The sequence below is a fragment of the Sinomonas sp. RB5 genome, assembly GCF_054063535.1.
In genome coordinates, this window is sequence record NZ_JBSSGJ010000020.1 from 1 (window position 1) to 53495 (window position 53495).

General features: G+C 69.0%; 64 protein-coding genes and 1 pseudogene (1 of these 65 running past the window's edge). 31 read left to right on the top strand and 34 right to left on the bottom strand.

Annotated features, from left to right (window positions below; translation table 11 throughout):
* Window positions 1-566: DUF6454 family protein (locus tag ACVWWH_RS18140; RefSeq protein ID WP_457317504.1), on the bottom strand; the 566-nt coding region annotated here is incomplete at its 3' end.
* Window positions 567-1096: 530 nt separating this feature from the next.
* Between ACVWWH_RS18140 and istA the strand changes: the two genes are divergently transcribed.
* From istA to ACVWWH_RS18155, 3 genes and pseudogenes are all read left to right on the top strand, one after another.
* Entirely contained in the window at window positions 1097-2767 is a 1671-nt protein-coding gene (gene istA, locus ACVWWH_RS18145) for an IS21 family transposase (RefSeq protein WP_457317505.1), read from the top strand.
* A pseudogene (istB, locus tag ACVWWH_RS18150) lies at window positions 2764-3565 on the top strand (IS21-like element helper ATPase IstB). The gene istA and the pseudogene istB overlap by 4 nt, the downstream one beginning before the upstream one ends.
* Window positions 3566-4026: 461 nt before the next feature.
* On the top strand, window positions 4027-4530 hold the full coding sequence (locus ACVWWH_RS18155; protein ID WP_457317506.1) for a hypothetical protein: 504 nt from the start codon (window positions 4027-4029) through the stop codon (window positions 4528-4530).
* A gap of 232 nt (window positions 4531-4762) precedes the next feature.
* Here ACVWWH_RS18155 and ACVWWH_RS18160 read toward each other — a convergent pair whose 3' ends face one another.
* Window positions 4763-5227 (bottom strand): tRNA(His) guanylyltransferase Thg1 family protein, encoded by a 465-nt coding sequence (locus ACVWWH_RS18160; protein WP_457317507.1) that lies wholly within the window; start codon window positions 5225-5227, stop codon window positions 4763-4765.
* 8 nt (window positions 5228-5235) lie between these two features.
* On the opposite strand from ACVWWH_RS18160, the gene ACVWWH_RS18165 reads away from it, so the two are divergent.
* On the top strand, window positions 5236-5433 hold the full coding sequence (locus ACVWWH_RS18165; RefSeq protein WP_457317508.1) for a hypothetical protein: 198 nt from the start codon (window positions 5236-5238) through the stop codon (window positions 5431-5433).
* Here the strand turns inward: ACVWWH_RS18165 and ACVWWH_RS18170 are convergent.
* The 8 genes from ACVWWH_RS18170 to merA form a co-directional block, all read right to left on the bottom strand.
* The gene (locus ACVWWH_RS18170) at window positions 5430-5669 is read right to left on the bottom strand and encodes a hypothetical protein (RefSeq protein WP_457317509.1); all 240 of its coding nucleotides are present in this window, start codon (window positions 5667-5669) and stop codon (window positions 5430-5432) included. The genes ACVWWH_RS18165 and ACVWWH_RS18170 overlap by 4 nt on opposite strands.
* Window positions 5670-5818: 149 nt before the next feature.
* The gene (locus ACVWWH_RS18175; protein ID WP_457317510.1) at window positions 5819-5977 is read right to left on the bottom strand and encodes a hypothetical protein; all 159 of its coding nucleotides are present in this window, start codon (window positions 5975-5977) and stop codon (window positions 5819-5821) included.
* A gap of 369 nt (window positions 5978-6346) precedes the next feature.
* Window positions 6347-6790: an SRPBCC family protein gene (locus ACVWWH_RS18180; protein WP_457317511.1), complete on the bottom strand. Its 444-nt coding sequence runs from the start codon at window positions 6788-6790 to the stop codon at window positions 6347-6349.
* The gene (locus ACVWWH_RS18185; RefSeq protein WP_457317512.1) at window positions 6787-7110 is read right to left on the bottom strand and encodes a hypothetical protein; all 324 of its coding nucleotides are present in this window, start codon (window positions 7108-7110) and stop codon (window positions 6787-6789) included. The genes ACVWWH_RS18180 and ACVWWH_RS18185 overlap by 4 nt, the downstream gene beginning before the upstream one ends.
* Window positions 7111-7162: 52 nt before the next feature.
* Window positions 7163-7555 carry a nuclear transport factor 2 family protein gene (locus ACVWWH_RS18190; RefSeq protein ID WP_457317513.1) on the bottom strand — a complete coding sequence of 131 codons (393 nt, stop codon included), beginning with the start codon at window positions 7553-7555 and terminating at the stop codon, window positions 7163-7165.
* Window positions 7556-8207: 652 nt separating this feature from the next.
* Window positions 8208-8885, bottom strand: a complete 678-nt coding sequence (locus ACVWWH_RS18195) for a haloacid dehalogenase type II (RefSeq protein WP_457317514.1) — start codon at window positions 8883-8885, stop codon at window positions 8208-8210.
* A 33-nt stretch (window positions 8886-8918) separates the two neighbouring features.
* Entirely contained in the window at window positions 8919-9467 is a 549-nt protein-coding gene (locus tag ACVWWH_RS18200) for a carboxymuconolactone decarboxylase family protein (protein ID WP_457317515.1), read from the bottom strand.
* Window positions 9468-9647: 180 nt separating this feature from the next.
* Window positions 9648-11087 (bottom strand): mercury(II) reductase, encoded by a 1440-nt coding sequence (merA, locus tag ACVWWH_RS18205; RefSeq protein WP_457317516.1) that lies wholly within the window; start codon window positions 11085-11087, stop codon window positions 9648-9650.
* Between the two features lie 130 nt (window positions 11088-11217).
* Between merA and ACVWWH_RS18210 the strand changes: the two genes are divergently transcribed.
* Entirely contained in the window at window positions 11218-11604 is a 387-nt protein-coding gene (locus ACVWWH_RS18210; protein ID WP_457317517.1) for a MerR family transcriptional regulator, read from the top strand.
* Here the strand turns inward: ACVWWH_RS18210 and ACVWWH_RS18215 are convergent.
* Window positions 11595-11801: a hypothetical protein gene (locus ACVWWH_RS18215; protein WP_457317518.1), complete on the bottom strand. Its 207-nt coding sequence runs from the start codon at window positions 11799-11801 to the stop codon at window positions 11595-11597. The genes ACVWWH_RS18210 and ACVWWH_RS18215 overlap by 10 nt on opposite strands.
* An 85-nt stretch (window positions 11802-11886) precedes the next feature.
* On the opposite strand from ACVWWH_RS18215, the gene ACVWWH_RS18220 reads away from it, so the two are divergent.
* From ACVWWH_RS18220 to ACVWWH_RS18235, 4 genes are all read left to right on the top strand, one after another.
* Window positions 11887-13143: a permease gene (locus ACVWWH_RS18220; protein ID WP_457317584.1), complete on the top strand. Its 1257-nt coding sequence runs from the start codon at window positions 11887-11889 to the stop codon at window positions 13141-13143.
* A 99-nt stretch (window positions 13144-13242) separates the two neighbouring features.
* Entirely contained in the window at window positions 13243-13494 is a 252-nt protein-coding gene (locus ACVWWH_RS18225) for an SHOCT domain-containing protein (RefSeq protein ID WP_457317519.1), read from the top strand.
* Window positions 13491-13682 (top strand): hypothetical protein, encoded by a 192-nt coding sequence (locus tag ACVWWH_RS18230; RefSeq protein ID WP_457317520.1) that lies wholly within the window; start codon window positions 13491-13493, stop codon window positions 13680-13682. The genes ACVWWH_RS18225 and ACVWWH_RS18230 overlap by 4 nt, the downstream gene beginning before the upstream one ends.
* A gap of 440 nt (window positions 13683-14122) precedes the next feature.
* Window positions 14123-14569, top strand: coding sequence for a maleylpyruvate isomerase N-terminal domain-containing protein (locus ACVWWH_RS18235; RefSeq protein WP_457317521.1), 447 nt, complete (start codon window positions 14123-14125; stop codon window positions 14567-14569).
* Window positions 14570-14686: 117 nt separating this feature from the next.
* Here the strand turns inward: ACVWWH_RS18235 and ACVWWH_RS18240 are convergent, their stop codons facing one another.
* On the bottom strand, window positions 14687-15364 hold the full coding sequence (locus tag ACVWWH_RS18240) for an ArsR/SmtB family transcription factor (protein ID WP_457317522.1): 678 nt from the start codon (window positions 15362-15364) through the stop codon (window positions 14687-14689).
* A gap of 101 nt (window positions 15365-15465) precedes the next feature.
* On the opposite strand from ACVWWH_RS18240, the gene ACVWWH_RS18245 reads away from it, so the two are divergent.
* The 4 genes from ACVWWH_RS18245 (at window position 15466) to ACVWWH_RS18260 (ending at window position 20081) form a co-directional block, all read left to right on the top strand.
* Entirely contained in the window at window positions 15466-16845 is a 1380-nt protein-coding gene (locus ACVWWH_RS18245) for an MBL fold metallo-hydrolase (protein WP_457317523.1), read from the top strand.
* Window positions 16842-18134 (top strand): MFS transporter, encoded by a 1293-nt coding sequence (locus tag ACVWWH_RS18250; RefSeq protein ID WP_457317524.1) that lies wholly within the window; start codon window positions 16842-16844, stop codon window positions 18132-18134. Before ACVWWH_RS18245 ends, ACVWWH_RS18250 begins: the two co-directional genes overlap by 4 nt.
* 4 nt (window positions 18135-18138) lie before the next feature.
* Complete coding sequence (locus tag ACVWWH_RS18255) at window positions 18139-18849, top strand: class I SAM-dependent methyltransferase (protein ID WP_457317525.1); 711 nt, start codon at window positions 18139-18141, stop codon at window positions 18847-18849.
* Between the two features lie 557 nt (window positions 18850-19406).
* Window positions 19407-20081, top strand: coding sequence for a recombinase family protein (locus ACVWWH_RS18260; protein WP_457317526.1), 675 nt, complete (start codon window positions 19407-19409; stop codon window positions 20079-20081).
* Window positions 20082-20115: 34 nt separating this feature from the next.
* Here ACVWWH_RS18260 and ACVWWH_RS18265 read toward each other — a convergent pair whose 3' ends face one another.
* On the bottom strand, window positions 20116-20856 hold the full coding sequence (locus ACVWWH_RS18265; protein ID WP_457317527.1) for a sortase domain-containing protein: 741 nt from the start codon (window positions 20854-20856) through the stop codon (window positions 20116-20118).
* 94 nt (window positions 20857-20950) lie between these two features.
* Complete coding sequence (locus ACVWWH_RS18270) at window positions 20951-21892, bottom strand: hypothetical protein (RefSeq protein ID WP_457317528.1); 942 nt, start codon at window positions 21890-21892, stop codon at window positions 20951-20953.
* A 394-nt stretch (window positions 21893-22286) separates the two neighbouring features.
* Here ACVWWH_RS18270 and ACVWWH_RS18275 point away from each other — a divergent pair, with 394 nt between their 5' ends.
* A complete protein-coding gene (locus ACVWWH_RS18275; protein ID WP_457317529.1) occupies window positions 22287-22490 on the top strand; it encodes a cold-shock protein in 204 nt (67 codons plus the stop codon).
* A gap of 335 nt (window positions 22491-22825) precedes the next feature.
* Here the strand turns inward: ACVWWH_RS18275 and ACVWWH_RS18280 are convergent, their stop codons facing one another.
* From ACVWWH_RS18280 to ACVWWH_RS18300, 5 genes are all read right to left on the bottom strand, one after another.
* Window positions 22826-23026, bottom strand: a complete 201-nt coding sequence (locus tag ACVWWH_RS18280) for a hypothetical protein (protein ID WP_457317530.1) — start codon at window positions 23024-23026, stop codon at window positions 22826-22828.
* 17 nt (window positions 23027-23043) lie between these two features.
* Window positions 23044-23226 carry a hypothetical protein gene (locus tag ACVWWH_RS18285; RefSeq protein WP_457317531.1) on the bottom strand — a complete coding sequence of 61 codons (183 nt, stop codon included), beginning with the start codon at window positions 23224-23226 and terminating at the stop codon, window positions 23044-23046.
* Complete coding sequence (locus ACVWWH_RS18290) at window positions 23223-23369, bottom strand: hypothetical protein (protein WP_457317532.1); 147 nt, start codon at window positions 23367-23369, stop codon at window positions 23223-23225. Before ACVWWH_RS18290 ends, ACVWWH_RS18285 begins: the two co-directional genes overlap by 4 nt.
* Window positions 23370-23421: 52 nt before the next feature.
* The gene (locus ACVWWH_RS18295; protein ID WP_457317533.1) at window positions 23422-23646 is read right to left on the bottom strand and encodes a hypothetical protein; all 225 of its coding nucleotides are present in this window, start codon (window positions 23644-23646) and stop codon (window positions 23422-23424) included.
* Between the two features lie 94 nt (window positions 23647-23740).
* Window positions 23741-23947: a hypothetical protein gene (locus ACVWWH_RS18300; RefSeq protein ID WP_457317534.1), complete on the bottom strand. Its 207-nt coding sequence runs from the start codon at window positions 23945-23947 to the stop codon at window positions 23741-23743.
* A 3-nt stretch (window positions 23948-23950) separates the two neighbouring features.
* Between ACVWWH_RS18300 and ACVWWH_RS18305 the strand changes: the two genes are divergently transcribed.
* Window positions 23951-24643 (top strand): HAD domain-containing protein, encoded by a 693-nt coding sequence (locus ACVWWH_RS18305; RefSeq protein ID WP_457317535.1) that lies wholly within the window; start codon window positions 23951-23953, stop codon window positions 24641-24643.
* Here the strand turns inward: ACVWWH_RS18305 and ACVWWH_RS18310 are convergent.
* The 3 genes from ACVWWH_RS18310 to ACVWWH_RS18320 all read right to left on the bottom strand — a co-directional run bounded on the left by ACVWWH_RS18310 (window position 24640) and on the right by ACVWWH_RS18320 (window position 26601).
* Window positions 24640-25653, bottom strand: a complete 1014-nt coding sequence (locus ACVWWH_RS18310; protein ID WP_457317536.1) for an ATP-dependent DNA ligase — start codon at window positions 25651-25653, stop codon at window positions 24640-24642. The two genes, ACVWWH_RS18305 and ACVWWH_RS18310, sit on opposite strands and share 4 nt — an antisense overlap.
* 61 nt (window positions 25654-25714) lie before the next feature.
* Window positions 25715-25975 (bottom strand): type II toxin-antitoxin system Phd/YefM family antitoxin, encoded by a 261-nt coding sequence (locus tag ACVWWH_RS18315; protein ID WP_457317537.1) that lies wholly within the window; start codon window positions 25973-25975, stop codon window positions 25715-25717.
* The gene (locus tag ACVWWH_RS18320) at window positions 25972-26601 is read right to left on the bottom strand and encodes a recombinase family protein (protein WP_457317538.1); all 630 of its coding nucleotides are present in this window, start codon (window positions 26599-26601) and stop codon (window positions 25972-25974) included. Before ACVWWH_RS18320 ends, ACVWWH_RS18315 begins: the two co-directional genes overlap by 4 nt.
* Before the next feature lie 301 nt (window positions 26602-26902).
* Between ACVWWH_RS18320 and ACVWWH_RS18325 the strand changes: the two genes are divergently transcribed.
* Window positions 26903-27289, top strand: a complete 387-nt coding sequence (locus tag ACVWWH_RS18325; RefSeq protein ID WP_457317539.1) for an NUDIX hydrolase — start codon at window positions 26903-26905, stop codon at window positions 27287-27289.
* A gap of 176 nt (window positions 27290-27465) precedes the next feature.
* Here ACVWWH_RS18325 and ACVWWH_RS18330 read toward each other — a convergent pair whose 3' ends face one another.
* Together ACVWWH_RS18330 and ACVWWH_RS18335 are read right to left on the bottom strand one after the other, a co-directional pair.
* Entirely contained in the window at window positions 27466-28083 is a 618-nt protein-coding gene (locus ACVWWH_RS18330; protein ID WP_457317540.1) for a hypothetical protein, read from the bottom strand.
* Window positions 28084-28122: 39 nt separating this feature from the next.
* Entirely contained in the window at window positions 28123-28887 is a 765-nt protein-coding gene (locus tag ACVWWH_RS18335) for a hypothetical protein (RefSeq protein ID WP_457317541.1), read from the bottom strand.
* Between the two features lie 110 nt (window positions 28888-28997).
* Between ACVWWH_RS18335 and ACVWWH_RS18340 the strand changes: the two genes are divergently transcribed.
* The 9 genes from ACVWWH_RS18340 (at window position 28998) to ACVWWH_RS18380 (ending at window position 38140) form a co-directional block, all read left to right on the top strand.
* Window positions 28998-29390: a metallophosphoesterase family protein gene (locus ACVWWH_RS18340; protein WP_457317542.1), complete on the top strand. Its 393-nt coding sequence runs from the start codon at window positions 28998-29000 to the stop codon at window positions 29388-29390.
* 8 nt (window positions 29391-29398) lie between these two features.
* Window positions 29399-29776 (top strand): hypothetical protein, encoded by a 378-nt coding sequence (locus ACVWWH_RS18345; protein ID WP_457317543.1) that lies wholly within the window; start codon window positions 29399-29401, stop codon window positions 29774-29776.
* 130 nt (window positions 29777-29906) lie between these two features.
* Window positions 29907-30104, top strand: coding sequence for a hypothetical protein (locus ACVWWH_RS18350; protein WP_457317544.1), 198 nt, complete (start codon window positions 29907-29909; stop codon window positions 30102-30104).
* A gap of 79 nt (window positions 30105-30183) precedes the next feature.
* Window positions 30184-30594, top strand: coding sequence for a hypothetical protein (locus ACVWWH_RS18355; RefSeq protein WP_457317545.1), 411 nt, complete (start codon window positions 30184-30186; stop codon window positions 30592-30594).
* A 449-nt stretch (window positions 30595-31043) separates the two neighbouring features.
* On the top strand, window positions 31044-33413 hold the full coding sequence (hsdR, locus tag ACVWWH_RS18360; RefSeq protein WP_457317546.1) for an EcoAI/FtnUII family type I restriction enzme subunit R: 2370 nt from the start codon (window positions 31044-31046) through the stop codon (window positions 33411-33413).
* A 9-nt stretch (window positions 33414-33422) separates the two neighbouring features.
* Window positions 33423-34874, top strand: coding sequence for an N-6 DNA methylase (locus ACVWWH_RS18365; RefSeq protein ID WP_457317547.1), 1452 nt, complete (start codon window positions 33423-33425; stop codon window positions 34872-34874).
* Window positions 34871-36772: a restriction endonuclease subunit S gene (locus ACVWWH_RS18370; RefSeq protein ID WP_457317548.1), complete on the top strand. Its 1902-nt coding sequence runs from the start codon at window positions 34871-34873 to the stop codon at window positions 36770-36772. Before ACVWWH_RS18365 ends, ACVWWH_RS18370 begins: the two co-directional genes overlap by 4 nt.
* 367 nt (window positions 36773-37139) lie before the next feature.
* The gene (locus tag ACVWWH_RS18375; RefSeq protein WP_457317549.1) at window positions 37140-37370 is read left to right on the top strand and encodes a hypothetical protein; all 231 of its coding nucleotides are present in this window, start codon (window positions 37140-37142) and stop codon (window positions 37368-37370) included.
* Complete coding sequence (locus tag ACVWWH_RS18380; RefSeq protein ID WP_457317550.1) at window positions 37352-38140, top strand: competence protein CoiA family protein; 789 nt, start codon at window positions 37352-37354, stop codon at window positions 38138-38140. The genes ACVWWH_RS18375 and ACVWWH_RS18380 overlap by 19 nt, the downstream gene beginning before the upstream one ends.
* A gap of 325 nt (window positions 38141-38465) precedes the next feature.
* On the opposite strand, the gene ACVWWH_RS18385 is transcribed toward ACVWWH_RS18380, so the two are convergent.
* From ACVWWH_RS18385 to ACVWWH_RS18400, 4 genes are all read right to left on the bottom strand, one after another.
* Window positions 38466-39209, bottom strand: coding sequence for an HNH endonuclease (locus ACVWWH_RS18385; RefSeq protein ID WP_457317551.1), 744 nt, complete (start codon window positions 39207-39209; stop codon window positions 38466-38468).
* Between the two features lie 382 nt (window positions 39210-39591).
* Window positions 39592-40644, bottom strand: coding sequence for a 5-methylcytosine-specific restriction endonuclease system specificity protein McrC (gene mcrC / locus ACVWWH_RS18390; RefSeq protein ID WP_457317552.1), 1053 nt, complete (start codon window positions 40642-40644; stop codon window positions 39592-39594).
* The gene (locus tag ACVWWH_RS18395) at window positions 40641-42881 is read right to left on the bottom strand and encodes an AAA family ATPase (protein WP_457317553.1); all 2241 of its coding nucleotides are present in this window, start codon (window positions 42879-42881) and stop codon (window positions 40641-40643) included. The genes mcrC and ACVWWH_RS18395 overlap by 4 nt, the downstream gene beginning before the upstream one ends.
* A 197-nt stretch (window positions 42882-43078) precedes the next feature.
* Window positions 43079-43297, bottom strand: coding sequence for a hypothetical protein (locus ACVWWH_RS18400; protein ID WP_457317554.1), 219 nt, complete (start codon window positions 43295-43297; stop codon window positions 43079-43081).
* Between the two features lie 57 nt (window positions 43298-43354).
* Here ACVWWH_RS18400 and ACVWWH_RS18405 point away from each other — a divergent pair, with 57 nt between their 5' ends.
* The 3 genes from ACVWWH_RS18405 (at window position 43355) to ACVWWH_RS18415 (ending at window position 45901) form a co-directional block, all read left to right on the top strand.
* Window positions 43355-44347 carry a hypothetical protein gene (locus tag ACVWWH_RS18405; protein ID WP_457317555.1) on the top strand — a complete coding sequence of 331 codons (993 nt, stop codon included), beginning with the start codon at window positions 43355-43357 and terminating at the stop codon, window positions 44345-44347.
* A 596-nt stretch (window positions 44348-44943) separates the two neighbouring features.
* Window positions 44944-45276 (top strand): hypothetical protein, encoded by a 333-nt coding sequence (locus ACVWWH_RS18410; protein WP_457317556.1) that lies wholly within the window; start codon window positions 44944-44946, stop codon window positions 45274-45276.
* Between the two features lie 361 nt (window positions 45277-45637).
* On the top strand, window positions 45638-45901 hold the full coding sequence (locus tag ACVWWH_RS18415) for a hypothetical protein (RefSeq protein ID WP_457317557.1): 264 nt from the start codon (window positions 45638-45640) through the stop codon (window positions 45899-45901).
* Between the two features lie 304 nt (window positions 45902-46205).
* Here ACVWWH_RS18415 and ACVWWH_RS18420 read toward each other — a convergent pair whose 3' ends face one another.
* Window positions 46206-46559 carry a hypothetical protein gene (locus ACVWWH_RS18420; protein WP_457317558.1) on the bottom strand — a complete coding sequence of 118 codons (354 nt, stop codon included), beginning with the start codon at window positions 46557-46559 and terminating at the stop codon, window positions 46206-46208.
* Between the two features lie 226 nt (window positions 46560-46785).
* On the opposite strand from ACVWWH_RS18420, the gene ACVWWH_RS18425 reads away from it, so the two are divergent.
* On the top strand, window positions 46786-47013 hold the full coding sequence (locus ACVWWH_RS18425) for a hypothetical protein (RefSeq protein ID WP_457317559.1): 228 nt from the start codon (window positions 46786-46788) through the stop codon (window positions 47011-47013).
* Between the two features lie 523 nt (window positions 47014-47536).
* On the opposite strand, the gene ACVWWH_RS18430 is transcribed toward ACVWWH_RS18425, so the two are convergent.
* The gene (locus tag ACVWWH_RS18430) at window positions 47537-47737 is read right to left on the bottom strand and encodes a hypothetical protein (protein ID WP_457317560.1); all 201 of its coding nucleotides are present in this window, start codon (window positions 47735-47737) and stop codon (window positions 47537-47539) included.
* Between the two features lie 711 nt (window positions 47738-48448).
* Here ACVWWH_RS18430 and ACVWWH_RS18435 point away from each other — a divergent pair.
* Together ACVWWH_RS18435 and ACVWWH_RS18440 are read left to right on the top strand one after the other, a co-directional pair.
* Window positions 48449-48760 carry a hypothetical protein gene (locus ACVWWH_RS18435; RefSeq protein WP_457317561.1) on the top strand — a complete coding sequence of 104 codons (312 nt, stop codon included), beginning with the start codon at window positions 48449-48451 and terminating at the stop codon, window positions 48758-48760.
* Window positions 48760-49638, top strand: a complete 879-nt coding sequence (locus ACVWWH_RS18440) for a metallophosphoesterase family protein (protein ID WP_457317562.1) — start codon at window positions 48760-48762, stop codon at window positions 49636-49638. Before ACVWWH_RS18435 ends, ACVWWH_RS18440 begins: the two co-directional genes overlap by 1 nt.
* Before the next feature lie 56 nt (window positions 49639-49694).
* Here ACVWWH_RS18440 and ACVWWH_RS18445 read toward each other — a convergent pair whose 3' ends face one another.
* The 4 genes from ACVWWH_RS18445 to ACVWWH_RS18460 all read right to left on the bottom strand — a co-directional run.
* On the bottom strand, window positions 49695-52007 hold the full coding sequence (locus ACVWWH_RS18445; RefSeq protein ID WP_457317563.1) for an FtsK/SpoIIIE domain-containing protein: 2313 nt from the start codon (window positions 52005-52007) through the stop codon (window positions 49695-49697).
* Window positions 52008-52022: 15 nt separating this feature from the next.
* A complete protein-coding gene (locus ACVWWH_RS18450; protein WP_457317564.1) occupies window positions 52023-52985 on the bottom strand; it encodes a hypothetical protein in 963 nt (320 codons plus the stop codon).
* 3 nt (window positions 52986-52988) lie between these two features.
* Entirely contained in the window at window positions 52989-53141 is a 153-nt protein-coding gene (locus tag ACVWWH_RS18455) for a hypothetical protein (RefSeq protein WP_457317565.1), read from the bottom strand.
* 124 nt (window positions 53142-53265) lie between these two features.
* Window positions 53266-53495 carry the 3' portion of a hypothetical protein gene (locus ACVWWH_RS18460; RefSeq protein ID WP_457317566.1) on the bottom strand. 319 nt of this gene lie beyond the right edge of the window, so 230 of the gene's 549 nt are visible here — the last part of the coding sequence; its start codon lies off the right edge, out of view; its stop codon occupies window positions 53266-53268.

Here is a 53495-nt window from a genome sequence, read left to right on the forward strand (position 1 = left end):
ATGACGATGCCGCCGAAGTGGTCCTTGACCTCGAACTGCTTGTGCACGTCGAGGGTGTTCGCGTCGACGCGGTAGATGATGGCGCTGCTGTTGGGCCGGTACTGGGCGACGGGGACCCAGACGTTGGTGCCGTCGAAGTCGATCCCGCCCGGGTGGTACATGTCGCCCTCGCCGAGGGTGATGTCCTTCTGCAGGTTCCCGGCCTTGTCCATGACGAACAGGTGCCCGATGCCCTTGCCGGGGGTGCGGTCGTAGCCGCCCTGCGGGGTCGGGTACTTCTGGGTGGGCTCGATGATCTGGACCGCGGAGAGGAAGATGTGGTCGGCGCTGAACGCGATGCCCTCGGTGTGGTAGGTCGGGAAGTTCAGCTTGAGCTTGCCCGTCAGCTGCCAGTTGGTGTTCCGGTCGACGGCGTTGAAGTCGTCGGCGAGGGACGTGCTGGTCTGGTGGTGGTCGGGCGCCGGGGCCGGCGGTGCTGCCTGGGCTGCGACGACTGTGCCTGCGGAGCCGGCGATCAGGATGGCGATGCCGGCGGCGAGGAGGGTGCGAGTTCGGGTTGTGCTCACGATGGTGGGACCTTCCGGTGGTTCGGCCACGATGAGCTCAACAGGCTAGGCGGGCGTGATGAACCCCACATGGCCCCCAGATGAACTGCGCCCTGCACCGCCGATGGTTCAGATGAGGCCGAGCGAGGCCCAGTCGTCGAACAGGGGCGCCGGGGCGGCGGCCCATTCGCGGCGCTCGACCTCGACGGTTGCTCCTCGCCCGTGCGGCCGTGCCGGTACCTGACCGTCTCGGTGTGGTGCCCGCGGCGGATGTGGGTGCCCTGGCGCAGGTGCTGGGCAGCTCACCCCAAACGACGCCGTCCTCCTCGAGCAGCATGCGCTTGCACCACTCCACGGAGATGCCCAGAAGCTGGCGGTGGGAGAAGTGGTGGGAGGCGAGCATGCCTGACTATGGCAGCTTGATTCAGGACCGGTGTGACGGCTTGATTCAGGACCACTTGCCTCCGGACCGGCGTGTTGTGACGGTTTGATTCAGGACCACCTTTGACGGTGGGTATGCCCGATGGGTTTGCCTACGTGAGGTGGTTCGGATGGGAAGTCGTGTGGAGCTGTTCGCCCGGATCCGGCGGGATGCGCGGGTCGAGGGCCTTGGGATCCGGGCTCTGGCCCGGAAGTACCAGGTGGGCCGGGACACGGTCCGCACCGCACTCTCACGGGCAGAGCCACCGCCGCGGAAGACCCCGGTGCGGGCTTCGCCGATGCTTGGCCCGTTCAAGGACGCGATCGATGCGATGCTGCGTGAGGACCTGGAGGCTCCGCGGAAGCAGCGCCATACCGCTACGAGGATCCTGGCCCGGCTCGCCGATGAGCACGGGGCGAGGGAGCTGTCGTATTCGACTGTGCGGGACTACGTCCGCCTCCGGCGGGCGCAGATCGATCTTGCCGCCGGGCGCCGGGTGGAGGTCTTCGTCCCGCAGGAGCACGCTCCCGGGGCGGAGGCCGAGGTGGACTTCGGCGAGCTCTGGGTGGTGCTGGGTGGGGTGAAGACGAAGTGCCACATGTTCGTCATGCGGCTGAGCCACAGCGGCCGCGCCGTCCACCGGGTCTATCCCTCGCAGGCGCAGGAGGCCTTCCTCGAGGGCCACATCGAGGCGTTCGAGGAGTTCGGGGGCATACCGACCGGGCACATCCGCTACGACAACCTCACCGCGGCCGTCAGCGCCGTGGTCTATGGGCGCAACCGCCAGCGCGAGGAGAACGAGCGCTGGGTGCTCTTCCGGTCCCACTACGGCTTCGACGCCTTCTACTGCCAACCGGGCATTGCCGGGGCGCACGAGAAGGGCGGCGTCGAGGGCGAGGTCGGCCGGTTCCGGCGAACCTGGCTCACCCCAATGCCCGTCGTCGGTTCCCTGGCCGAGCTGAACGGGCGCATCCGAGAGTGGGAGGCCCGCGACCTGACCCGGAGAGTCGGGACCAGGATCCGCACCGTCGGCGAGGACTTCGCCACCGAGCGGCCGCTGCTGGCCCCGCTGCCCGCGGAACGGTTCGACCCCGGCCTGGTCCTGCACCCGCGGGTGGACCGATCGGCCCTGATCACCGTGCGGATGGCGAAGTACTCCGTCCCGGCTCGGCTCATCGGCCACCGGGTACGGGTCTCGCTCCGTGCCTCCGAAGTGGTCGTCTTCGACGGCCGGGCCGTGGTCGCCCGGCACGGGAGGGTCTCGGCCAAGGGAGGCTCCTCCATCGTCCTGGACCACTACCTCGAGGTCCTGCAGACCAAGCCCGGCGCCCTCCCCGGCTCCACCGTGCTCGCCCAGGCCCGTGCCGCGGGCGCCTTCACCGCGGCGCACGAGGCGTTCTGGCAGCAGGCCCGAAAGGTCGATGGCGACGCCGCGGGCACCCGTGCCCTGATCGAGGTCCTCCTGCTGCACCGCAGCATGCAGGACCAAGACGTCATCGCCGGGATCGAAGCAGCCCTCTCGGTCGGGGCGGTCTCGCCGGACGTCGTCGCGGTCGAGGCCCGACTCCACGCCGCTGGGCCCGGTTCAAGCCGTCATCGCGACGACCGCGACGAGCACCGCGAGCACAGGGTTGTCAGCCTGACCCAGCGCCGCCTCGCCGACCCCGCTGCGGTCATCGCCGGCCTCCCCGCCGACACCCCGCCGCTGCCGGACCTGGCCGCCTACGACGAGCTCCTCCAACGACGCCCCGCCACCGACGAGGCAGCGAGCACCGGCAGGGAAGGAACGAGCGCATCATGACCACCACGACGAAGGTCACCGCGAGCCTGCGCAGGCAGCGGAGCATGACCGAGGAAGCAGCCCAGGCCGCCGTGGACCAGGCCTGCCGCCGGGCTGCGCCTGCCCACCATGCGCGCGGTCATGGAGGAGGCGGTCAAGGTCGCCGAACGCGAACAGCTCTCCTACGCCGGCTTCCTCGCCGAGCTGCTCCTGGCAGAGTGTGACGACCGCGACCGCCGCTCCGTCGAGCGCAGGGTCCGCGGCGCCGGGTTCCCCCGGCAGAAGTGGCTCGGGGACTTCGACTTCGAGGCCAACCCGAACGTCAACCCCGCCCTGGTCCACACCCTCGCCCAGGCCGACTGGATCCGCCGCGGCGACCCGCTCTGCCTCATCGGCGACTCCGGCACCGGCAAGTCCCACCTGCTCATCGCCCTCGGCACCGCCGCGGCCGAGAAGGGGTACCGGGTCAAGTACACCCTCGCGACCAAGCTCGTGAACGAACTCGTCGAAGCCACTGACGAGAAGCAGCTCGCCCGCACCATCGCCCGCTACGGCCGCGCCGACCTCCTCGTCATCGACGAGCTCGGCTACATGGAACTCGACCGCCGAGGCGCCGAACTCCTCTTCCAAGTCCTCACCGAACGGGAAGAGAAGGCCTCCGTCGCCATCGGATCCAACGAAGCCTTCAGCGGCTGGACCAAGACCTTCACCGACCCCCGCCTCTGCGCCGCGATCGTCGACCGGCTCACCTTCAACGGCACCATCATCCAGACCGGCACGAACTCCTACCGCCTCAACCACACCCGCACCCACAGCTGACAGCCTTGTCGAATCGAACCTCAGGCAATATCCCTTCAGGGATCCTCTGCGAACAGATTGGCGTTAGGGTCTGGGTGTGAGTGACCCCAGTAGGTCGAACGAAACAACTTATGCGTCACGACCCGGTCTGATGCTGTCTACGGTTGCCGTGCTTCTCCTGGCTTGCATCGGAGCCTACTTTGGGTGCGTGATCTGCATAGCCCTGACGATTAGCGGTTTCGAAGGGCACGCAGGCCCCGGCACTCTCGCTTCGGCAGTCAGTTATGTGATGGCCGCCTATGCGGCTCCGATTGCGATCGGTGCCCATTGGTTCCGAGCTCGCGGCTGGAGTCTGGCCAGAGTACTGAGGCTCGCAGCGAGCATCTCCTTGGCGGTAAATGTTGTGCTCTCACCCATCGGGATCGCAGCCCTTTCGATGTAGTTGGCGTCCACACAGCCGCGGCGGGGCCTAGTCTTCTCCCATGAGCAGCGGGAGCAGTCCGGTTACCGCCCGATTGTCGGTTGGGGTTCGGGCGGTCATTGGTCTGTTCGCCGCGATTACCGCGTTGATCGTCGCCGTCGCGGCAGCACGGATAATTCAGAGCCCTGCCACGATCTCCGAGGAGCTGACGCCCGGGGGGCAAGTCTGGCTCCTACTCCCGCCGCTAGTTATCGTCTTCGCTGGCGGCATCGGTTCATCGATCAGGGCACTCTTGGGGCAGGATGCGCTGGCGAAACGCAACAGGGAGACCGGTGTTCCTACGTTCTCCATTCGCAGGCTGGCAAGCGAACTTCCCGCTTTCTGGTTCTTCGCCGCTTCGTTCCTGCTTACAACGTGGGGACGCGCATTTTTCGCGATTTTCAGCAGCCCGGGACGACCACAATCGCTGACCGCCGTGGTCTTCGGGCTGACATCCCTTCTGGGCGCCGCCTTCAGCGCGGTCTGGATGGCGGGTATCGCACTCGGTCTGAAGCGTCGGCGTTGACCGCTCGCGCGCAAGGCGGCTGACCGCCGGAATCCCACCCTTCGGGCTTACCGAGCCCTCAGATGCCTACCACCCTGCCAGCTGCGGATTCACAAGTACCGCGCCCCCGAAACAGGGAACGCACGACACCTGGAACGTCCAAGTCAAACGACCCCACACAGAAGTGGTCCCGAATCAGGCCGCCATCCTGGTCCTCGTTCGAGTTGACATAGTCACATGCCGACGCTGTTCTTCATCGCGTCCTTCTGCCGCCACCGCAGGTACCCGGCCACCTCCTCCTGCCCGTCGAGGGGGTGGTGCGGGCGCCGAACACGGCCAGGCCGTGCTCGGAGCGGAGGTCGTTGAACTTGGCGGTGGCGAGGGCGGCGGTGATGGAGACGATCTTCTGCACCTGCCCGCCGAACCACGCCTCGCTCTTGGCGGTGGACGGGGCGGCGAGCAGCACGCTGATCTCGTCGGACTGCGTGTACGCCGCGACGGCGCCCTGCACCTGGGCGGCCAGGAACAGGGCGGTGGCCTGCATGTCGACGGCGAAGCCCGCATCGAAGGGGCGCACGAGGCTGCGGGTGTACTTGGAGAAGCCATTCCCGTCGACGCGGACGACCGCGTAGGAGCCGCGGGGCAGGTGGGTGCGGTGGGCGTGCTCGGCGCGCTTGAAGTGGGCTGCGGCGGCCTCGCCGGCGACGTACGTGGTCATGTGACCCCATGTGGGCGGACGACCCGCGGCGTTCCACCCGGCGGCGGTACACCGTCGACACCTGGGAGCCCGCGGTCCACGCCCACAGCCCCGGAGGGCCCCTCGTCGGCGACGGCTGCAACCAGTGCGGGCAGCCCTGGCCGTGCCGGTTCCTGCTCAACCTGCTCAACAGCGGCCTCGTCGCCGAGCGCGGGAACCTGTCCTAGGCATCTCCGCAGGCGGCACCACGCCGGCGTAAGGCCTCCACGATGGCGTTCTCACGCCGGGCCAGACCCGCCGTCATCGGGTAACCGGCCTCGGCCGCTGCACGGATGGCCTCCTCGATCTGTGCCAGGTCGGCCAGGAGGTCGGCGACGCTCACCCTCTCCAGGTCCTCGTTATCCATGCCCGGGACGCCGCGGCACCCGTGCACCCAGTCAGATTCGTCGTGCTGTGCCGTCATGAGGTCCGCTCCTGAAGCTTCCGCCTTGCCGCGCGACCACTTCCTGATCTGCAGGCACAGTACGGCGTCAGCACCGGCAATTCCAGCCTTTGGCAATCGAAGGCGGTCCGTTGAGCTCGCGCGGAACATGCCAGGCAGTCCATGCTGGCCTAGGGGAGGGGCACGACGGCGCCGAGGATGCCCATCGCGGTCTTGCACGGCCAGGGCTCGTGGCAGCCGGCGCAGGGCTCCCCGAGCAAGTCCCCGTCGGGGGTGTGGATCTCAAGCAGGAGCTCGCAGACAGGCAGCGCGTACTCGGTGTGCGGCATGCGGCGCCGGCGTGCCTAGTCGAGCACGCCGAGCATGGTCGCGTGCAGCGGCCGGGCCGGTTCCGGGGAAGACACGGCGAAGAAGTTACCCGAGAGAGGAGGACCGGAAACCCTGTCGAGGACAGGACCGAGGGGCGTGCGCCCTCCCGCTCCGGCGTGTTGGGTCACCCAGTAGACTTGTCGATGCCCTGTGCACGTTGGAATGGTCTTATCCCGGCAGGACTGGTCCAGGAGCAGCCCCGGTGCAGCCGCGCCTCCAGCGCCCTCTTCGGGCGGCTGCGCCGATGCCGGGCTCATGAAGATCCCTTCGTCCACGCGGCCGGGGGCACGTTCCTCCGGAACCTTCGGAACCCTCGTCAGGGGGGCACGTCATGGCTTTTGGTGGGTTTCAAGGTGCGTCTTGAGGCTGGACCAGTTCCGCTGTTCCTGCCGGCGTCCTGTGAGGGCGAAGAATGGGGCCGCGAGCTTCAGCACTCCCTTGGGCCTGAGGTCCCAGGACCAGCTCATCAGGGTTCCGCTGGCGTCGGGGACGAAGGTGAGGGCTCCGTCGATGTCTGCGCTGGTCATGCGGGTCATGGATCCGAGGCGCCTCGGCCGCGCGTATTCGGTGACCTCGAGCTCGAAAGGGGTGCTCCGCTTCCCCGATTCCATCACGACGTGCCATACGGTGCCGACGCCGATCGGTCCAGGGGTGGTCTTCTCGACGCTGCGCATCTGCGGGTTGTAGACGGGCTCGTTGCGCTCGTCTGCGACGAAGTCGAAGACCTGCTCGATCGGGCGTCGGATGAGGATTGAGCCATTGATCCTTGTCATGCCGTTCTCCGGCCTGCCGGATTGTCAGGGATGATCTTGTACAGGTCGATGACGGTCTCCTCGGGGGGTGAGGTGAATCCGCCCTGGATGCCCGCTTGCATGCGGGGCATGAGGATGCCGTCGCGGAATTTCTCCCAGCTTTCCTTCGACTCGTGGACGGCCATGATCGTCCAGCCGCCGGCTGAAGGTCCTGCCGCGTGGAAGGTCTGGCCGTCGGGGAGGAGGCCTTCGCCGGGATGGACGGCGGCGATCGAGGCCTGGTACTGCTCCTTGGTGCCTCCGGGGAAGAAGTGCACGACTCCGTATGGGGTGGCTTCCATGTCTGCTCCTTGGGTAGTCCGGGTGTGTGTGGTGTTTCTGCCCCGCTGAGGGTCAGCTCCAGAAGTCGTCCGACTTGGCCGTGTCCTCGAAGAACTCGCGGCCTTCGATCACCTTCCCGTCCCGGAGTGCGAACACGATGGCCGTGGCCAGGTTCAGGGTCTTCCCGTTGTTCTCGGCGTGGCTCTGCTGGATCCCTACGGTGTGGCTTTCTCCGCCGACGATGTCCTGGACCGCTGCTTGGAAGGAACCGTGGGAACGTGCGCCCAGCTCGCCGAAGTAGGCCAAGATGGCGTCGCGTCCTTGCTTGGTCCCGGACAGTACGCCACTGCCAGCGGCGTACCAGACCGCGTCTTCCGCGAACAACTCGCTCAGGGCGGCCAAGTCCCCTGCGTTGAAGGCCTCATAGCCGCGCCGGACCACTTCGGCGTTTTCTGCAGCGCCCATATCGGATACCTCTCCGTCATCCTCGTCGGTCGATGGACTGCTCAAGGCCCTGTCCACGGTGGGTGCGGCCTCGGGGCGGGGCTGCACTCCATGCTCGCAGGAGGGCTCTGGGAGCGTGAGGGGCTTAGGGCCCTCCGTGATCGTCCCGCCGTCCCGGCCTGGCGTGCCGTCGACACGGGCGGGGGAAGGGGGCGAGGGGCGAGGGCGGCTCCACGGCCAGGGCGGGCCGAAGTCCTCTGGCCCGCTCGATGCGCCAGCCCTATCGTCGAACTGTGCTGGCCTGCCGCCTTTCGGGATGGGAAGCCGGCACCCGGCGCCCCGCCCAGCTACCCCCCAGCCGGACGGGGTGACCGCACCTGGGAGCGCCGGCCAGCGCTACCTCCCGGCAGTTCCAGCAGGCGCTGCGGCCGCCTCTGAGGGCGATGCCGTCTTCCCGGGCCTGCGCCTCCATTCGCGGAGGGCCTGTCGAGCTCGCTGAACGCGAACGCCCACCGCTGCAGCGGCCCGCTGCCGCAGCCCTGGATCTGCGGGTCCTGCTCCCGCAAACCGCAGGTCGGTGCCGTGTGCATGGCCACTCCCTCCGCCCGAGGGCTCTCCCGGACTCCAGCACCTAGAACCTGGTCCTTGAGGCCACGTCAAACCGGCGTCCCGGTCAGGCGTCGACCGACAGTTCGGCGGCGAGATGCGTCAGGGAGGCCACTGTCAGCTCGGGGCGGGCGAAGTAGGACGGGTAGGCGGCGCCGGTTCGGTTGACCCACGCGGTACGCAGGCCGGCGCGGGCGGCACCGTGGATGTCCCAGGGGTGCACCGCGACCAGCAGCATCTCCTCCTCCCGGGTCCCGCACCGCTGGGCGGCGTACCGGTAGGAGGAGGGGTGCGGCTTCCAGGCCGGCGCGTCCTCGACGGAGAGCAGGGCTTCGAATTCGTCCCGGATCCCGGCCGCCCCGAAGAGCCCCTCGGCGACCTGGGCGGAGCCGTTGGTGAGGGTTGTGAGCCGGTGTCCGGCCGCCCGGAGTGCGCGGATCCCGTCCGGGACGTCGGGATGGAGGGGGAGGTCGGCGACGGAGGCGGCCAGGTGCTTCGCTGTTTTCGCCGGATCCGGCACGCCCGCCCCGTCGAGGAGGCCGGTGAGTGCCTCGGCTCCGATCTCGCCGAAGGGGGCCGCGTCCCCGGCGGCGGCGAGGGCGAATCCCTCCCGGAGCAGGGTCGCGAACCACAGCTTCGCCAGGTGCTCGGGTGCGCCGGCGTCGGCGAACCGGGCCCCCATGGGGGACATGTCGGAGAGGGTCTCGTTGACGTCGAACACGATCACTTCGGGTGCTGCGGCCATGTCTGGTCCTTCCTCGATCGGTGGTGGTGCTGCTCAGGCGGTGAGGGGCTCGGCGGCGGGGACGTCGAGCTCGGTGTGGGCGTAGTGGTTGAAGTAGTTGGTGAACAGGTTCACGGCAATGTGGGCGAAGGCCTCGGCCAGCTCCGTGTCCGTCCACCCCGCATCAAGGGCGGCCTGCCAGACCGCCTCGGGCACGTAGCCGGTGTCCGCGGCGGCGGCGCGGGCAACCTCGGTCAGGGCCGCGAGCCTGTCATCGAAGCCGACCTCCCCGGCACGGAGGGCGAGGATCTGCGCATCGTCGAGTCCGGCCCTGCGGGCGGATACGGTGTGGGCTCCCTGGCAGTAGTCGCAGCCGTTCTGGTTGCCCACGGCCAGGGCGATCGCCTCCCGGGTGGCCGCGTCGAAGGTCCCGTGCTCGGCGATGGCCTTCTGTATGCCCTGGTAGGCGGCGATCACGACGGGTGAGTGGGCCATGCCGGCGTGGATGTTCATGAACCGGCCCATGCGCTTCTCGAGCCGTTCGGCGTGCTCGCGGGCGGCCTCGGGCACGGTGTCGAGGGTGTGGGCGGGGATGCGGGGCATAGGTGGCTCCTTCTCGTTTCCTGGGGCGGCCCGGGCCGGTGCTGGGCCGGCCGTCCGCGCTGCTGCTTCTTCTTTCAGTGCCTCTTGGGCGGTCTTCGACGCTGCGGCGCTGCGGGTGGCGTGCTCTGTGTGCGTGCGCACAGAAGGGTCCACGGAACCAGTACCCGCGGCGGGTGAGGGTCACACGGCGCAGCAGGAGAGGCGGGAGACGTCCGAGGTGTAGGACTGGGCTGCGATCTTGAGGCCCTCGGCCATCGTCAGGTACGGGGCCCACCGCGAGGCCAGCTCCTGGACCGTGGTGCCGGCGGCGATCAGATGCACCCCGGCCGCGGCCAGCTCGCCGGCGTCCTGCGCGACGGCGGTGATGCCCAGGATCCTCCCGGTGCCGTCTTCGGCGACGATCTTGATGAACCCGCGGGTGTCCCGGTTCACCAGCGCCCTCGGCACGAACTCAAGCGGCAGCACCCGGCACTCGCAGACGTGGCCGGCGGCGTTGGCCTGCCGGTCTGTCAGCCCCACCGCGCCCACTGCGGGGCTGGTGAACGCCACCCTCGGCAGCTGCGTGTAGTCCACCTCCAGCCCCGCACCGGTGAAGGCGTTCTCGACGGCCAGGGCGCCGTGGGCGGCCGCGACGTTGACGAACTCCCGATGACCGGTCACGTCCCCGGCGGCCCAGACGCGTCCGTTCGTCGTCTGCAGCCCTGGCCCGGCCAGGACCTCGCCGTGGCCGCCGGTGGCGACGCCGATCCGGTGCAGTCCCAGACCCTCGGTGGAGGGGCGGCGGCCGGTGGCCATGAGCACCCGCTCCGCCCGGTACTCCTCCGTCGCCCCGCCCACGTCAGCGGTGACGACCGCCGCCCCGGTGCCTGCATCAGTCCGGACCCCGGTCGGCACAGCGCGGCGGACCACCCTGATGCCCTCATCCCGGAAGACCGAGGAGAGGGCCATGGACACCTCGGGCTCCTCGCCCGAGAGCAGCCGGGAACGCACCAGCACGGTCACCCGGGCCCCCAGCCGGGCGAACAGCTGGGCCTGCTCGACCGCCACATACCCGCCGCCTACGATCAGCAGGGACTCGGGCACGCGATCCAGTTCCATGGCCGTCTGGGAGGTCAGGTTCCCCGTCTCGGCGAGGCCGGGCAGCTGCGGAGCCCACGGAGCGGACCCGGTGGCGACCAGATAGTGCCGCCCTCGCAGCCGCACCGGCTCCCCGCCACCGCCGCCCGTCACGTCCACGACCGGGTCATCGGCATCCCCGGCGAACACCGCCCGGCCCCGGTGGATGTCCCACCCGTAGTCATCGGCCAGGTCCAGGTACTTCTGCTGGCGCAACCACCCGACCAGGGCGTCCTTGCCCGCGATGAGGGCGGCCATGTCCAGGGCCACCGCGGCCGGCGCGAGGCCGGGGAACCGGCCGGCGTCCGCCGCCGTCTGTCGCGCCCGCGCCGCGCCCAGGAGCGCCTTGGACGGCACGCATCCGGTGTTCACGCAGGTCCCGCCCACGGTCCCTGCCTCGGCCATGGCCACCCGTAGACCCATGCCCGTGGCCCGGATCGCCGCAGCGAACCCGGCGCTGCCCGACCCCACGACCACCAGGTCGTACTCGTTTGCGCTCTGCACGCTGGCTCCTTCCGTCCTTCCTGGCTGCCTTCGTCACGACTCTTGACCTTCCAGCCGCTGGAAGGTCAAGGGTGGGCATACCCGGGTGGATGGGGTCGTTGAAGCCACCGAGACGAGGAAGGGAAGCTCGATGCGCATCTCCGAGGCCGCGGCCGCGGCGGGCACAACAGCCAAGACTTTGCGGTTCTACGAGGACATCGGGCTCCTGCCCGGCATCGGCAGGACTCCCACCGGCTACCGCGACTACCCGGAGGAAGCCGTGCGGCGCGCGGCGTTCATCCGCCGCTCCCGAGCCGCGGGCCTGACCCTCGAGCAGGCCCGGGCCCTCCTGATGGTGCACGACGCCGGGGCCAGGCCCTGCTCCCACGTCCGCGACCGCCTCGCCGAGCAGCTCGCAGCCGTCGATGCCCGCATCGCCGAACTCCGGGCACTCCGGAACACCCTCGCCGGCCAGCTCCAGGCGGCCGCAGCAGGGGCCGAAGGCTGCGACCCCGGACAGGTCTGCAGCTACCTCTGACCCGCCACCGGACTTCGGCCGGGTCCGCCTTGCCCGTCCCAGGGGCCCTCGATGATGCGGCAGAACACTGCCTCCTGCCCCGAGCGCAGCGAATCCTCCGCCGTGTCCCGGGCCGCGAGCAGGGACCGGGGGAGCGCCCCGAGATCGGCCACGGGCCGCTCGATCTGGGCCAGGTGCTCATCCAGCAGCCCGATCACCAGCCTGCAGGTTGGACAATGTACCCGGGCAGGCTGTCCTGGGCAGCCTCAGGCAGAAGCGGGAGGGGAGCATCCGTTGGACTTCATGACCCCCGTGCTCCAGGCCCTGGCGATGGCCGGGGCGATGGCGTGGGAAATCCTCTGGCCCCTGATCCTGGGCTTCGCGCTCTCTGGCGTCGTCCAGGCCCTCGTGCGCCGGGAGCATGTCACCCGGCTGCTCGCCGGCGACTCGCCGCGTGCCCTGGCTGCGGCCTCGGCGCTGGGCGCGGCCTCGTCGTCGTGCTCGTACGCGGCCGTCGCCCTGGCGAGGTCGCTGTTCCGGAAAGGTGCGAGCTTCGCCTCGGCCATGGCCTTCGAGATCGCGTCGACGAACCTCGTGATCGAGCTCGGACTGATCCTGGCCCTGCTGATGGGCTGGCAGTTCACCTTGGCCGAGTTCATCGGCGGCCCCATCATGATCGTGCTGGTCGCGCTGTTCTTCCGGCTGTGGATGCGCGGGAAGATCGTCGACGCCGCTCGGGCCCAGGCTGAGAAGGGCATCGCCGGGTCCATGGAGGGCCATGCCGCGATGGACATGTCGGTCCAGGGCGAGGGGAGCTTCTGGGCCCGGCTCTTCTCCCGCAGGGGCCTGGACGCGGTCGCCTCCTACTTCGTGATGGACTGGGCCTCTGTGTGGCGGGACATCGTCGGGGGCCTCCTCATCGCCGGCGCCTTCGCCGCCTGGGTCCCCGCCCAGTGGCTGCGGGCCTTCTTCTTCGAGGGCAGTCCGCTCCTGGCGGCGCTGTGGGGCCCGCTGATCGGGCCGGTGATCGCGATGCTCAGCTTCGTCTGCTCCGTCGGGAACGTCCCGCTCGCGGCTGTGCTGTGGAACGGTGGCATCAGCTTCGGCGGGGTCGCGAGCTTCATCTTCGCCGACCTGATCGTCATCCCGGTGATCCTGATCTACCGCAAGTACTACGGCGGCCGGGCAGCGCTGCGGATCGCCGCGACCTTCTACCTGGCCATGGTCCTGGCTGGCTACGCCGTCGAGGCGATCTTCGCCTTCACCGGCCTGACCCCGCGCACCCGCAGTGCCACCGTCGTCGAGGCCTCGGTCTCCTGGAACTACACGACCTGGCTGAACATCGCCTTGCTCGCCCTCGCCGCCGTCCTCCTCGTGCGGTTCTTCGCCACCGGAGGCGCCGGCATGCTCAAGATGATGGGCGGCGCCCCGGACCACGAGCACCCCGACCAGCACGACCACGGGAGCGGGGGCCGGGAGGGCACCGGCCACGGGCCTGTCGAGGACGGCCGTGGCCACGGCCGCCAGAGTGATGGAAGCCGGCACGACCGCCCGCTGTAGCCGGCCCTGTGTCCGGAGCAAGAGATTTCGGGGCCGAACGCCACTGACGGAGTGTGGGGCCTGCAGGGGACAGTGGATCCGCGGGAGAGGGGAGCGGGCATGATGTACGGCGGGTACGGCGGGGTCTGGGGCTGGGTGCTGATGGCCGTGATGATGCTCGTGTTCTGGGGCGGGATCATCGCCCTTGTCGTGTTCCTGGTCCGGGGCGCGAGGAGCGGCCCCGGCGGCTACGGGCAGGGCGGCCCCTGGCATGAGGATCCCGAGCAGATCCGGGCCCAGCGGTTCGCCCGGGGCGAGATCGATGAGACCGAGTTCAGGGCCCGCAGGGACGCGCTCCGGCGCCGGCCATGAGGTCTGGGGCCCGGACGGTCCTCATCGCTGCCGCGGCCGCAGTGCTGCTCGCCGCCGCGTCGATGCTCGGGATCGCGCTGCTCGGGCCGCTCAGCCCGGGACGGCCGCCACGGGCGGCGGCCTGCCCGGCCCCGAGTCTGGCGGGCACGACGGTGAACGTGACGCTCTCGAACATGGGGGCGGGATGATGGGCGGGCCCATGAGACGCGGCGGCCTGCGGGTCGTCGCGGCCCGAGCGGACGTGCACGCAGGGAAGGTCTCGTTGGCCGCTGCCAATGCTGGCACGGTCCCGCACGAGCTGGCGATCCTGCCGCTCCCGGCGGGCCAGGGCGTCGGGGCGACGGCGGTAGGTCCTGACGGGCGGGTGGATTAGGCAGGCTCGGTCGGCGAGGCCTCGGCGAACTGCGGCGAGGGAGCCGGGGAGGGGATCCTGCCGCGCGGAACGTCGTGGACCACGGTCACCCTGGCGCCGGGCCGCTATGAGCTCATCTGCAACCTTCCCGGGCACTATCCCGCCGGAATGTACACCCTGCTGACCGTCACCTGACCCGCGCATCCGACGCGGCAGGGGCTGCCCGGGGCGGCGGGCCGCTACGCTCCGGATACGACGCCTGCGAGAAGGGGGACCATGGAACCGACGGCGGGGATCCTGGCCGGGTACCGGCGGGCGTGCGACCGGCTCGAGGAGTTCCTCGCCGCAGCGGACGCCGAGGACCTTGCCCGCAGGAGCGGCGGGACCCGCTGGACGAACGAGCAGCTGCTGTTCCACATGGTCTTCGGGTACATGGTGGTCAGGGCCCTGCTCCCGCTGGTCCGCGTCGTCAGCCGCCTCCCTGTCCCGGCGCGCAGGGCCTTCGCCGCGGCCCTGGACGCCGCTGCCGGCCCCTTCGACTGGGTCAACTACTGGGGCTCCTGCGCCGCTGCCCGCGTCTGCGGCCGGGTCAGGATGGCCCGCAAGCTGCGTGCCACCACAGCGGCCCTGGCCCGCAGCCTGCGGGGGGGGAGGACGAGGAGTCCCTGCGCCGCTGGAGGCCCTTCCCCGGGCGGTGGGACCCCTTCTTCACCGGCCGCATGACGCTGCGCGAGGTCTACGCCTACCCCATGAAGCACTTCGACTTCCACGCCCGCCAGCTCAGCCTCGGCATCCCCGGGTGAGCCGTCGGGGCATCGCCCCCTGGACCTGCCGGGCTCCCTAGGCTGCGCCGGCCTCGACGTCGAGGCCGGCGAGGCGCCATTCGAGCATGCCGCCCTCGAGCCGGCGGGCGTCCAGGCCGTGGGCGCGGAGGATGTCGAGGGCCTCGTAGGCCATGACGCAGTAGGCGCCGCGGCAGTAGGCGACGAGCTCGCCGTCGGCGGGCAGCTCGGGGATGCGCTGCTCGAGCTCCTCGAGCGGGACGGACAGGGCGCCGGGGAGGTGGCCGGCGCGGTACTCGTCGGCGGGCCGGACGTCGATGACGGTGACGCGGCCGCCCTTGGCGTGGGCGGCCAGCTCGTCCCGGCTCAGCTCCTGCTCCCGGGCTCGGGGGCCGTCCAGGCGCAGGTACGCCACGCGGCGGGGCTCGACCGCCGGCACCCGCTCCTGGGCGACCGAGCGCAGGAGGCCGAACAGGGCCAGGACGTCGGGGCCGGCGATGCCGTAGAAGATCCTCGTGCCCTCCCTGCGGGTGGCCACGAGCCCGGCCTGGCGCAGTGCCTGCAGGTGGGCCGAGGCCGTGCTCAGGCCCAAGCCCGCCGCGGCGGCGAGGGCCTCGACGCTGCGCTCTCCCTGGGCGAGCAGGTCCAGCAGCTCGAGCCGCTTGCCGTTGGCCAGGGCCTTGCCGACCCGGGCGAACTCCTCGAACAGCGCCGCCTTGTCCGCGCGGTCTCCCACTTGATCCTCCAAAAATCCGTGTAATACTGGAGCCAATCCTATTCCAGACTTCTCTGGAATACTACTCCGGCTGGGGTCCTCGGCCCCGGAGAGGACGAGACATGATGGCTCCCATCGCCCCGATCCCGGTTGTCGACGAAGGCCTCGGCAACACCACCTACCTGCTCGACCTCGGCGACGGCCGCGCGCTGGCCCTGGACCCCGAGCGCGACCTGCGCACCCTGCGGTCCGAGGCGGCAGCGCGCGGGCTGCGGATCGCCTGGGCGGTCGAGACCCACCTGCACGCCGACTTCGTCTCCGGGGTGGCCGAGCTCGCCGCGGTCGAGGGCGCCAGGATCGTCTCCCCGGCCGTGGGCGAGCGCGCCTTCGACTACCTCGGGCTCGCCGACGGGGAGGACCTGGACCTCGGGGGGCTGAGCCTGCGCGCCCTGCACACCCCCGGGCACTCGCCCGAGCACCTCTCCTACCTGCTCTACGAGGACGGGGAGCTGGCCGGGGTCTTCACCGGCGGCTCGCTCATGGTCGGCACCGCCGGCCGGACCGACCTCGTCAGCCCCGACCAGACCGTCCCGCTGGCCCGGGCCCAGTACCGCTCGCTGCAGAAGCTGATGGAACTGCCCGACGGGACCCCGGTCTGGCCCACGCACGGGGCCGGGTCCTTCTGCTCCACCGGCGGCGGGGCCGAGCGCACCACGACCATCGGAGCCGAACGCGCCCGGAACCCGCTGCTGCAGCTTCCGGGCGAGGACGCCTTCGTCGCGGCCCTCCTGGCCCAGATGGGCACCTTCCCGGAGTACTTCCGCCGCCTGCCCGAGGTGAACCGGCGCGGGCCAGCGGTCCTGGCCGCCCCCGCAGCCCTGGCCCCGCTGGCCCCCGCCCGGGTGCGGGAGCTGCTGGCCGAGGGCGCGCAGGTCGTGGACGCGCGTCCGACCCGCGACTACGCCGCCGGGCACATCCCGGGCGCGATCAGTATCCCGTTCCGGACCGTGTTCGCGGTCTGGCTGGGCTGGCTCGCCGACCCGCAGGCGCCCCTGGTGATCATGCGCGGGGCGGACCAGGACCCCCAGGACATCGCCGCGGACGCGGTCAAGGTCGGCTTCGACCATCCCGCGGGCGAGCTCGCCGGCGGCATCGACGCCTGGACCGAGGACGGAGGGAACCTGGCCCGCACCGGCCTCGCCGACGCCGCGGCCCTGGCCCGGACCCCGGACGCGACCGTCGTGGACGTGCGCCAGGCGGCCGAGTACGCCGCGGGCCATGTCCCCGGAGCGCTCAGCATCGAGCTCGGCTCCCTCCTCGACGGCACCGCGGACCTCCCCGAGGGCCCCGTCGTGGTGATGTGCGGGCACGGCGAACGCGCCGCCGGGGGCGCGAGCCTGCTCGAGCGCGCGGGCCTGTCGGGGATCACCGTCTTCGAGGGCGGCCCCGGGGACTGGGCCGAGGCCGCGGGCGAGCCGGTCGCCACGGGGGCCGGGCGATGACCCGGCCAGCCGAAGGATCCGTCAGCCGCACCCCCGGCACGGGCCCAGCTGCCGGGCCGGTCCTGGGGCTGCGGGCGAACCTGGCCCAGTTCATGCTCCTCGTCGCGGTCAACGCCCTCGTCGGCGGCACCCTCGGGCAGGAGCGCACCGTCCTGCCGCTGCTGGCGACCCAGACGTTCCACCTCGGCCTCTACACCAGCGCCCTGACGTACATCCTCGCCTTCGGCCTGTCCAAGGCCGGGATGAACTACTTCGCCGGGACCCTCTCGGACCGGTTCGGCCGCAAGCCCGTGCTCGTGGCCGGCTGGCTCGCCGCGATCCCCGTCCCGCTCATGCTCATCCTCGCCGCGGACTGGGGCTGGATCGTCGCGGCGAACGTCCTGCTCGGGCTGAGCCAGGGGCTGACCTGGTCCACGACCGTGGTGATGAAGATGGACCTCGTCGGCCCGTCCCGGCGGGGACTGGCCATGGGCCTGAACGAGGCCGCCGGCTACCTCGGGGTGGCCGTGACCGCTCTGGCCACCGGGTACCTGGCATCCGCGTACGGGCTGCGCCCCGTGCCGTTCCTGGTCGGGGCGGCCTACATCGCCCTGGGCCTGGGCCTGTCCGTGCTGGCCGTGCGGGAGACCCGCGACCACGCCCGCCTGGAGGCCAGGGCCCACGTGGACGCGCACGCCCAGGCCCACGGCGAGCTCACCAGCGGGCAGGTGTTCACCCTGACCAGCTTCCGCGACCGCTCCCTCTCCGCCGTCAGCCAGGCCGGGATGGTGAACAACCTCAACGACGGCCTGGCCTGGGGCTTGTTCCCGGTGCTGTTCGCGGCCGCCGGGCTGAGCCTGGGCCAGATCGGCATCCTCGCCGCCGTCTACCCCGCGGTCTGGGGCGCCGGGCAGCTGTTCACCGGCGCCGCCTCCGACCGGTGGGGCCGGAAGTGGCTCATCGCCGCGGGCATGGCCGTCCAGGCCGCCGCCCTGGCCATCATCGCCGCCGCGCACAGCTTCGGCCCCTGGCTGGCCGCGGCCGTGCTCCTCGGGCTCGGGACCGCCATGGTGTACCCGACGCTGCTCGCCGCGATCGGCGACGTCGCCCACCCCACCTGGCGCGCCCGCTCCGTGGGCGTCTACCGGCTCTGGCGCGACGGCGGCTTCGCCATCGGCGCGCTCCTCTCCGGAATCCTGGCCGACCTGTACGGCATCCCGACCGCCGTGGCCGTCGTCGCCGCCCTCACCGCCCTCTCCGGCCTCGTCGTCGCCATCCGCATGCGCGGAGACGACCACAGAAGCCGCTGAGCCGATGGGCGAAGGCCAGGACGAAGCCCCGCCCCCGCACGGCCGAAGCGGGGCGTCGGAGGCCGCCCTCGCGTACGACCGCTGGTTCGAGATGCCGTGGGGGCGGTATGCGTTCTCCGTCGAGGCCGCGGCCCTGCACCGGGCCCTCGGCCCGCTCTCTGGCCTGAAGCTGCTCGACGTCGGGTGCGGCACCGGCAGGTTCACCGCCGCGTTCGAGCAGTGGGGAGCCCGCGTGACGGCCGTGGACACAGACACGGGCAGGCTCGCCGTCGCCTCCGGGCGGATCCGCGGGGAAGTGCTCGATGCCGACGCGCAGCACCTTCCGTTCGACGACGGCGCGTTCGACGTCGTGACCGCCACCGCGGTCCTGGAGTTCGTCCCCGACCCTAGACAGGCCGTCTCCGAGATGGCCCGCGTCACCGGTCCGTGGGGCCGCCTCCTCATCGGGGCGCTCAACCCGCGCAGCCCCTGGGGCGCTGCCCACCGGCACAGCTTCAACGGGCCGCCGTGGCGCTCCGCCCGCTTCCTCTCCCGTGCACACCTCGCCCACCTCGCAGCACCGTACGGGAAGGCCAACCTGGACGCCGCCCTCTTCAGCCCTGGCTGGTTCCCAGGACTGGAACAGATCGGCCCCGGGCTCGAACTTGTCGGCAGGCACTTCCTCCCGGCGCTGGGCGCATTCCAGATCCTGGCCTTGGACAGGCACGCCACCTAGCGCGCCGGGCCGCTCGGAACGCCAGACGATCCGACTGCCTTCCGAGCACTGGAATAGCTGCCGAATGCCCCTTCGTGACGACGCAAGGCGTCGCCGCGATCACGCGCCGCCGGAACCAACCCACGCCATCAGGGCCCCCACCACGGGGGCCTCCACCCTTCAAACAGGTCGCCGGCTGGCGCGGGCGCCGCTGACGCCGTGGTCGCGATAGATCCGCTCGCAGCCGGCGGCCTCGAGATCGCGGACCTCCCAGCGCGGCGTCCTGCCCATCGCTGAGATCGACACACCTTCTCTTGGGAAGCGGCTCGTCTCCGGAGCCTGCAGAGTGCTCCTCCTTGAGAAGAGGGCATCGCATTTGACCTGGATCTCACGTTCTCGGACAGAAGTCGACCTCTCGATGTGAGATCGGCTTCGATCATGTGGGTGGAGGACTTCGAACATTGACACCTTAAATGTCGGCTGTGACTCTTACTCTGTCTCGCGGACGGCGTCTCGCCGTACCGTCTCGCTCTCCCTTAAGGAGACAGGAGGCGTTTGACGAGGGGGAAGGAGGCTCTGTGAGGCTCGGGTACGTAAGGGTCAGCACCAGCGACCAGAAGGCCAGCTTGCAGGTCGAAGCCCTCGTCGCGGCGGGGGTCGCCGAGGACAAGATCTTCATCGACCAGATGTCTGGGGCGAAGTCCGCCAACGAGCGCCCGGCGATGGCCGAGCTCCTCAAGTACGCCCGTGACGGCGACCAGCTACTTGTCTGGCGCATAGATCGGCTCGGCAGGTCGCTCGTCGACGTCGTGAACACGGTCAACGCGATCCAGGCCCAGGGCGTGAGCCTGTACTCGATCATGGACGGCGTCGACCCCTCCACTGCGCACGGTCGGCTGCAGCTGGCCCTTTTCGCGTCCTTGGCCGAGTACGAGCGTGAGCTCATCAACGAGCGCGTCCGTGCCGGGGTGATGGCCGCCAAGGAGCGCGGGGTGAAGTTCGGCAGGCAGCCGCCCAAACCCGAGACCGTCGAGACGAAGCTGCGCCTCGCCCGCCGGCTCATCTCGGAGGACGGCCTGACCGTCGCTGACGCCGCGGAGGTGGTCGGGTGGTCGCGGCCGACCCTGTACCGGTACCTGAAGCAGTTCGGCGCGGAGCACACCGAGCCGGTCACCATGGGCAGGGCCACGACCCGTGCCTCCCGCGGCCGTTCCCGGTACGGGCAGCCCAAAGTGCTCCCTCCCCGGGGGTAGGGCCGCGGCGCCCGTCAGACGGGGCATCGGCACGTCAGGACAGGGGGTCGGCGGTGATGACGGTGTTCTTCCCCCACGGGTCGCTGAAGTCGCAGGTGATGAGGATGACCCGGTCCGGTGCGACAGCCCAGATGGGTGAGGCGGCGAGTTCGGCCTTGCCGATCTCCTGGACGCTGACGACCCGGTAGCGGAGTGTGCCGGTCGTCGTGGTGAGGGTGAAGGCGTCGCCGGGTTTGGCCTTCTCGCCGATGTGGTTGAAGGGGGCGTCGGTCCCGACCCAGCGGTGCGCGACGATGTAGGTCGTGTCCGTGGACCCTGCCCCGGGCTGGCCGTAGTTGGTGAGCCAGTAGGCGTCCTTCGTCTCCGGCGGCTCGAGCGCGTGAGCGGCAAGGTCCGCCGCCGTCGGAGTCAGGGCGTGCACTGCCGCGGACGCCCCGGCGGCCGGGTAGTCGAGGCGCTCCGGGGCGGCGGCCGCGGGCGGCTGCTGGACCTCGGCCGTGGGAGGGGCGCCGGCAGGACGGGCGCTGGGCGGCGGCGGGCTGGGTGCCGGCCCTGGAGGTGGAGCGGATGCGGTGCCCGGGACACCTGGGGCATCGGTGCCGTGAGGAGGGGTTGGTGCGAGTGCGGCTGCTCCCGCGACGAGGGCTGCCGCCAGGGCTGCCGTCGCCGCGGCGCCGACGACGACGGCAGTTGTCCTGCGGGCGCGGTGGCGGGGACCAGGATGGCCTGCGCCGGGCGGCGGCCCGTCCCCGCCGGAAGGCCTGCTCTGGGTCATGGCCTCGGCTCCGTGATGCTGGTGGCGTCGTGGATGGTTCCGGGTGGGCGCCGCCGCCCGTTGCTGGGGAGCCGGGCGGCGGCGGGTCGGGGGTCTAGGCGCGGCGGCGCGGGCGGCGGAACGGGCGCGAGGCGACGGCGGCCATGGCGAGCCCGAGGAGGCCTGTGATCACGCTCCAGGGCGCCAGGGCAGGCTGGTCGGGGCCGTCCGCGCCAGCGTCGACGGCGGTCTGCACCGCGAGGCCACGGCCTACGGCGGGGGCCGGTGCTGCGGGGGGTGCGACGCTTGGCGCACCCGGGGCGACCATCGAGCCGCCGCCTGTGGCGCGGGCCGGTGCCGCGGTCACGACGGTCGTCGCGCCGGTGACAACCGCCGATCCGCCGCCGCGTGCGGCGCTGCCGGACGTCCCGATGGGCGGCTGCCCATGCTGGGTCCCTCCGGTGCCGGAGCCCCCGCAGCCGCAATGGTCCGAGCCGCCGCCGCAGCTGGCGGGAAGTGGCCCGTTGTCAGGGACGACTACGGGCTCGGTCGGTCCGAAGTTGGCGCCCCCGTACCTCAGGACGATGCCCACCTTCGTGCCGGCCGGCTGGCAGGTGTAGTCGAGGGACCACGTCCTCATGTCATACGTGGTGACCCAGCTGGGCGCCGACAGGCGTTGGCCGCTCGCGGTGAAGCAGGGGGTCGTCATCTTGGTGGTCTTGCTCTGGGACGTCGTGGTGGCCCAGGTGTTCATCGGCGGGGAGGTGTGCACGGTGCTGCCGATCGTCACCTGGCTCAGCGCGGGCTTGGTCTTCCAGGGTGCGTACGAGTCCGATGCGCAGCTGGGGTTGGCGTAGGTGGCTGTGTAGCCGATTGCGCTGACGATGACGATCTTGCCGGATCCGCCGACCGCCCCGGGGACGACCGAAAACGCGGAGGGCAGCCTCAGCGGGAGGGCATTGGCCGCGCCCGCCCCGGTGATGATGCTGGTCGTGAGCAGTGCTGCACCGAGTGCCGCCGAGGCCCACTTCCTGATGGTTGGAATGCTGTGGCCCATGGGGTCCCCCAATGGTCTTCCTTAGTTGCCCGAGCTAACTGCTCGATCGCGCCAAGGTAGGACCGTGTGCAGAAGCGGGACAAGGGGCCGCGGGAGCTCCGTTTTCGGCTGCGAAAAGGTCAGATCCTTGCGTTGTCATACCGCCCGCACACGTCTGGGCGCGCCGCCGCTGGGGTGCGGCCGGCCTGCCACCTTCGGGAGGCGGGAATCATTCGAGCTGCCTTACGGGAATTGTCCAGCAGCTGGAATAAAGCTCGCGCCTTCGTCGCGGTCGACGGAGAGCCACGGCTGCCTTGTTCTGCCCGTGGTCTTGCACACATAGGATGGCGCGCATGGACGGTGCGGGATCCGGCCGGAGTGCGGCCACGGCATCGTCCGCAGGAAGGCAGCACCGATGGCAACAGGCACCGTGAAGTGGTTCAACTCCGAGAAGGGCTACGGGTTCATCCAGCCCGAGGACGGCTCGGCGGACCTCTTCGCCCACTACTCCGAGATCGAGGGCCGCGGCTTCAAGAACCTTGAAGAGGGCCAGAAGGTCGAATACCAGGTCGGGCAGGGCCAGAAGGGCCCGCAGGCGCAGCAGATCCGCCCACTCTGACAGGCGCCCGCCCCGCCATCGCAGCCGAGGATCATCCCGAGGATGCTTGGTGACAAGCTCTACAGAGGGCGCGGGTCCGAGCGGTTCGACAAACGCGACAGTCGAAACAGGCCGATCCCCCGCACCTTCGCGGTCCCCGGCGGAGCGGTGCGGCACCTGAGGGCTGCGCTCGAGGAGGACCGGGAGGCCCGGAGAGTGGTCGAGCGAGAGCGCCTGGTGCGTCCGTGCCGTGGCCGCGGCTGTCGCCACCGCCCGGAGCCGCGGCCCGCTGCCCGTTCCCCCCGAAGCGGCTCCCCAACAAGCTTCGCCGGAAGAGGTTCACGGCGGCGGCTCGGTCAGCTCTGCGGGTCGCCGTCGTGCGCCCGACGCTCGGCGACCGCCCGTTGGGCACGGACGAGAATCGCCTCCACGGCGCGGTCGGCTTGTTCGGGAGTGAGGTCAAGATCCTTCCCTACGAGCGACCCGCCACCCATGTTGATGTAGAGGTCCGTGTAGGTGCGTCTTGAGCGCTTCGGGGTCTTTCTGTCCTTGGCCATCTGCCTCCCTCCACCGACTACTCCTTGAAGTGGGCGTCGAACCAGTCCAGGAAATCGGAGACCGTCCCGACCTTCTTGATGCGCTCGTGGATGGCCCGCTGGTCATGGCCGGGGAGGAAGTCCCTGGAGCTCGGCTGACCGCATCCGCAACGGCAAAGGTGCTCCTCGCGGCGGTCCCCAGCTGGCCTTGGCGTCGTCACAGCTGCTCCTCGGGCCACGGGTACAGGGACGGCAGCCGGGTGAAGGTGCCCAGGCAGCCGTGTTCGTCGACGAGCAGTGCGCTGTGCTCGTGTGATCCGGTGGCGTGCGGGATCACAACCCGATCCGCGGTGTCTTCGGCCATGGGGTGAACGCTACACGGGGCGGGAGACGACTCACAGAGGGGGCAATGACTCCTACTCGATCCGGTAGACCTCGTACTCGTCGAGCTCGATGAGGCGGCGTTCCCCCACGGGCGAGACCGCCCAGAACAGCCCCATTGCCGGGTGGGTGTCGACGACGTGCCCGGCGAACCGGCGGACGCCGTTCACCCGGGTCTCGATCTCCATGCCGGGGCGGACCTCCCAGGCCTCCGTGACGTGTTCGATGGCCGGCGGTGCCGGAGTGGTCTCAGTGCTCATCGTGCTCTCCCTTCGTGGGTGTCTCCGCATAGGATCTACCCGCCGGTAGGGTCGGGGGATCTGAAGGATCGGTGAACACTCCGCGAACGGCCGTTCAGTGCGCTTGGCCCGGGGTGCGCCAGGCGGGGAGGGCGACGCCGCGCTCGGCAGCTAGCTGCTCGACGTAGGACCGGCTCAGGTACCACCGGCCGTTCTTCTGGTCGGGGCGCTGCACCGCCCCGGAGGGCCGCTCCTGACGCAGTTGTGCCCGCAGCGCCCTGTCGCTCATGCCGAGAAGGCCCGCTGCCTCGACCGCAGTCACCGTGTGTTCCCCCACGACCCCATCATCGCCGCCTCAGCCCTGTGGAGCCCGGTCGGCGCGCCCGCGCTCATGGTGGACATGACACCGCTGCGCAATGAGGCGCCGGAGATACTGGTTGGGCGGCGGGCGCGGTTCGTACGAAACACACGGGAGATGAACCAAGCCGTGCTCAAAATCAACCTGTACCTGAACGTCGATGGCGTGCTCATCGCCGGCCGTGTAGGCCGACGCCCCGAGGGAGTGGAGTCGCTGTGGCCAGGCGGCTATGTGGTCGCCCACCCCTACGTGTGGACTCAGGTTTCCCCCGCCATGATCGAAGCCTTGAACGTGCTCATTGCCCGGCACAGCATTGCGGGGTGTTGGACCACCTCATGGGAGCGCAAGGCGCCGGCCTTCGGTGAGCAAACCGGTCTGACCGGGTCGGGGGAGTGGCCCGTCCTTGAGGTCAATGAGCCGGTATGGACGGAGTGGTCGAAGGCCGCCGCGGTCAGGAACCACATCGCTGCCACCGGGCCCGACGCCGCCGTGTGGATCGACGACCACCTCGGCGTCCAACCCGAGGCCCGCGAGTGGGCGGAGGCCTCCGGCATCCTCACGATCGCACCGGATCCGGTCCACGGGATCGAGCCGAGACATCTCGAGGCCATCGAGCAGTACGTCGCGGGGCTGCGCCGGCTCACCCAACCCAAGGGCTAGTCCGTCTTAGGCCGCCCCAGCACGCTCCCTGAGACCGTCTGGGGGAGAACGTCTGGCCTGAACCGGACGAGCCTCAACGAATGCCTGAAGGAGCCGTAAGAACGCGCGGCATCGGCCGACACTTCGACGACACTCGGCTCGACGAGGGTCAGGTGGACCGGCCCGCGGTCCTTCGCGAACCGGTCGATGCGGGAGGCAGGGATCTCCTCAGGCCATGGGTGCGTTCCCTGAGGCTCGTGCAGGATCGTCGCGGCCTGGCTCACCTGGAGGCTGCCCAAGGCTGTGGTTCGCCCCACGATGCGCAGCTGGCCCGTCTCATCAGGCCACCCCAGCACGAGCTGGGAGGGGTGGCTGATAGGACCGATCACCGCCCCGCAGACCAGGTCGATTGTCTCGCGGCGCTTCACCTTCAGCCACGCTCTGCGGCCCCCTTCGTACTGGCCGGAGACGGGCTTGAGGACCAGCCCCTCGATCCCGGTGTGAGCCTGCTCGTCCCACCATTGCCGCGCGACGGCCGGGTCGGCGGTGGCGGGGGAGAGGGCCAGTGGCGGGTCGAACCCCTCGGCGAGCTGCTCGAGAAGGACGCGGCGGTCCCTCAGGGGCAGGCCGCGCACGTCGCGTCCGAGGACGGCGAGCACGTCGAAGACCACGAAGGATGCGGGCGCCTCCCGTGCGAGCCTGGCAGCGAGGGCGACGCCGACGCCCAGGCGTCGCTGGAGTGCGTCGAAGTCGAGCCTGCCGTCGTTCCAGATGACCGCCTCGCCGTCGAGCACGCACCCGTCCGGAACGTCACGGTGCAGGGCCTCGCCCAGTTCAGGGAATCCGGGGGTGAGGTCGGCGCCGTTCCGGGAGAAGATGCGCACCCGACCGTGTTCGACGACGGCGCACACGCGGTAGCCGTCCCATTTGGGCTCCGCGAGCCAGCCAGCGCTGCGGGGGATCGTCGGCACTGACTTAGCGAGGGCGAGCTCGAAGGCACCGCCCAGAGCGTCTGCGCGACCGGCTGGCATGACCCAACACTAGGCCGGTCGGACTAGTCCCTAGGGCGTGGTGCTCCATGGGGCTGGGCGGTCACTCCAACCGTTGGTTGAGTTCCGCGGACTTCTCCGCGACGCGCTTGGCGGCTTCCTCGACCCGGCCTTTGTCGCCGAGTTCCTGGTGGGCTGGCGTTCTGCCGGCGGCGAGGAGCAGCTCGTTGTAGTCCTCGAGGGCGATCAGCACGGCGACCCGGCGCCCGTCGCGGGCGAGCCACACCGGCTGGTGGGTGGCGCAGACGCTATCCACGAGTTCTTCAAGCACCTCGCCTGCCTTGCTGACGTCCGCCTCCCTCACGGAGCCAGACTGCCGGAGTCGGGTCCCGTTGCCAAGACCGGGGCGGCGGTCTCCTTCAGGGCCCGGTACAGGGTGGAGCGGTCGATGCCGAACCGTCGGGCGACCTCCGCCTTGGGTACGCCCAGGGCGATCTGCTCGCGGATCTCGGCGACCTGGTCGTCCTTAAGGGCGCGGGCCCGGCCCTTGTAGACGCCGCGGGCCTTGGCGGCCTTGATCCCGTCTGCCTGGCGCTCCCGGATGATGGCCCGCTCGAGCTCGGCGACGGCCCCGAGCATGGAGAGCTGGAAGTCTGCGTACTTGTCGGAGCCGCCCGGCTCGAAGGTCAGCCGCTCCTTCACGAACGAGACGGTGACCCCCTTGCCGACGAGCTCGTCGACGATCTGCCGGAGGTCGACGAGGGACCTGGCGAGCCGGTCCATGGACACTGCCACGACGCGGTCGCCGGCCCGCACGTAGGCGATCATCTCCGCCAGGGCGGTCCGGCCGGCACGGGAGCCGCCGGAGACCTTTTCCTCGAACGTGCGGTCCACGTGGCCGACGAGCTCGATCTGGCGCGCGAGGGACTGGTCTTGCGATGAGACGCGGAGGTAGGCGACGGTCTGGCCGCTGGGAGAGTGTTGCACCATGTCTAGACTTTACCACCGATCTGTGGCAGAAACCCGGAAACAACCCTATTGCCGCGCGCAATGATGGGGTTCCGGGGTGTGGTGCAGGGGTACACCCCAACGGACATCATCGGCCCTAGTCGTCGGCTGCCGACACCGAGATGAGGTGAACAGGGCCCGGCCCATGCGCTGATCGAGCTCTCATTGCGTCTGGCAGTAGGCCGCCCGCCCACGTCATCTGCTGGACCGGCAAGACACGATCAGCATTGGCAACGGTGTTGTCGCCGTCCCGGTCGTGCCGTTCCGCGTCGCGCCGTATCTTATGAGGCTTGTCCGCCAGTACCGGTACGCGGTCCGCCAGTTCAGCCGGGGGCTGCCCCATGGCAGTAGCGACGACCTCAGCGTCGGGGAGGCCGCCCGCGAGCTCGTGGAGGAGACCGGCCTGGCCGTCGCGTCCAGCGAGCTGCTCGGCATCCTGCGCCCCGACACGGGCATCCTCACCACCGAGGTCGCGGTCTGGTTCACCCGTGCACCGCACGCCGACGAGCTCCCCACCCACCAGGAGGCCGAGACCGGCGCTGTCCTGCAGTGGTACAGCCTCGGAGAGGTCCAGGGCCTTATCCGCTCCGGGGCCATCACGTGCGGCATCACCCTCGCCGCCCCTTCGGGGGGCGTCCTGCGCCGGCCCTCGGGCAAGGTCCCCGCCTGACCCCAGCCCCCTGACAGGGGGGAAGCCCCGGACCGCACACGCGATCCGGGCCCTCAACACATCTGGTCAGAACAGGGTGGGCCGGTCAGCGTCCCACGGCTCGCCGAGCTCGGCCAGGACATCCTCGATGGACGTCTGCCCCTCGAGCACCGCGGTTTCCTCCACGGCACATGAGCCTAGAGGTGGGCATCCTCAGGAGCGACAGGCTCGCCGGACCCGGTCGCATCAGTCGGCAGCACTGAGGTTGGCCGCCGAAACGTCAGCCTGCGCCGGATCCACGATCGAATCGTCTCCAGCAGACTGGAGTACGGAATATCCGGCTTCTGCTCGGGCATCGCCGCAGGGAGGAAGAGCCCCAGCACAATGAGGGCCCCTCCCAAGAGCCAATCCTCCGGGGTGCCGACCTCTCCGTGGAAGTTGATGTATGCGAAGGGCACTGTGAACCAGAGAGTGGGCAGGCCTGACAGCACAGCGAGCTTTGCGGACCCACGGCGCCACGTGTGGGTACGGGCCACGAACTGGAGCAGGTAAGCGCGCCCGAAAGTGACTGTCGACCCTATTCCCAAAAACAGAGCTGCTTCAGCTGTCCTAATCAGGTCCGCCTGCGTGGGCTCACCCGGCTTGGGAGGGGGCTCCGGCGATGTGGAAGCCAGTAATAGGACGGTGAGGGTGGCGGCGCCTGCCACGAGAATGCTCAGGTAGTACACCAACCTGACGGCCACGTGAGCCCCCCGGTCCTCATCGTCGTCATCTCCCCGGGCCTTGGCCTCTTCCTGCGCGCTTATGCTCGCCACGTCACCCTCTCGTCGGCTCCGTTCGGAGTGTATCGGCGATCAGATACCCGACCGGTAGATGGTCTCGCGTGCCGCGGCAGCGGTCTTCTCCAGCGTCTGCAGAGCATCGCCCAGGTCCTCCGGAGCCGCTGCCTGCACCGCCCCGGCCGCCAGGGCGACCATCTCCCTGGCCTCGGCGACCGCCGCCTCTCGGCGCGCGGCGGCCGGCTGCAGGGTGAACACCGACGGGTCCAGGACCTCGATCGGCGGCCAGTCACGGATCCGGTCGACGGAGAGGCTGTCACCGCGGGAGACCGCGACCTCCACCGCGGCGGCGACGGCGCGCACACGGTCCAGGCCGCTCAGGTAGGACGCCTGTTCCAGGTCCTCACCGGCCCAGGTCAGGCGCGGGTCCAGGATGCTGCTCCCGTGGTTGTCACCCAGCCCGAACGTCATCACCTGGTAGACCGGCTCGCCAGCGGCCTGCCACATCTGCCCGTCGATCAGGACACGGCCGCGGACCCGCTCGACCGCAGCCCCGATGGCCTCGGACGCGGTGCGGGACCACTGGGCGTCCACCGTCATGGAATCCGGCAGGGCCTCCTCGTCCGCGGGCCGGTAGAAGACGCCGTCGGCCTGGCGCAGCTCCACGGGGCGGCCGCTGCGCAGGTGCACCCGGGCTACGACCGGCGCCTCCGCGCCCGTGTATGAGCGGACCTGGACGCTGTGCTCGAACGTCCGCGGCACCGGGCGCGGGTTGCGGCAGCGGGGCGGAACGCCCAGGGGAGCGAACGTGGTCTTGGCGGGGATCCTCATCGTTTCCATGCCCTCTATGTGTGCGGAACGCCCCGCCCAAGTGCGCACGCCCGTGCCCCCGCGCCTACGCATGGCCGGGGGCAGGAGCACCACACGGACAACCGGGGGAGAGAAGCACCATGAAGATCGCGGTAGCGGGGGACTGGCACGGGCACGGCCGCTGGGCCAGGGCGGCGGTGGGCGCGGCCGCCGACGCAGGCGCCGAGGCGATGATCCATGTCGGCGACCTCGGCGCCTTCTGGGGAGACGACTGGATCCACGACCTGCCAGAACTCGGCGTGAGCGGGTTCACCGGTGTGCTCGCCGACGCCGTCGCCGCAGCGGGCATCCCCTTCTACTTCGTCGACGGCAACCACGACGACCACGAGAACCTCGCCCTCCTGCCCCGCAGCAGCGCTGGCCTCGCCGAAGCCCACGGCCTCACCTACCTTCCCCGCGGCTCCCGGCTCGAGCTCGGCGGGCGCACCTTCGGTGCCCTCGGGGGGCGTTCTCCATCAACCGGGCGCACCTGATCCGGGGCGTGGACTGGTGGCCGCAGGAGGAGATCACCCTCGGCGACGTCGGCCGCCTCGGCGACGCGCCCCTGGACGTCCTCATCGCGCACGAGGTCCCGTACCGGGTGGCGATGAGCTCGACCATGAAGCTGCACCCCGCCCTGGTCGCCCAGTCCGGCCATTCCCGGCTCCTGCTCCAGCACGCCGTCGACGTCACCCAGCCCGCGCTGGTGTTCTCCGGGCACTGGCACCAGCGGCACGCCGCCCGCATCCCCGGCACCCGTTCGACCGTGCACGTCCTCGACCTCGAAGGAACCCCCGGGAACACCGTCATGCTCGACACCGACACCCTCGCCGTCGCGCCCCTCCCCGTACCGGCCACGGCATCGGCGAGTGCCCGGTGAACCCCGTAGACGTGATCTCCACCGTCGTCATCGGTGCAGTCCTCGCCTGGACGGCGTTCCTGGTCATCGCCCGACCCCACCCACCACAGGACCCGGCCGGTGACCGGATCCGAGAGACCCGGAGGCCGTGATGGACCTGACCGAGACCGAGGTCGCCGTCGCCCGCGAGCTCGCCCGCCACTTCGTCGACGCGAAGAACAGCACCCTGCTGGTCACCGCGTGCCGATGCGGGCACCGGGTCGGCCTCGAGGAAGGCTGGTCCGAACACATCGCCGTCGCGGTGACAGCGGCCGCAACAGCCGAGAGGCCCCTCGCCGCGGCCGCCTGACCACCCACCGGACCTGCGACCCCCGGCGCGGATTGGACATGTACAATCCGACCGGAAGCCAACCACCACAGGGGGACCCTTGAAGCTCATCCACGCCGCCCTGGCGGCCGCTGCCACCACCGCGCTCCTCACCGGGTGCTCCGCCGCGTCTGCGGCGCCCCCGGCGCCGCCGCAGGACGGCGGCTCCTACCCGTCCCTGGCCGCCCTGAAGGACGCCTACATCAAGGCCGGCGACAGCTGCGAGACCCTCACCCCGACGAACGTCAAGCGCACCGCCGAGTCCGGTCGTTGCGGTGAGGTCTGGCTCGAGACCTACGTCAGCCACGCGGACGCGGCCGCCACCGTGCAGGATTGGAAGGACACCTTCAGCCGGCCCGACTCCCCGAGGGAGACGCCCATGCTGGTCGGCCAGAACTGGATCATCCAGGCGCCGGACGCAGCCCAGCTCCAGACGAAGCTCGGCGGTCAGCTTGTGACCATCGGAGGCTGAGGCCTGGGTCCGGCGCGGCCAGGGGCGAGGCAGACCTGACCCAGTTGGCAGGCCGCTGCCCATACATGGTTCCAACCGGGCCCACGGCCCGGACCGACATGCAGGAGGACCCATGAGCGGTCACGCGGCCCCGTAGCGGTTCCAGGCCTTGGCAGCGTCCGCGCCGGGCTGGTTGTCTACCCGCTGTGCTGGTCGCCGAGGAGATCTGGGAGCACAACGGATTCGTCGGATCGCCAGCACAAGTGCCCGTCGGGGATCGGTCAGGTACGTCAGCTCAGCGTCGGCCGTCGGCAGTCAAGACAGTTGGGCTGGCGAAGCGCGGGCCTCAAATCTCGGCACTACTGAGCTCGAGCACAACCGTGCAAATGAAGACCCCGCGGCCCATGCGCGCCACGGTCCCCGCACAGTTGACCCCCGGTACGCTCTTGACAAGGAGGGCACTGCAAGCCGTGAGTGAATTCGACAAGAAGACGTTGAAAGAGACCGAGATACGTACTCGGTACATCACGCCCGCGATCATTCGTGCCGGCTGGGACCCGAGCACGAACCAGGTGCGCGAGGAGTACACGATGGCCCCGGGCCGGATTATGGTGCGCGGCAAACTACATGCCCGGCAAGCGCCGAAGATCGCGGACTACGTTCTCTTCCTGAAGGCTGGCCTCCCGCTCGCGGTCGTGGAGGCGAAGGACAACAACCACAGTCTCGGCGCGGGCATGCAGCAGGCGCAAGGCTATGCCGACCGGCTCGACGTCCCGTTCATCTTCAGCTCAAACGGCGACGGGTTCCTTTTCCACGACCGCACAGTCACGAGCGGCGCGATCGAGCGCGAGCTGAACCTTAATGAGTTCCCATCCCCAGACGAGCTGCACCAGAGGTGGCTCGCCTGGAAGGGAATGGCCCCCGGAACAGCCGAGACCAATATCGTAGAGCAGGACTACTACTTCCACGGCAAGGAGCTGCGCTACTACCAGCTCCAGGCAGTGAACCGCACAGTCGAGGCCGTTACCCGAGGCCAGAACCGCGCTCTCCTCGTGATGGCGACAGGCACCGGGAAGACCTTCACGGCCTTCCAGATCATCTGGCGTCTGTGGAAGTCGAAGCGAGCGAAGCGGGTGCTGTTCCTCGCCGACCGGAACATCCTGGTCGACCAAGCCCGAGTCAACGACTTCAAGCCCTTCGGCACCGCCATGACGAAAATCACGAACCGCACTGTGGACCCGTCGTTCGAGATCTTCCTCGCGATCTATCAGGCGATCACGGGCACAGAGGACAAGCAAAACATCTTCAAGCAGTTCTCGCCCGGCTTCTTCGACCTCATCGTGGTCGATGAGTGCCACCGGGGCAGCGCCCGCGAGGACGCGCAGTGGCGCGAGGTTCTCGAGTACTTCACGGACTCCGTGCAGGTTGGCCTCACCGCGACGCCGAAGGAGACCGCCGACACGTCGAACATCACGTACTTCGGCGAGCCGGTGTTCACCTATTCACTCAAACAGGGCATAGACGACGGCTATCTTGCCCCGTACAAGGTCGTGCGTGTCGACCTCGACAAAGACCTCCAAGGCTGGCGGCCCGAGGGGGGCAAAGTCGACAAGCATGGCGAGCTGATCGAGGACCGCGTTTACAACCAGCGCGACTTCGACCGGAACCTCGTGCTGGAGAAGCGCACCGAACTAGTCGCGAAGAAGGTGACGCAGTACCTCAAGGGGTCGGGCGACCGGTTCGCGAAGACGATCGTATTCTGCCAAGACATCGACCACGCCGAGCGGATGCGGTCGGCTCTCGCGAACGAGAACACGGAGCTAGTCGCGCAGAACCGCAAGTACATCATGCGGATCACCGGCGACGACGCCGAGGGGAAAGCCGAGCTGGACAACTTCATCGACCCCGAATCCCGCTACCCCGTCATCGCGACGACCAGCGAACTCATGTCCACTGGAGTGGATGCTCAGACCTGCAAGCTCATCGTGCTCGACCAGTCGATCAGCTCGATGACCAAGTTCAAGCAGATCATCGGTCGCGGAACTCGCATCAACGAAGAGCACGACAAGTTCTACTTCACGATCATGGACTTCCGGAAGGTGACCGAGTTGTTCGCCGACCCGGATTTCGACGGCGATCCGGTCGTCGTCTACACCCCCGGGCCGGATGAGCCGCTGGCGCCACCGGAGGACGTTGACCCATCCGATCCCGAGAACCGCGATGACCCACCTGTCATCGATCCTCCCTCCGCCCATGAAGACGCGCCAGGGCGGAGGGTCAAGTACGTGGTGGGCGACGTGCCAGTCACGCTCTTGGCCGAGCGGGTCCAGTACATGCGGCCGGACGGTCGGCTGATCACCGAGAGCCTTACCGACTACACACGCAAGCGAGTTCGCGACGCCTACCCGACGCTTGACACGTTCTTGAGCCGGTGGAAGCAGAGCGAGAGTAAGCAGGCCATCGTTGCCGAGCTTCAAGAGCAGGGCGTGTTTTTCGACGCACTCGCTGAGGAGGTCGGGCGCGACTACAGCCCGTTCGATCTGGTCTGCCACGTCGCGTTCGGCCAGCCCGCACTCACCCGCCGGCAGCGCGCCGAGAACGTGGTCGCGACTGGCTACTGGGCGAAATACTCGTCCAAGGCCCAGGCGACGCTGAAGGCGCTGCTGGACAAGTACGCTGATGAGGGCTTCGAGCCCGACCACGATGCGCGCGTCCTGCGCGTCCGCCCGTTCATTGACATCGGCACTCCGATGGAGATCGTGGTCGAGTTCGGTGGCAAGGCAGGTTTCGATTCGGCCGTCGAGGAACTAGAACAACGCCTCTACGCGGCGGCCCCGTAAGGAGTTCTTTTGAGCACGATCAGTGCCGTCGTGAAGTCGATCCAGGACATCATGCGGCAGGACGCCGGGGTGGACGGCGATGCTCAGCGCATCGGCCAGCTCGCTTGGATGTTCTTCCTCAAGATCTTCGATGACCGAGAAGCCGAGGCCGAGCTGCTCGACGCTGCCTACCGCTCGCCGATCCCGAACGACCTCCGCTGGCGCACCTGGGCCATCCCGAAGGAAGGCATCACCGGCGACGCGTTGCTCGGCTTCGTCAACAACGAACTCTTCCCAGCACTCAAGCGGTTCTCCGAGACTTCCACGACCGGCCGCGCCAACGTCATCGGCAATGTATTCCAGGACGCCTTCAACTACATGAAGAACGGCACTCTGATCCGGCAGGTCATCAACAAGATCAACGAGATCGACTTCAACCGATCCGAGGACCGCCACCTGTTCGGCGACATCTACGAGCAGATTCTCAAAGACCTGCAGAGCGCGGGGAACAGCGGCGAGTACTACACTCCACGCGCCGTGACCCAGTTCATGATCGACATCGCTGCGCCACAGCTCGGCGAGACTGTGCTCGACCCCGCCTGCGGCACAGGCGGGTTCTTGACCGGCGCGATCGAGCACGTCCGCAGGAACCACGTGAAGACCCCCAAAGATGAGAGAACCCTCCAGTCCTCGATCCGTGGCGTTGAGAAGAAACAGCTTCCCCATCTGCTCTGCACGACGAACATGCTGCTGCACGGCATCGACGTACCGACGAACATCGCCCACGACAACACGCTAGCCCGGCCGCTGCGCGACTACACCAGCAAGGACCGCGTCGATGTGGTCCTCACCAATCCGCCGTTCGGCGGCACCGAGGAACCAGGCATCGAGAACAACTTCCCGCAGGCGTACCGCACCCGCGAGACCGCCGACCTCTTCCTGATCCTGATCGAGCACCTGCTCAAGATCGGCGGGCGTGCCGCAGTGGTACTCCCTGATGGCACCCTATTCGGTGACGGCGTCAAGGCGCGCATCAAGGAAAAGCTCCTCACCGACTGCAACCTGCACACCGTCGTGCGACTACCGAAGGGCGTCTTCAACCCGTACACGAGCATCGCCACCAACCTGCTGTTCTTCACCAAGGGCCAGCCGACCAAGGACATCTGGTACTACGAGCATCAGTACCCGGCGGGCTACAAGAACTACTCGAAGACCAAGCCGATCCGCATCGAGGAGTTCGACACCGAGAAGGCATGGTGGGAGGCTCGCGTCGAGTCCGAGGTCGCCTGGAAGGTGTCGGTCGAGGACATCCGCGCAAACAACTGGAACCTCGACGTCGCCAACCCCAACAAGATCGACGCGGAGCACCGCGACCCCGAGGAGTTACTTGAGCAGTACCAGGCGCTCCTCGGCTCAATAGAGAGCACCCGAGCCAGCCTTCGTGACGCCCTGGTGGCCGCGATCGAGGATGCTCTTCAGTGAACCGCGAGACCTTCCTGGAATCCTTCGGCCACATCGCTGATGCCCCCGGCGGGATCGACAAGCTCCGCAGCATGATCCTCGACCTCGCCATGCGCGGCAAGCTGACATCACGCTTGGACGAGGACGAAAACGTCACCGAGTTGCTCGCACGGATTGACGCCGCGCGCGAGGCAAAGATCGCTGCCCGAAAGATGCGCCGCCCAAAGAACCTCGGAAATCCCTCTCCCGCCCAGACTCCACACCCAATCCCGGCGGAGTGGCGTTGGGTCCGGGCCTCAAGGATCGCTCACGTTATCGGAGGTGGCACTCCCAACGCCAACGACCCGGCTAACTTCGAGGAACCCGGCATTCCGTGGATCACTCCCGCAGACATGGCGCGAGGAAAGGTTCGAGGCATCGCACGGGGCAGCCGCGGCCTTAGCGCTCAGGGGCTCGCGACCAGCTCAGCCACACTCTTGCCACCTGGATCACTGGTCTTTTCTAGTCGTGCCCCGATCGGCTACGTCGCGGTCGCACAAAACGAACTGGCGACCAACCAGGGTTTCAAGTCCCTTGTCCCGCACGCGATGGAATGCTCGCCGTTCCTTTACTGGGGGCTCCGCGCATACTGCGGTGCGATCGCGAGCCTTGGCTCCGGGACCACCTTCTCCGAGGTGTCCGGAACAGTAATGGAGTCCGTACCGCTCCCGCTACCACCTCTTGGTGAACAGCGAAGGATCGTCGAACGCATCGAACAGTTGATGGATCTTTGCGATGAGTTGGAGCAACAGCAGGCCGCGCAGGTCGAAGCGCGATCAGCACTCACTGCCTCAACCCTTAACAGGGTCGCCGAGGCAGATTCGGCAACCAACGCGCGCGCCGGGGTCCGAGTTTTCGCCGACCATATCGGCCTGCATCTCGTCCCGGGCGAAGGCGACCTCGCCGCCCTCAACCGTGTCCGTCAGACCATCCTCGATCTCGCCGTCCGGGGCCGCCTCACGCACCAAGACTCCGAAGACGAGCCTGCGACCGAACTCCTCGAACGCATCGCATCCGAGCGCGCAAAGCTCATCCGAACCAAAGCGATCAGGCGGTCGGCGCCCCCAGCGAAGTTGGATCCCGATACTCTGCAGTTTGAAGCGCCAACGGGATGGACGTGGTGCACGCTCGGTGAGTTGCTCATCTCGAACGAGGCCGGATGGAGCCCTGTGTGCCCGGCAGAGCCGCGGTCGAGTCTGGATCAGTGGGGGGTCCTGAAGCTCAGTGCAGTGTCATGGCGCCAGTTCTTTCCCCACGAGCATAAGGTGCTGGCGGCAGGCTTGGCGCCACGTCCTGCAATCGAAGTCCGTGACGGCGATTTCCTTATGTCACGTGCGAACACGGCTGCACTGGTGGGTCGCAGTGTCGTCGTGGATAATCCGCCGCCGAGACTGATGATGTCTGACCTCATCGTCCGTCTTAGGTTCGTGGACCGAGTGACAGCCGAGTATGTGAACGTCCTAAACGGCACGCGCGCAGTCCGGGCCCTATACGCGGCGGTCTCCAAAGGAACGAGCGACACGATGCGCAAACTTTCCCGCGACCAGATCCTCGCGACACCAGTGCCGCTCCCTCCCATAGAAGAGCAAACCCGTATCGTCCGCCGGGTTGCTGAACTGTCCGTGCTCTGCGATCACCTTCAGTCACAATTCACAGCGGCGCGGGCGCTTCGCGCCGATGTCGCGGCGTCGGTTGCCGCTCATGCCGTGAGCGGTACTCCCCCAGCCGAGGAAGACGCTGCCCGCCACTCGTCACAGGAGGTGGGACGACCGGGCAGTGAGCATGTCCCCAAGGGCGACCAGTTCGGCAATCTTCCCAGCGATGACCGCCAGCGAGTCATCCGCGGCGTCGAGCCCGCTCTGGGCGCAGCAGCGGGCTGACCTTCCGGAGGTCGTCGTAGCCCGTGTCGCGCGCGATGTGGACGAGGTCGCGCGAGCAGTTCTGATACCTCTTGCCCTAAAGAGAACGCGTCGAATTTCGCAATACATCGACGCTGAGGACTTGCATGAGGGGCAATGAAAACTGCTCGGCCCCGCCCGCATTCAAATCAGCGTTCTACATAGCCTGGCCCCCATGTGAACACCCTCTAAGGTCTAAGGCCCACCCGGACCCGGCGCCACGTTCAACACCGAGGACGACGAGCTCGTCGAACGCGTCCTCGGCCTCCACCGCCGCAAGTGATGGACGGCTGTCAGAGCCCCATGGTCGAACCCTCCCAGCAGGGCTGTTCCAGATGGGGGTAGTGGGATGCAGCTGATCGCCATCCTGGGCGACGAACGAATCGACGCCAGCAAGCCCACCCGTGAATCCTGGGCTGAGGTCAAGGCCTCCGCATGGCGCAAGGATCTCACCATGCCGGGGTGCGGCCTCCGCGCCGTCGCCACCGGGCGGGGCGAGCACACCCGGTTCTTCGCCCACTACCGCAGGACCGGATGCAACGTCGACCATGGCGGCGAATCATGCAGCACCTGGCGATGAAGGAAGCACTGGCCCGGGCGATCGACGCGGTCCCCGGCTGGCACGCAGTCATCGAACACCCCCACGAGTCCCGGGACTGGATCGTCGACGTTCTGGCCGAGTCCGACACGGCGGTGAAGCGCCGCGTCGCCTTCGAGGTCCAGCTGTCGCCGCAGTCCCACGACCGCTACTTCGAGCGGAGCAGCCGGTACTTCGTAAGCGGCATCTTCCCGGTCTGGGTGATTCCCCGCCCCCTCGAGAAGCACAGCATCAAGGTTCCTACCGTCGTCACCTGGTTCGGGAAGGACGCCCCGGTGCCAGACGATCTCGGCGAGCTTCTTCTCCGGGGCGCCGACCACAATGGGGTCGCACACGCCCCGGAGCGGGTACGTCTCGACCACTTCGTGGCATCGCTCCTGACCAAGGGGCCGGCGTGGACACACGGCACGCCGAGCGAGCAGGACGCTCGAAAGGCAGCTGAGGCGCGCCTCCGGGCAGAGCGGGATCGGGCCGAAGCGAGAGCCCGGACAGAGCGCCTGCAGACCGTCGGCAGTGCCCTGAGGGCGGCGCCGCAACAGTCCAAGGACGAGCGCACGGCCATGATCCAGACGATGAATCGCTCGTGCGCTGCCCCTGCCTCCGTCTACGGCCCCTTGACTGTCCCAGTCCGGCCTTCGTCTTCGCCACCCTCGCAGACTGCAGCCGCTGCGAGAGCAGGATGCTCGTCTGGTGGACGCGCAGCCCGGGATGGGGCAAGCAGTGGACCAAGGCGCCTAGCACTCCGGATCTGAAGGTGGATCTCAGGTACGACCGCCCCGAAGACTTGCCCAGCGTCCGCAGGGCGGTCGACGCGTGGGCGGCCAGGGTCCACTGTCACGTCCCGAAGGCCCTCATCCGATCGGCAATCGGCCCCTATTCGCGGCGGACCTACGCTGCTTACGTATGTCCCTCCTGCCACGCGGTCTTCGAGGAGTACTACCTGGCGCGGATCCGCGACGAGCACTGGTCGGTCATCGCCGAGCCAGCCATCGGGCCGCCGCAGCCCACGAGCCCTACGCACACGCCCCTGTAGCTCAGCGGAATGAGAGCGGCATGGTATCCACGGGGGGCGCCTGTTCAGAGGACGGGCCACTCCTGCCCGAAGGATGCCTTGGGGCGGCCGAGCTCCTGCTCCCGCCGCCAGGCCTCCGACTCCCACGGGCCGTCCATTCCGGGGCCCGCCGCGGCCCCGCGGGCGAGCCTGCGCGTCCACGGGGGCATCGGGGCTCCCCGGCCCTCCGCGGCCGCCTCGATGGCGCGCCGGAGCTCGTGCCGGTAGTCGGCGACCGCGATGAGGTGCTGGTCGAAGTTGTGGTGGGCGGAGTTGCAGTGCGCGTGGGCGAGTTGGACGTTGCCCCACGTGTCGAGCTCACGCTTGCGGCCGGAGCGCCAGCCCATCGGGTCGAGGTGGTCGATCTGAGCCGAGCCGGGGTGGGGCCAGCGGAGCCGGATGTCCACAGTCAGGCCGCACACCTGGCAGATGTTCCCGTCGCGCCGCCAGAGGATCAGGACCGCCTGCCGGGGGATCGTGGGAGCCCGGTCGTGGTCAGCAGGCCATTCCCATTCGGCCCACGTCTCCTCGGTCATCTCTGAGACCGGGACGAGCATCTCGGGCGGATCTTGGTACGGCCGGTATTCGCGCTTCTTCCGCGGCAGTCTCGGCCGGTGTAGCAGCTCCTCAGGCACCAGGAAGTAGTTCTTGCCCGGGAGTAGGGCGGGCAGCTCGATGTCGGGCCAGGGCAGGCTCGGGCGCCGCTCGGTGGCACGCATCTGGGCTGCCTCGTCCTCGGGAACGATGAAGAACTCCGGCTCGTCCGCCATCCACTCCTCCTCGGTCCCGATGCGGCGATCGTACCGCTCAGCTTGTCTGCGCACACGCCCAGAGAGGCCCAAGCCTCTCTTCCGCATCGTCCACGCGCCCTTTAAGGCCTCGTCCACCTGGGCCCGATACCGTCTGGTAGGAAGTGTGGGCGCGGCGCTCGGCGCCGACCACCAGCTCGGCGGCGGACTCTGGCGACGGCGCCATGCTCAGGGACTGCCAGCCGTCGACGCGGCCGGACGGCCGTCCGGAGGCAGAGGCGGTCGAGTGCTGCTAACGGGTGGAGGACGGCGACAGGAGGAGCGGGCGTTACTGGCGAGGGTGCCGTCCAATCCCGAGCACGTCAGGGCCAGCTGCCGGACCTGTTCGCGACGGACGCCAGAGTCAGTTCTCAAGCCAACTAATTGTGTCTTCGAGCTGGGCTCTGAGATCGTCCCACGGCCGGTTGAGGTCGAGCGTCCGAGCACCGATCCGGTTTCCCTGGATGACGACGTCGAGGTCGGGCTGCCTAGGAGCGTCGGTGCGTGCGTAGAGGAGCAGGCCGCTGACCGACCCGTCGCGGCGGACGTCGGCGTTCTTCACATACGTCAGCATCTGGTAGAGGTTGGCCGAGTGGATGGTCGCCTTGCCCCACATGCCGACCTGCATCGATCGGCTGTAGTACTTTGCATCGACGATGAGGGTCCGCGGTCCCCGCCGGAGCGTGACGTCGGTGCGCATTGCCGGGAGCTGCTCGGCTCCGAGCGCCCTCGTTTCATCGAAGTCCCAGACAACGGTGGACGCGCCAGGGGAGAGCTCGGGATGGTGGACGGCGTAGTAGGCGCGCAGGAAGCGCTCGTACAGGCTGCTCATCGCGTCGTCCGACACCCATGAGGCGAGCTTGGCTGCACCAGCGGCCTGGGTGGGCAGGAGCCCGCGCACGACCAGTTCGCAGACACCGAGCAGCAGCCGGTACGAGGCGTTCGCACGGTGGTAGGTGAGTCCGTCCCAGCGGATCGAAGTCGGCGGGACCAGTGTCACCGCGTCCAGGTACGGCAGGAGCCGACGCAGTGCGTCCCTGCGCGGTGTGGAGACATCCCCATGGCGGATGAGGAGGACCATGACCGACTTCAGGGCCCTGTTGTATAGAGTGTCGGGTTCGTACTCGTCGAACTCGCACACCAGCCTGCCCCGGACTATGGAGCGGGTAGCGACCGTGCCGGCGATGTCGATGCGGCCGCGCACGGTTGCCAACTCGTCGCTATGCCGGAGGTAATCGCGGTGGATGCCGCGCTTGACCTGTGCGCCGACGCCGCGCACGAGGATCTCTGCGAGCAGGTCGTGGAGGTGGTCGAAGGACTCGGCCGCGATATGGTCGCTGCCGTCGCTTCGGATGGCCCGGAAGGCGTAGGCCATCATCACGTACACGTTGCGGATGGCGATCGAGCGGTCGGTCATGCGAGCGTGGCCCGGAGCCTGCCCGCCCATTCCTCGGCCTTGGCCGGCTCGTCGAACCAGTACTCGTCGAGCAGGGGAACGAGTTCGTCCTCGACGACCGAGTGAAGCCAAGCGTCCTCACTGCCGCCTGCCGGGGGCCTAGAGAGGAAGCTGTGCCCGATCGCGAAGCCCTGGCCGAGCGCGGGGTCGGCGGCGATCGCCTTGTTGAGGTCGACGACCGCTTCAACGAGGCTGTCGATCGAGGGGCTGCCCGTGTCCTTCTGCCAGCGGGTGAACCCCTCGGAGTCGAAGCCAGGCCCCATCTCGAAGAAGCCGAAGCGCCGGCGCAGTGCGTAGTCGAGCACGGCGAGGCTGCGGTCGGCGGTGTTCATCATGCCGATGATGTGCACGTTGGCGGGCACGGAGAATGTCTCGTTCTTGTACAGGAGGCGGAGGTCGTGCCCGCGCTTGTCGGCTTCGATGAGCATGAGCAGCTCGCCGAAGATCTTGGAGATGTTCCCTCGGTTGATCTCGTCGATGATGAAGAAGTACGGCCGGTCGGCGTCGTCGGCGCGGGCTTCTTCACAGAATCGGTAGAACGGTCCTTCGGCGAGGACGAAGCCGCCCGTCTCGGTGGGGCGGTACCCCATCATGAAGTCCTCGTACGAGTAGCTCTGGTGGAACTGGATCATCTGGACGCGGCTCGGGTCCTTCTCGCCCATGATCGAGTACGCCAGACGTTTGGCGGCGAAGGTCTTCCCGACGCCGGGAGGGCCTGCGAGGATGACGTTTTTCTTGCGCGCCAGCAGGGAGCGAAGACGCTCGTACCGTTCCTCGGGCAGGTAGACCTCCCTGAGGAACGCGGACAGGTCGTAGGGCGGCAGCGGCGTCACAGTGGCGGGCAGCGCGGGCTCGTCCTCGCCGGTGACGAGCGCCTCGAGCTGCTCGACATAGTCCTGATAGGGAGTGATGTCGGTGAGCGTCTTGATAGCGGCGTTTCCCGGGTGCTCCCAGGAACCTGTATGCGTCCACTCCACCGAGCGAACGTGGATGTACGACTCGCGGTCCGGCTCGAACCGGGCGGCGGACGTGACCTCGCCGCGCCCGAGGATCTCCTTTCGTCCGCGCTTGGCGAAGACGATGTCGCCCACGGCGATGTCGTGCTGGAACTGCCACACCGCGAGCACGTCGTTTCTCAGCGACCCGCCGGTCCCCTCGGGGTCGAGCGCCTGGCGGATCGCTTCACGGCTCGGGTAGGTGCTGAGGTCGTCGAGCTCGTCCCAGCCGATCGCCATAACGCCCGCGGAGGAGAAACCGTCCCACTCCGAGGCCTGTGGGCCCGGGGCGTAGAGCCAGTAGTGACGTGGGCGGGGTTCGCCCAGCTCTGCGGTCCCAGCATCTGCAGAGGCAGACTGGGTGCGGGATGGGTGCCAGAGCTGCTCCACCGCCGGCGTCCAGAAGTGGAACGGCCCCTCGACCTCATGCTCCAATGCTGCGCGGATCGCCAGCAGGTCACGGTCGATCGAGGCGGGGTCGTTGCCCGTCGCACCCCCGATACGATCGGCCAGGCCATCGCGGATCCTCGACTTCATCACGGAGGACGAGATCGGCTCGAAAGCGTCCGGCCGGGCAAGGAACTGAAGCGCATTGCGGATGTCGGACCGGTCACCTCCGGAGGCGAGCATGGCCCGCTGCAGTTCCCACGGATCGGTGCGCGCGGCCTCGCGCTCAGCCTCCGGCAGACCACTCCAGTGGCGCACGAAGGTCGCTGTCCAGATGATGTGCCTCCACATCGCTTGGTTGTACCAGGGGCCCGGGTCGAACCCTGCGGTCCGGGCAGGGCGGCCGAGCCAGGCCGACATCGGCTCCGGAATCGCCACGGGGGAGCCGAGGTGTGCCAGCACCCGCTCGACATGGGCGCGGCGGGTCTCGGGTCGGGCCTTCCACAGCGCGTGCTCGCGCAGGAAGACGAGCTCGGCCGCGAGGAGCACCACCTCCCGGGACGCGCCCTCGAGCTGCTGGTCGAACTTGTCCCACTGGTGCTGATCCGCCCCGACGATCAGGTTGTCGCCGATCCTCGAGCGTAGGTCCTCGGCCGCCTCGGCTGTCCAGATCGTCGTCGCCGGTTCGATCACGGACCGTCCGTCACCGAGCATGTGCCCGATCACTTCGCCGGCCTCATGCGCGATCGCCATATCAGGGGCCGGGCGTGATGTTGTGACGGGAGCGTCGGCGTAGTCTTCCAAGTCTTCGGGCATGCCTGCATTCTGCCCGAACATTTTGTTCCACCCCGCCAACGGCGCCCTCGTCGCGATTCGCGATCAGTGCAGCCAGAGCCGCGACCGTGGTTTGGAACCCGGTCGCGTCGCTGACTTCACCGGGAGCGCACGGCTTTGGAGCAGTGAGTGATCGACGACCTCCTTTGCCGGCCGACGCACGCCCGTCGGCGATCGGTCTAGGACGCCTGCCAGAGGACCTGGACGAGGACGTGCCGGTCCGTCCATGCCAGGGCGAACCCGGGCTTGGTGCGCTCGGGCCGGCCGTCGTCGAACGTGAGCGCCACCCACACGGGGAAGTCCTGCGGGGCGCGTGTGATCCGGTCCTGGTCGATGGCGTCCTGGGGGACGACGGCCGGGGCCGGTTCGGCGCCGCCCCGGTCGTTCAGTCCTCTCACGCCACGATCATCCCACCCCTGCCTCACCTGTCCGTCCGAGGCCCTAGGATGCGCAGCATGTACTTCTTCGGCGACCCGGACACCAACTACATCCCTGTGCGGATGCGAGCGTGCCTGGACCGTTCCTTCACGGACCTCACGATCGACGAGCTGGACAACGCCACAGTCACCGGCGGCACGTGGACGGACAACGGCACGGGAGAGGCCTACCGGCTGATCAACTTCCGGGGCGAGTGCATCATCTTCCGGGAGGACGATTGGCCCGGCGACGAGGAAGGCATTCTGCTCTACCAGGACAGCGCCATCACCTTCGACGAGGTCGCAGCAGAGGCGAGCAGCGAACGGGCCTGGCGAGAGAGCTTCGGCGCCCTCCTTGCCCTCGCGGACAGCGTCTACGACGTCGTCACCGAACGGGCCAAGCCTCTCATCTCCCAAGTCAGGGCGGAGCTCGGGGACGAGATGTTCACCGACCCCGAAGCTGTTGCCCCAGTTCTCGAGGCGCCGGACGTTGACGCCGCATTTCGAGCCTTCGAAGACGCTTGCCGGCGCAGGATGCCCTACTGCGCAGACATCGAGCTGGCTTTTTGGGACGAGGATGACGAGCTGCCGGAGGTGCGCTTCGGCCACCGTCCCGGCACAGAGGACCAGATCCTATACCAGCTCAAGGACAACGGCGCCTACGGCGACTTCATGTACCTGAACGGGCTGGAGACGGATCCCGGCTCCTACGAGGAGGACATCGCCGAGCACTACCAGGACCCGTGGGCGCGAGTGGGTGCGCTCAGGGCCGCGCGGGACCTGATCGCGATCCGGGACGCTGCGGGGAATGTGGCCCGTGAGGCCCGGCGCGCTGTCGACGCGCAGCTGTATCAGGAGGAGCTGGACATCGAGGTCGGTGTGCGCCTGGACGAGACAGACGCGAAGGAGGCGGCGATGCTGCACCGGCGCACCTTCGCTGACCGCCGGAGGGCCGCCTTCAAGGTCGTGTTCGAGCGGATCACAGCGTTCCTCAACCAGGACGAACCGCAGGCTGTGGGCGCGGGACGGTAGGGGGCACCGAGAAGGGGCGGGGCCCAGAGGGGGCTTTAGCGTCCACGGTCCGCATGAGCCGGGGGACCTGATGGGGGTGGCGTTCCTGATGCTGGACCAGGCCCTGGGCGAGTTCGACGTGGAGACCAAGGCCGGGCACATTGAGCTGGCCCCCCGCTCAAGCCTCGGCCACGGCGCTTTGCATCGGCGAGCTGCCTGATGCTTTCGACCGGCTGATCGCCGACCAGCGCCGCTGACCCCCGGTGGCGGCTGCGCTGGCACGCGGCACGCCACCCGTACGTCAAGCCGAAGAAGAGGCCCTATCCGTAAGCTGGTGGGCGAGGGGAGAACGTGATGGCACAGGGCAAGAAGGCCCGGGATGCTCGGAGCGGCATGCGGACATCGCCGTCCGACATCCAATCGACCTCGGAAGCGGGCCCCTCGTATCGGGGCTGAAGCTGCCGAAGGAGCGGGCCGACCGTGCCATGGCGGCGCTCCTTGAGCGCGCCCGGCGCACTGCCGGTTCGCCCCCTGCGGGGCACGGACCGCCACGTCCGGCCTGAGAGCACCTGACCAGAGCACCGCGCCTTTCAACCACCCGCGACAGGATGACCGCCATGTCTGAGGAAGCCGCCCCCATCAGGGGGATCCGTGTGCCCGACAGTGTCTGGGCCGCAGCCCAGGAGGCCTGCCGTGAAGAGGGAGTGGACCCGGACATGGTCGTCACGGCCGCGCTCGAGGCCTTCGTCCAGGCGCATCGCCGCGGGGGCAGCAGCTTCCCGGCGGGGAAGGGCACCGGTGCGGGCGGGCGGCGCCTTCCCGCGAGCAGCTACGACCGCAACGTGCAGAGGGCTGCGGCCAGGGCTCGCGTCGCGATCAACGAGCGGCTCGGCGTCCCTACGCCGGAGTGGATCGTGGCGCTGTCCAAAGAGGAGCGTGACTGGGGCTAGGTGCCGTCGCACCCGGTGCTGAACCAGGCCGGGGCGGCGGGGGCACAATGGCTCCATGGACCATGGGATCTCAGTCCGTCCGCGAGGCGCTATCGCGGCACGTTCGACGGGGCGCGAGAGGTGACAGACCGCCAGAGGCGATTCCGGCCGTCCTACTCGGGGATGAAGATCGACATAGGCGCAGGGTCCTTGATCAGTAATGACCTCAGTTTGAACGAGGAGGAGGCCGACCGCGCCGTGGCTGCCCTCCTAGCCAGGGCACGGAAGACCGTGGCCGAAGGAAAGGCTAGGGACCAGGCGGCGCAGCGAGGCCGGGGTGATGGGGGAGAGGCTGCCCGGCCCCAGGAAGGCTCCTGCTGAGGTGGCCGCCAACGGACGCGAGCCCCAGTCGGTGGCCAGGAAGCTCATGGGGGCCCTAGGCAGTGAGCCCACTGCCGGCCAGCTGGCCGACATCGACTTGCTCGTCGAACACCTGGCGTCGACGTTCACCCCAGGGCAAGCCCGGCTCTGGCTCGAAGGCCAGAACCCCCTCCTCGGCGGCCGCCCGATCGACGTGTTCCGCCTGCGCGGAGCCGCACCGGTGATCGCCGCGGTGCGCGCCCACCAGCAGGGAGCTTTCGCCTAGCGGGTCGGGACTGAGGGCCCAGGTCCTTGGCGCGGAGCGGTGTCGCTACTGTATCGGCGCGACGGCACCTGCCCGGCCTGACAGCTCCCACAGCCAGGGTCACAGAGGGGGGCATGCTCCTGCCGGCGACCTGCCTATACACAATGGGAACGCCTCGATCCCAATGTGTATATCGGGCCCCTGCTCGCGGGCTTGCGGTCTACCACCTGCCATGACGGGACCGTCGAGTCCCTCTGTGGGGTGCGGCTCACTCGTCTCCGGAGAGCCACGCTGCGAGTTGCTCGTCTGTCGAGAGGCGCACGAGTTAGACGAGCGCCCAGCTGCCGGCGTGGTTGGGCGTCTTGGAGAGGTGGTCTTCCCAGTCTGCGGCGTACTCGCGCAGTGCTGCCACGCAGTCGGCGACGGCGTCGTCAAGGGCGGCGGCCTCGGCAGCGACGGGGATGCCGGGGAGGAGGATGGCCCAGGCGCCGTCCTCGTGGACCGTGACAGCGTGGGACTCGATGGTCCGGCTTAGGTAGCCCCTGAGGCGGCCCGCGTCGACCACTGCTGCGGCGTCGTGGGCGCGGCTGATGATGGAGGCGCCACCGCGGGCGCTGGCGTCGAGGATGCTGCTCAGGGCCTTTCGCGCCTCGGTGTAGTCGTAGATCGGCGCGGGCACACACCAATCGTCCCAAGGCGAGTCAAGTGCCCGACGAGGTGGCCTGCCTCCCCAGCCGTGGCCCCAGGCAGTCGCGGCGCGCCGCTAGAGTGAGCGCCATGCCAGCCAAAGCAGCAGATAAGGCCGGCCACGAAGCCGAGCCTGCGCGGTGAGCGGGCTAAACGCCCGGGGAGAGGATGAACCCGAGCCCGTCGTCGTCCCCGAAGCCGCGATCGATCATTCCGCCGTGACGCGGCCGGCGAAGGCCCTTCCCGTGTGGGTTCGGCTCTTGTTCGACGATGGTCGGCCCGAGCGGACAGAGTCCGGGTTCGCCCTGGCCTGGACGGACAGGCACGTCCTGGTCCAGGTTCTCTGGCAGGCGTCCTACTACCGGGGTGCCCGGGAGTTCTGGGTGGAGGCCGCCCAGGTGGAGCGGCGCGTCATCGCCTCGCAGTGGCTCGGCCGCGACACCTGAACAAGGGGCAGACCGTCGTCAACGGAGTCCGCCCGGCGCTCGGCCGGACGGACTCCTGGGCTCAGTGGTGGTCGAGCCACTCAGCCCACAGCACGACGATGGCACGCGCCAGCTGAAGCGTGGCAAGCCAAAGTGCGAACCTCGGTGCGGGGGTATTTCCCACGGGCCACTCCAAGGGTTAGTGGCATCGCCCCGCTGGCTATCGCATGGGATCCGTCGTAGCGTTGACGGTGAACAACCCCAAGGCGCTCCAGCGCGAGCGCTGCCGACCGACACCGGCCGGAGAAGGAGGACCCGTTGCAGCGGGTCCTCTTTTCGTTGAGGCCAAGGTGCTCGCCTCTCGGCGACTCTTCCAGTATGGCCGCATCAGTCGTCGAAGGGCTTGACCTGCTCGAGGGCTACGACGTCTGCGGGGCCGGCGATGCCTGCAACGATGGGGCTTTGGGTGACGGAGAGCCCAGAACTGGACACCGTTGTGGTGCGTGGACAAACCGAACGTACTCGTAGATGAGGTGGTGTCCGGTCACTCCTCGGAGGCCGGGTGGGCGGTCAGATAGTCCTCGATCTGCTGCTCCACGAGGTGGCGCATCGTCTCGAGGGCTCTCTCGGATTCGTCCGGGGTGAGCTTGAGAGCCCCTGGGCTGCCGGTCAGTCCGCCGGCGCCGAGGTCGATGAAAGCGTCGGCCTTTCGGAAGCGCTCGAGTTGGGCGCGTGCGTCCTGCACCGGGTCCCCGCTTGGCCTTGGGAGCGCCGACTTCCTCGTACCCCAGAACCTGGATCTCATGCTGGGCCTCCCTGGTTCCTTCCCCGTTGTGGGCCCAGCGTACGTCCGCGGCCTTTGCAGGGCAGGGGCACCGCGATGGAAGCGACCCGGCATGCGGGGGCGGGCGCGCGATCGTCTTGCTCGAGCCCGAAATGCCAGCAGTGCCCGCAGAGCCGGAAGAGCCAGCTCGAGCCCGAAATGCCAGCAGTGCCCGCAGAGCCGGAAGAGCCAGCTCGAGCCCGAAATGCCAGCAGTGCCCGCAGAGCCGGAAAAGCCAGCTCGAGCCCGAAATGCCAGCAGTGCCCGCAGAGCCGGAAAAGCCAGCTCGAGCCCGAAATGCCAGCAGCGCCCGCAGAGCCGGAAGAGCCAGCTCGAGCCCGAAATGCCAGCAGCGCCCGAAGGGCCTGCAGTGCCCGAAATGCCCGAAATGCCAGCAGCGCCCGAAGGGCCTGCAGTGCCCGAAATGCCCGAAATGCCAGCAGCGCCCGAAATGCCAGCAGAGTCCGAAATGCCCGAAATGCCAGCAGCGCCCGAAGGGCCTGCAGTGCCCGAGATGCCCGAAATGCCCGCACATCAAGAAACGCCAGCGTGCATCTCTGCGAGGGCGCCCTCAGGAATGTCCGACTAATTTGGATAGGCTGAGGGCCCCGCGTGAATTTGGAGGCCGAAGAAATGCAGTCCCTGACCGACCTGGACACCGGCCGGTGGCTCGTGACCACCGGCTCCGGCACAACGCACCAGTTCGACATCCGCGCGGATGGTTCGTCCACCGTGACGCGGCTCCCGCGTCAGGTCGGTCCCGCGACCGACCTGGACATCTCGGCCGACCTCCGGCGGGACGGCGAGGTCCTGGGTTTGATCGGGATCCTGCTGCTCCGCGTCGGTGTCGAGGGGGCCTTCTACCTCCGGGTGCGGACCGACGGCGTGGCAACCCTCCGCATGACCACCCCGATCCAGTCCATCCGCCGCCTCGAGGAGTCCTGATGGCCCGCTTCGCTGTGCTCGGCGATCTCCATGGGAACGTGATGGCGGCGCGCCTGGCAGCGAAGGCGATGCGGGCGGCTGGCCTCCAGGTGATGCTCCAGGTGGGCGACTGCGGTTTGTTGTGGCCCGACATGGGGCGCCAGAAGATGGTCCGCCGCCTGGACTCCTTCATGGAGCAGTCTTCGGCCCAGTTCTACTGGATCGACGGCAATCACGACGCACACCCGTCTCTGAGGGAGCTGCCGCTGCAGGCGGACGGGAGCCGCCGGCTGACGGACCGGCTGACCTACCTGCCCCGCGGCCTGGTCGCCGAGATCGACGGGGCACTCATCGGCGCCCTGGGTGGCGCCTTCTCCGTGGATGCGGCATGGCGCAAGGAAGGCAAGACCCTCTGGGCGGAACTTGAAGCACCCACCGAGGCTGAGGCCGCACAACTGATCGAGAATGCCGCAGGCAGGCGGCTCGACGTCCTGCTCACCCACGACGCCCCGGCCGGGGTGACTAGTCTGCGCGGCCTGGACCTGCCGCCGGAGCTTGCCGCCAGGGCGAACGTCACCCGCGAACTGCTCCAGCGCACCGTGCAGGCGCTCCGGCCGCGCATCGTCCTGTGCGGCCACTGGCACGTCCGCCATTCAGACGTCTTCCAGTGGGATGACGGGTCATCCACCAGGGTGGAGGTGCTCGCAAAGGATGAGATGTGGAAGGACAGTATGGTCGAGGTCGTCGTTGACCAGGACCGACTCGAGGTCAACCCCCTGCCATCCTCGCGTGAACGGGGGTTATGTCCGGACGTCGAGGAATGTCCGGAGATAGGTGGCAGGCGCAGTCCCCTGCCTGGGCGGCGGTGCGCCGGTGCGCCCTGCGTGCCGGGGACGTGAAGAGGGGCGGCCCGCTGTGTGCGGACCGCCCCTCTGGTGTGCCTGGGTGCGCCTGGCTAGGCCGCGTCCTCGTCGTCCTCGAAGTCGAACGAGAGCTCGCCCAGGTCCTCCACGAGGTCGTCCGCGGAGAGCTCGAGCGTGCCCATGTCCTCGATCTGCTGCTTGGTGAGGTCCTGCACCGCCGGCCGGAGCACGACGCCCCCCAGGTCGCGCACATTCACCTTCGGCATGGACTGGGGGAGCCGGGCGGCGACGTCCCAGTGGTCCTTGAGGTACACGGACCGGAACCGGAGCGCCTGGCCGCCCACCTGCTTGACCAGGCCGACGCCCGGCTTGCAGTCCAGGAGGATCTCGGGGTCCTCGATGTCCGGGAACGCCATCTGAGCGCGCGCCAGGTCGTCCACGCGGAAGCAGATGCGTGCCGAGAGGAGCGAGCGAGTCGTGGTGTCCAGCACCTTGCTGTCCGGGCTCTGGGTAATGAGCACGACGCGGACGCCGAACTTGGCGGCCTGCGCCACCACAGCCTTGAGCTCGACCGCCATCTCGCCAGCGGCCTTCGTGTCCGAGTGGTTCATGTAGTTGGCGGCCTCGTCGATGACCACGACGATGAGGGGCAGTTCCGGGGAGAACGCCTCGATCTTGTCCCTGCGCATGGCGCGGAGGATCGGCTTGCGACGGTCCATCTCGGCACGCACCCAGCGGAGCATCTCGGTCACCGGCTCCGGGTCGGTGGAGGACGTCGACCAGGAGACCTTGTCCTCGAAAGGCGCGATCGTCGTGTCGTTGGGGTCCGCCACCAGGAGCCGCGCCGAGTCACCCATGCGGAGCACATGGGTGAGGAGGCTATACGTCCCGACCGACTTGCCGGACCGGGTCGTTCCGGCCACGAGCATGTGGGCCGACGCCGCCAGGTCCACCAGCACCGGGTCGCCGTTCTCGTCGCGGCCCACGTGCCAGGGCTCGTCCGCGGTCACCGACTGCGTCGGATCGACCGTGAACGGGACGATGCCCTCGAGCGGGTCGGCGATGCAGCGGAACGAAATGGCCCCGGTTAGGCCGTCCTCGCGGTAGGTCCACAGGTAGTCGGCCGGGGTCGGGCACATGGTGGCGATGAGCGACATCCACTCGTCGCGGCGCCGCTTGGGGTCGGTGACGTGGCGGCGCCCGCGCAGGACGTCGACCCCGGCCACGTAGCCGTCGCCGGCCTCCGTGGCGCCGTACTTGAGGCGGATCTCGACATCCCATGGCTCGGCCTTGAGGTCCGGGGCGATGCGGTCGCGCAGCGTCTTGGCCGCGGGGGTGATGCGGGCCACGAAGGCCTGCCGGTCGTACGGCGCCCACTCGACCAGGGTGGCGCCGCGGGATTCGGCCAGGGCCGCGTACCGGGCGCCGGCCGTGGGGGAGACCCCGGCCGGGAGGGTCCAGGTCTCGGCGGAGGGGCGGGGGTCGGGGTCGGCGGCCAGGTGCAGCTCGTTGCCGTCGACTTCCTCGATCTGCCAGCCCTCGCCCAGGGCCCGAACAATGCCGCGGTGCGCCTTGGCCAGCTCGGCGACGGTCCCGGTGAACCCGGCCGCGACGGCCACGGTGCGCTCGGCGGGGCGGGTGTGCCGGACGATGCCCTCGATCATGCCGTCCGTCTCGCGAAGCAGCTCGCGCCGCTCGACCGCGTCGGCGCCGGCCTCGACCAGGACCAGGGATGCGTGCGAGGTGCGGGCCTCGTCCACCGCCCACTCCGGCCAAGCCAGGGCGAGCCGCTCCTCGAGGGAGTCCAGGCGCAGGGCCGCCCCGGGCGGGGTCGGGACGATGTGGAACTCGCCCTTCTTGCGGTCGTCCAGGATGGAGTGCTCGAGCGCGGTCGCGGGCACCTGGAGGACGGCGGAGAGGATGTGCCCGTATTTCTCGCGCAGGGCCATCTGCCGCAGCGTCCGGGAGGTCCACCCGGCGGCGACGGTCCCGTTGAGGACCATGATCGCCACGATGCCGGCCAGGCCCAGGAGCGGGCTGGCCTCGTCCACGGTCGCGCGCAGGATGAGGCCGAGGGTCCCGCCGGCGCCCAGGATGATGGCCAGGGCGCGGTGGCGGGCGAGCTCGCGGTAGAACGTGCCGGTGGAGAGGGTCAGGCCGCGGGAGCGCGGCCAGCGCAGCGCCAGGGTCAGCCCGGCAGTCCAGGCCAGCGGCACGGCCAGCCAGTGGAAGAGGAACAGGGTGAAGAACATGGCGGCGCCGGCCAGGACGAGCACGCCCGCCCAGCGGTGGCGGCCGTCGGCTGCATCGGTCTGCTCTGTGTCCTTGGATGTGGCGAAGGCCGCCGAGGCGGCGGCCTTGCCAATCCGAACGCCGCCCTTGAGGAGGGTACGGCTGAGGCTCAAGGTCTCGTTCCTTTCCTAGTCCAGGCTGATGAGGGTCGGGGCGCCGCCGCCCTTGTTGAGCTCGGGCTCGGCCTCGGGGGTGTCGGCTCCGGGGCGGCGGGACCGGGGCGCCTTGACGGGCTCCGGGGCGTCAACCGCCGCGGCCTTCGCCTCGCGGCGCTTCTGCTTGGTGCCGGCGATGAGGAGGATCAGCGCGGCCTCGATCGCGGCCACCACGACCCACAGGCCCTTGTTGCCGGGGATGACGCCCAGGACGGTGTCCGTGAGGGAGTTGTCCTGGGCGGCCGGCGCGGCCGTGGCGGGGGCAGCGGTGGCCAGGGCCGCCGGGGCTGCACCGGCCGCCTGGGCCTGGTCCGTGCCCTTGGCCTGCGCCGGGGCGGGGGTCGCCGTCGGGGCCGGGGCCGTGGCGGGCTTGAACGCGTCCTCTTCCACGAAGCCGAGCTTTCCGTCGGAGGTCTGCACCGGGATCCAGGACGAGGAGTTGACGTCCACGGGGGTGCCGGCCTTGAGGGTCTGCCTCGGGTCGGCCTTCCCGGCCTTGTCGAAGCTGTCGCCCGGGCCGGTGTAGATGGTGTAGACCTTGTCCCCGGCCTCGGACCCGAACAGGCCGGTCTTGGCCTTGGCCGCGCCGGGATCGGCCGCCACCCAGCGGGTGAAGATCGACGCCGTGTCCTGCGCGATCGTGACCAGGCTGTAGGCGTTGGGGGTGAAGCCGTGGCGGCCGTAGTCGTCGGTCAGCTCGTAGCAGTCGGAGCCGTACTGCTTGGCCGGCGGGGTGATGGTCCCGGTGAAGTGTGTGTGCTGCGGGATGGTGCTCGTGGACCCGTTCGTGTTGTCGCACGAGGAGTACAGCGCCACGCTCGAGGTCGTCCACCCCTGGATCTGGGAGGTCGCGTCGGCGTGGGCGGGGGCGGCGAAGGCGGTCGCGGACCCGGCGAGGGCCAGGGCCGCCAGGGCGGTGCGTGCGATGCGGTTCATGGTTCAGTTCCCTTCGGCGAGGACGTAGACGATCTGGGAGATAGGCCACACGACGGCGCCGCTCAGCATCCCGGAGAGGGCCAGCTGCCAGAACGGCACTTCGGGCAGGTGGCCGGGGTGGAGGACGCCGGTCAGGTGCAGGACGTGGAGGAGCACCCAGAAAACGGGGTGCCGATGAAGACGACCACAGCGAAGGCCATGGCGGTCTCCCGCTCGAGCTCAGCTCGGCGGTTCAGGCTGTCATTGCGGTCGCGTGCGATGCGGAACATTCCTGCGGCCCTCACTTCCCGGCCTCGGCCGGCTCGAGGTCGTCGGACTCGTCGTCCTTCTCGGTGGACTTGATGGAGAGCGAGCTGGCCAGGCCCCGGAAGAACTCGGGGGCGACGGCCGCGGCCCCGATGAGGCAGCCGATGCCGCCGGCGAGCCAGGGGGAGGTGAAGGAGGCCATGGCCGTCTCGATGCCGGCGCGCAGGAGGGCGACGCCGTTGCCCATGAGGAACGCGACCAGGA

What these genes read in the sequence shown, in the direction of transcription:
- istA (WP_457317505.1), top strand. Translation starts at nt 1,097, where the DNA reads ATGGGAAGTCGTGTGGAGCTGTTCGCCCGGATCCGGCGGGATGCGCGG.
- ACVWWH_RS18155 (WP_457317506.1), top strand. Translation starts at nt 4,027, where the DNA reads ATGAGCAGCGGGAGCAGTCCGGTTACCGCCCGATTGTCGGTTGGGGTT.
- ACVWWH_RS18160 (WP_457317507.1), bottom strand. Translation starts at nt 5,227, where the DNA reads ATGACCACGTACGTCGCCGGCGAGGCCGCCGCAGCCCACTTCAAGCGC.
- ACVWWH_RS18165 (WP_457317508.1), top strand. Translation starts at nt 5,236, where the DNA reads ATGTGGGCGGACGACCCGCGGCGTTCCACCCGGCGGCGGTACACCGTC.
- ACVWWH_RS18170 (WP_457317509.1), bottom strand. Translation starts at nt 5,669, where the DNA reads ATGACGGCACAGCACGACGAATCTGACTGGGTGCACGGGTGCCGCGGC.
- ACVWWH_RS18175 (WP_457317510.1), bottom strand. Translation starts at nt 5,977, where the DNA reads ATGCCGCACACCGAGTACGCGCTGCCTGTCTGCGAGCTCCTGCTTGAG.
- ACVWWH_RS18180 (WP_457317511.1), bottom strand. Translation starts at nt 6,790, where the DNA reads ATGACAAGGATCAATGGCTCAATCCTCATCCGACGCCCGATCGAGCAG.
- ACVWWH_RS18185 (WP_457317512.1), bottom strand. Translation starts at nt 7,110, where the DNA reads ATGGAAGCCACCCCATACGGAGTCGTGCACTTCTTCCCCGGAGGCACC.
- ACVWWH_RS18190 (WP_457317513.1), bottom strand. Translation starts at nt 7,555, where the DNA reads ATGGGCGCTGCAGAAAACGCCGAAGTGGTCCGGCGCGGCTATGAGGCC.
- ACVWWH_RS18195 (WP_457317514.1), bottom strand. Translation starts at nt 8,885, where the DNA reads ATGGCCGCAGCACCCGAAGTGATCGTGTTCGACGTCAACGAGACCCTC.
- ACVWWH_RS18200 (WP_457317515.1), bottom strand. Translation starts at nt 9,467, where the DNA reads ATGCCCCGCATCCCCGCCCACACCCTCGACACCGTGCCCGAGGCCGCC.
- ACVWWH_RS18210 (WP_457317517.1), top strand. Translation starts at nt 11,218, where the DNA reads ATGCGCATCTCCGAGGCCGCGGCCGCGGCGGGCACAACAGCCAAGACT.
- ACVWWH_RS18220 (WP_457317584.1), top strand. Translation starts at nt 11,887, where the DNA reads ATGACCCCCGTGCTCCAGGCCCTGGCGATGGCCGGGGCGATGGCGTGG.
- ACVWWH_RS18225 (WP_457317519.1), top strand. Translation starts at nt 13,243, where the DNA reads ATGATGTACGGCGGGTACGGCGGGGTCTGGGGCTGGGTGCTGATGGCC.
- ACVWWH_RS18230 (WP_457317520.1), top strand. Translation starts at nt 13,491, where the DNA reads ATGAGGTCTGGGGCCCGGACGGTCCTCATCGCTGCCGCGGCCGCAGTG.
- ACVWWH_RS18235 (WP_457317521.1), top strand. Translation starts at nt 14,123, where the DNA reads ATGGAACCGACGGCGGGGATCCTGGCCGGGTACCGGCGGGCGTGCGAC.
- ACVWWH_RS18245 (WP_457317523.1), top strand. Translation starts at nt 15,466, where the DNA reads ATGATGGCTCCCATCGCCCCGATCCCGGTTGTCGACGAAGGCCTCGGC.
- ACVWWH_RS18250 (WP_457317524.1), top strand. Translation starts at nt 16,842, where the DNA reads ATGACCCGGCCAGCCGAAGGATCCGTCAGCCGCACCCCCGGCACGGGC.
- ACVWWH_RS18255 (WP_457317525.1), top strand. Translation starts at nt 18,139, where the DNA reads ATGGGCGAAGGCCAGGACGAAGCCCCGCCCCCGCACGGCCGAAGCGGG.
- ACVWWH_RS18265 (WP_457317527.1), bottom strand. Translation starts at nt 20,856, where the DNA reads ATGACCCAGAGCAGGCCTTCCGGCGGGGACGGGCCGCCGCCCGGCGCA.
- ACVWWH_RS18270 (WP_457317528.1), bottom strand. Translation starts at nt 21,892, where the DNA reads ATGGGCCACAGCATTCCAACCATCAGGAAGTGGGCCTCGGCGGCACTC.
- ACVWWH_RS18275 (WP_457317529.1), top strand. Translation starts at nt 22,287, where the DNA reads ATGGCAACAGGCACCGTGAAGTGGTTCAACTCCGAGAAGGGCTACGGG.
- ACVWWH_RS18280 (WP_457317530.1), bottom strand. Translation starts at nt 23,026, where the DNA reads ATGGCCAAGGACAGAAAGACCCCGAAGCGCTCAAGACGCACCTACACG.
- ACVWWH_RS18290 (WP_457317532.1), bottom strand. Translation starts at nt 23,369, where the DNA reads ATGGCCGAAGACACCGCGGATCGGGTTGTGATCCCGCACGCCACCGGA.
- ACVWWH_RS18295 (WP_457317533.1), bottom strand. Translation starts at nt 23,646, where the DNA reads ATGAGCACTGAGACCACTCCGGCACCGCCGGCCATCGAACACGTCACG.
- ACVWWH_RS18310 (WP_457317536.1), bottom strand. Translation starts at nt 25,653, where the DNA reads ATGCCAGCCGGTCGCGCAGACGCTCTGGGCGGTGCCTTCGAGCTCGCC.
- ACVWWH_RS18320 (WP_457317538.1), bottom strand. Translation starts at nt 26,601, where the DNA reads ATGGTGCAACACTCTCCCAGCGGCCAGACCGTCGCCTACCTCCGCGTC.
- ACVWWH_RS18325 (WP_457317539.1), top strand. Translation starts at nt 26,903, where the DNA reads ATGAGGCTTGTCCGCCAGTACCGGTACGCGGTCCGCCAGTTCAGCCGG.
- ACVWWH_RS18335 (WP_457317541.1), bottom strand. Translation starts at nt 28,887, where the DNA reads ATGGAAACGATGAGGATCCCCGCCAAGACCACGTTCGCTCCCCTGGGC.
- ACVWWH_RS18340 (WP_457317542.1), top strand. Translation starts at nt 28,998, where the DNA reads ATGAAGATCGCGGTAGCGGGGGACTGGCACGGGCACGGCCGCTGGGCC.
- ACVWWH_RS18350 (WP_457317544.1), top strand. Translation starts at nt 29,907, where the DNA reads ATGGACCTGACCGAGACCGAGGTCGCCGTCGCCCGCGAGCTCGCCCGC.
- ACVWWH_RS18375 (WP_457317549.1), top strand. Translation starts at nt 37,140, where the DNA reads ATGCAGCTGATCGCCATCCTGGGCGACGAACGAATCGACGCCAGCAAG.
- ACVWWH_RS18380 (WP_457317550.1), top strand. Translation starts at nt 37,352, where the DNA reads ATGCAGCACCTGGCGATGAAGGAAGCACTGGCCCGGGCGATCGACGCG.
- ACVWWH_RS18385 (WP_457317551.1), bottom strand. Translation starts at nt 39,209, where the DNA reads ATGGCGGACGAGCCGGAGTTCTTCATCGTTCCCGAGGACGAGGCAGCC.
- mcrC (WP_457317552.1), bottom strand. Translation starts at nt 40,644, where the DNA reads ATGACCGACCGCTCGATCGCCATCCGCAACGTGTACGTGATGATGGCC.
- ACVWWH_RS18395 (WP_457317553.1), bottom strand. Translation starts at nt 42,881, where the DNA reads ATGCCCGAAGACTTGGAAGACTACGCCGACGCTCCCGTCACAACATCA.
- ACVWWH_RS18405 (WP_457317555.1), top strand. Translation starts at nt 43,355, where the DNA reads ATGTACTTCTTCGGCGACCCGGACACCAACTACATCCCTGTGCGGATG.
- ACVWWH_RS18410 (WP_457317556.1), top strand. Translation starts at nt 44,944, where the DNA reads ATGTCTGAGGAAGCCGCCCCCATCAGGGGGATCCGTGTGCCCGACAGT.
- ACVWWH_RS18435 (WP_457317561.1), top strand. Translation starts at nt 48,449, where the DNA reads ATGCAGTCCCTGACCGACCTGGACACCGGCCGGTGGCTCGTGACCACC.
- ACVWWH_RS18440 (WP_457317562.1), top strand. Translation starts at nt 48,760, where the DNA reads ATGGCCCGCTTCGCTGTGCTCGGCGATCTCCATGGGAACGTGATGGCG.
- ACVWWH_RS18450 (WP_457317564.1), bottom strand. Translation starts at nt 52,985, where the DNA reads ATGAACCGCATCGCACGCACCGCCCTGGCGGCCCTGGCCCTCGCCGGG.